Origin of the sequence: Aurantimonas sp. A2-1-M11 (assembly GCF_036549475.1) — a bacterium.
Taxonomy (GTDB): Bacteria; Pseudomonadota; Alphaproteobacteria; order Rhizobiales; family Rhizobiaceae; genus Aurantimonas.
Genome location: NZ_JAZHLI010000007.1, coordinates 1 through 57,671, shown reverse-complemented (window position 1 = coordinate 57,671; position 57,671 = coordinate 1). Strand labels below are relative to the sequence as shown.

The 57,671-nt window shown below is 65.8% G+C and carries 53 protein-coding genes and 1 pseudogene; 41 read left to right on the top strand and 13 right to left on the bottom strand.

Translation table 11 applies throughout. The features are described 5' to 3' along the window. Positions 1–63: 63 nt before the first annotated feature. From VQ042_RS05010 to VQ042_RS04995, 4 genes are all read right to left on the bottom strand, one after another. On the bottom strand, positions 64–522 hold the full coding sequence (locus VQ042_RS05010) for an HPr kinase/phosphorylase (protein ID WP_331816217.1): 459 nt from the start codon (positions 520–522) through the stop codon (positions 64–66). Further along, positions 519–2,351 (bottom strand): sensor histidine kinase, encoded by a 1,833-nt coding sequence (locus VQ042_RS05005; protein ID WP_331816215.1) that lies wholly within the window; start codon positions 2,349–2,351, stop codon positions 519–521. Before VQ042_RS05005 ends, VQ042_RS05010 begins: the two co-directional genes overlap by 4 nt. 19 nt (positions 2,352–2,370) lie before the next feature. After that, a complete protein-coding gene (locus VQ042_RS05000; protein ID WP_331816213.1) occupies positions 2,371–3,072 on the bottom strand; it encodes a response regulator transcription factor in 702 nt (233 codons plus the stop codon). Positions 3,073–3,359: 287 nt separating this feature from the next. After that, positions 3,360–3,839 (bottom strand): pyridoxamine 5'-phosphate oxidase family protein, encoded by a 480-nt coding sequence (locus VQ042_RS04995; protein WP_331816211.1) that lies wholly within the window; start codon positions 3,837–3,839, stop codon positions 3,360–3,362. 367 nt (positions 3,840–4,206) lie between these two features. Between VQ042_RS04995 and VQ042_RS04990 the strand changes: the two genes are divergently transcribed. The 6 genes from VQ042_RS04990 to VQ042_RS04965 all read left to right on the top strand — a co-directional run bounded on the left by VQ042_RS04990 (position 4,207) and on the right by VQ042_RS04965 (position 8,929). Further along, entirely contained in the window at positions 4,207–5,817 is a 1,611-nt protein-coding gene (locus tag VQ042_RS04990) for a phosphoenolpyruvate carboxykinase (protein ID WP_331816337.1), read from the top strand. A 157-nt stretch (positions 5,818–5,974) separates the two neighbouring features. Next, a complete protein-coding gene (arfB, locus tag VQ042_RS04985; RefSeq protein WP_331816209.1) occupies positions 5,975–6,409 on the top strand; it encodes an alternative ribosome rescue aminoacyl-tRNA hydrolase ArfB in 435 nt (144 codons plus the stop codon). Positions 6,410–6,665: 256 nt separating this feature from the next. Then, positions 6,666–7,238, top strand: coding sequence for a fasciclin domain-containing protein (locus VQ042_RS04980; RefSeq protein WP_331816207.1), 573 nt, complete (start codon positions 6,666–6,668; stop codon positions 7,236–7,238). 230 nt (positions 7,239–7,468) lie between these two features. Beyond that, positions 7,469–7,975 carry a peptide-methionine (R)-S-oxide reductase MsrB gene (gene msrB, locus VQ042_RS04975; protein ID WP_331816205.1) on the top strand — a complete coding sequence of 169 codons (507 nt, stop codon included), beginning with the start codon at positions 7,469–7,471 and terminating at the stop codon, positions 7,973–7,975. Positions 7,976–8,201: 226 nt separating this feature from the next. Further along, a complete protein-coding gene (locus VQ042_RS04970) occupies positions 8,202–8,636 on the top strand; it encodes an Hsp20 family protein (protein ID WP_331816203.1) in 435 nt (144 codons plus the stop codon). A 38-nt stretch (positions 8,637–8,674) separates the two neighbouring features. Next, positions 8,675–8,929, top strand: a complete 255-nt coding sequence (locus tag VQ042_RS04965; RefSeq protein ID WP_331816201.1) for a DUF1150 domain-containing protein — start codon at positions 8,675–8,677, stop codon at positions 8,927–8,929. Positions 8,930–9,029: 100 nt separating this feature from the next. Here the strand turns inward: VQ042_RS04965 and ptsN are convergent, their stop codons facing one another. The 6 genes from ptsN to lptC form a co-directional block, all read right to left on the bottom strand. Then, the gene (ptsN, locus tag VQ042_RS04960; protein ID WP_331816199.1) at positions 9,030–9,494 is read right to left on the bottom strand and encodes a PTS IIA-like nitrogen regulatory protein PtsN; all 465 of its coding nucleotides are present in this window, start codon (positions 9,492–9,494) and stop codon (positions 9,030–9,032) included. 59 nt (positions 9,495–9,553) lie between these two features. Then, a complete protein-coding gene (gene hpf / locus VQ042_RS04955; RefSeq protein WP_331816196.1) occupies positions 9,554–10,129 on the bottom strand; it encodes a ribosome hibernation-promoting factor, HPF/YfiA family in 576 nt (191 codons plus the stop codon). A gap of 250 nt (positions 10,130–10,379) precedes the next feature. Then, positions 10,380–11,879, bottom strand: a complete 1,500-nt coding sequence (gene rpoN / locus VQ042_RS04950; protein ID WP_331816194.1) for an RNA polymerase factor sigma-54 — start codon at positions 11,877–11,879, stop codon at positions 10,380–10,382. 279 nt (positions 11,880–12,158) lie between these two features. Next, on the bottom strand, positions 12,159–12,977 hold the full coding sequence (gene lptB, locus VQ042_RS04945; protein WP_331816192.1) for an LPS export ABC transporter ATP-binding protein: 819 nt from the start codon (positions 12,975–12,977) through the stop codon (positions 12,159–12,161). Between the two features lie 35 nt (positions 12,978–13,012). Continuing rightward, positions 13,013–13,624: an LptA/OstA family protein gene (locus tag VQ042_RS04940; RefSeq protein WP_331816190.1), complete on the bottom strand. Its 612-nt coding sequence runs from the start codon at positions 13,622–13,624 to the stop codon at positions 13,013–13,015. A gap of 3 nt (positions 13,625–13,627) precedes the next feature. Beyond that, positions 13,628–14,332 (bottom strand): LPS export ABC transporter periplasmic protein LptC, encoded by a 705-nt coding sequence (gene lptC, locus VQ042_RS04935; RefSeq protein WP_331816188.1) that lies wholly within the window; start codon positions 14,330–14,332, stop codon positions 13,628–13,630. Between the two features lie 304 nt (positions 14,333–14,636). On the opposite strand from lptC, the gene sppA reads away from it, so the two are divergent. The 3 genes from sppA (at position 14,637) to VQ042_RS04920 (ending at position 16,621) form a co-directional block, all read left to right on the top strand. Then, on the top strand, positions 14,637–15,617 hold the full coding sequence (sppA, locus tag VQ042_RS04930; RefSeq protein WP_331816186.1) for a signal peptide peptidase SppA: 981 nt from the start codon (positions 14,637–14,639) through the stop codon (positions 15,615–15,617). A gap of 97 nt (positions 15,618–15,714) precedes the next feature. Next, positions 15,715–15,996 (top strand): integration host factor subunit beta, encoded by a 282-nt coding sequence (locus VQ042_RS04925; protein ID WP_009211062.1) that lies wholly within the window; start codon positions 15,715–15,717, stop codon positions 15,994–15,996. A gap of 250 nt (positions 15,997–16,246) precedes the next feature. Continuing rightward, a complete protein-coding gene (locus tag VQ042_RS04920) occupies positions 16,247–16,621 on the top strand; it encodes a LapA family protein (RefSeq protein ID WP_331816180.1) in 375 nt (124 codons plus the stop codon). 140 nt (positions 16,622–16,761) lie between these two features. Here the strand turns inward: VQ042_RS04920 and VQ042_RS04915 are convergent, their stop codons facing one another. Beyond that, positions 16,762–17,238: a CoxG family protein gene (locus tag VQ042_RS04915; protein ID WP_331816178.1), complete on the bottom strand. Its 477-nt coding sequence runs from the start codon at positions 17,236–17,238 to the stop codon at positions 16,762–16,764. Between the two features lie 178 nt (positions 17,239–17,416). On the opposite strand from VQ042_RS04915, the gene VQ042_RS04910 reads away from it, so the two are divergent. From VQ042_RS04910 to VQ042_RS04890, 5 genes are all read left to right on the top strand, one after another. After that, positions 17,417–18,490, top strand: a complete 1,074-nt coding sequence (locus tag VQ042_RS04910; protein WP_331816175.1) for a class I SAM-dependent methyltransferase — start codon at positions 17,417–17,419, stop codon at positions 18,488–18,490. Further along, positions 18,483–19,361 (top strand): TrmH family RNA methyltransferase, encoded by an 879-nt coding sequence (locus VQ042_RS04905; RefSeq protein WP_331816173.1) that lies wholly within the window; start codon positions 18,483–18,485, stop codon positions 19,359–19,361. The genes VQ042_RS04910 and VQ042_RS04905 overlap by 8 nt, the downstream gene beginning before the upstream one ends. Next, the gene (gene lspA / locus VQ042_RS04900; RefSeq protein ID WP_331816171.1) at positions 19,358–19,864 is read left to right on the top strand and encodes a signal peptidase II; all 507 of its coding nucleotides are present in this window, start codon (positions 19,358–19,360) and stop codon (positions 19,862–19,864) included. The genes VQ042_RS04905 and lspA overlap by 4 nt, the downstream gene beginning before the upstream one ends. 57 nt (positions 19,865–19,921) lie before the next feature. Then, positions 19,922–20,914, top strand: a complete 993-nt coding sequence (gene acuI / locus VQ042_RS04895; protein ID WP_331816169.1) for an acrylyl-CoA reductase (NADPH) — start codon at positions 19,922–19,924, stop codon at positions 20,912–20,914. Between the two features lie 223 nt (positions 20,915–21,137). Further along, positions 21,138–22,064, top strand: a complete 927-nt coding sequence (locus VQ042_RS04890; RefSeq protein ID WP_331816167.1) for a GNAT family N-acetyltransferase — start codon at positions 21,138–21,140, stop codon at positions 22,062–22,064. 59 nt (positions 22,065–22,123) lie between these two features. Here the strand turns inward: VQ042_RS04890 and VQ042_RS04885 are convergent, their stop codons facing one another. Further along, positions 22,124–22,405 carry a hypothetical protein gene (locus VQ042_RS04885; RefSeq protein WP_331816165.1) on the bottom strand — a complete coding sequence of 94 codons (282 nt, stop codon included), beginning with the start codon at positions 22,403–22,405 and terminating at the stop codon, positions 22,124–22,126. A gap of 278 nt (positions 22,406–22,683) precedes the next feature. After that, positions 22,684–24,963 carry an NADP-dependent malic enzyme gene (locus tag VQ042_RS04880; RefSeq protein WP_331816163.1) on the bottom strand — a complete coding sequence of 760 codons (2,280 nt, stop codon included), beginning with the start codon at positions 24,961–24,963 and terminating at the stop codon, positions 22,684–22,686. Between the two features lie 167 nt (positions 24,964–25,130). Here VQ042_RS04880 and mutS point away from each other — a divergent pair, with 167 nt between their 5' ends. From mutS to VQ042_RS04745, 27 genes and pseudogenes are all read left to right on the top strand, one after another. Next, complete coding sequence (gene mutS / locus VQ042_RS04875; protein WP_331816161.1) at positions 25,131–27,830, top strand: DNA mismatch repair protein MutS; 2,700 nt, start codon at positions 25,131–25,133, stop codon at positions 27,828–27,830. Positions 27,831–28,137: 307 nt separating this feature from the next. After that, positions 28,138–28,557, top strand: a complete 420-nt coding sequence (locus VQ042_RS04870; RefSeq protein WP_331816159.1) for a hypothetical protein — start codon at positions 28,138–28,140, stop codon at positions 28,555–28,557. A gap of 281 nt (positions 28,558–28,838) precedes the next feature. Beyond that, positions 28,839–29,135, top strand: coding sequence for a hypothetical protein (locus VQ042_RS04865; RefSeq protein ID WP_331816157.1), 297 nt, complete (start codon positions 28,839–28,841; stop codon positions 29,133–29,135). A 188-nt stretch (positions 29,136–29,323) separates the two neighbouring features. Beyond that, positions 29,324–32,182: a [protein-PII] uridylyltransferase gene (locus tag VQ042_RS04860; protein ID WP_331816155.1), complete on the top strand. Its 2,859-nt coding sequence runs from the start codon at positions 29,324–29,326 to the stop codon at positions 32,180–32,182. Then, positions 32,179–33,804 (top strand): murein biosynthesis integral membrane protein MurJ, encoded by a 1,626-nt coding sequence (gene murJ, locus VQ042_RS04855; RefSeq protein WP_331816154.1) that lies wholly within the window; start codon positions 32,179–32,181, stop codon positions 33,802–33,804. Before VQ042_RS04860 ends, murJ begins: the two co-directional genes overlap by 4 nt. A gap of 100 nt (positions 33,805–33,904) precedes the next feature. Continuing rightward, positions 33,905–34,972, top strand: coding sequence for a tryptophan--tRNA ligase (trpS, locus tag VQ042_RS04850; protein ID WP_331816152.1), 1,068 nt, complete (start codon positions 33,905–33,907; stop codon positions 34,970–34,972). 85 nt (positions 34,973–35,057) lie between these two features. Then, a complete protein-coding gene (locus tag VQ042_RS04845) occupies positions 35,058–35,549 on the top strand; it encodes a universal stress protein (RefSeq protein ID WP_331816150.1) in 492 nt (163 codons plus the stop codon). 138 nt (positions 35,550–35,687) lie between these two features. After that, positions 35,688–36,263, top strand: a complete 576-nt coding sequence (locus VQ042_RS04840; protein WP_331816148.1) for a NifU family protein — start codon at positions 35,688–35,690, stop codon at positions 36,261–36,263. Between the two features lie 30 nt (positions 36,264–36,293). Next, entirely contained in the window at positions 36,294–37,007 is a 714-nt protein-coding gene (gene tsaB / locus VQ042_RS04835; protein ID WP_331816146.1) for a tRNA (adenosine(37)-N6)-threonylcarbamoyltransferase complex dimerization subunit type 1 TsaB, read from the top strand. Continuing rightward, positions 36,982–37,635: a GNAT family N-acetyltransferase gene (locus tag VQ042_RS04830; RefSeq protein WP_331816144.1), complete on the top strand. Its 654-nt coding sequence runs from the start codon at positions 36,982–36,984 to the stop codon at positions 37,633–37,635. The genes tsaB and VQ042_RS04830 overlap by 26 nt, the downstream gene beginning before the upstream one ends. Positions 37,636–37,692: 57 nt before the next feature. Then, on the top strand, positions 37,693–38,565 hold the full coding sequence (locus VQ042_RS04825) for a lysophospholipid acyltransferase family protein (RefSeq protein ID WP_331816142.1): 873 nt from the start codon (positions 37,693–37,695) through the stop codon (positions 38,563–38,565). A gap of 59 nt (positions 38,566–38,624) precedes the next feature. Beyond that, positions 38,625–40,076: a tRNA (N6-isopentenyl adenosine(37)-C2)-methylthiotransferase MiaB gene (gene miaB / locus VQ042_RS04820; protein ID WP_331816140.1), complete on the top strand. Its 1,452-nt coding sequence runs from the start codon at positions 38,625–38,627 to the stop codon at positions 40,074–40,076. A 44-nt stretch (positions 40,077–40,120) separates the two neighbouring features. Beyond that, complete coding sequence (locus tag VQ042_RS04815; RefSeq protein ID WP_331816138.1) at positions 40,121–41,119, top strand: PhoH family protein; 999 nt, start codon at positions 40,121–40,123, stop codon at positions 41,117–41,119. Beyond that, complete coding sequence (gene ybeY, locus VQ042_RS04810) at positions 41,119–41,718, top strand: rRNA maturation RNase YbeY (RefSeq protein WP_331816136.1); 600 nt, start codon at positions 41,119–41,121, stop codon at positions 41,716–41,718. The genes VQ042_RS04815 and ybeY overlap by 1 nt, the downstream gene beginning before the upstream one ends. Beyond that, positions 41,702–42,763 carry a hemolysin family protein gene (locus VQ042_RS04805; protein ID WP_442880033.1) on the top strand — a complete coding sequence of 354 codons (1,062 nt, stop codon included), beginning with the start codon at positions 41,702–41,704 and terminating at the stop codon, positions 42,761–42,763. The genes ybeY and VQ042_RS04805 overlap by 17 nt, the downstream gene beginning before the upstream one ends. Before the next feature lie 143 nt (positions 42,764–42,906). Then, positions 42,907–44,577, top strand: a complete 1,671-nt coding sequence (gene lnt, locus VQ042_RS04800; protein WP_442880035.1) for an apolipoprotein N-acyltransferase — start codon at positions 42,907–42,909, stop codon at positions 44,575–44,577. Positions 44,578–44,725: 148 nt separating this feature from the next. Continuing rightward, on the top strand, positions 44,726–45,160 hold the full coding sequence (locus tag VQ042_RS04795) for a helix-turn-helix domain-containing protein (RefSeq protein WP_331816132.1): 435 nt from the start codon (positions 44,726–44,728) through the stop codon (positions 45,158–45,160). A 169-nt stretch (positions 45,161–45,329) separates the two neighbouring features. Next, entirely contained in the window at positions 45,330–46,586 is a 1,257-nt protein-coding gene (gene metK, locus VQ042_RS04790) for a methionine adenosyltransferase (RefSeq protein WP_331816130.1), read from the top strand. 6 nt (positions 46,587–46,592) lie between these two features. Further along, positions 46,593–47,294, top strand: coding sequence for a tRNA (guanine(46)-N(7))-methyltransferase TrmB (gene trmB, locus VQ042_RS04785; RefSeq protein WP_331816128.1), 702 nt, complete (start codon positions 46,593–46,595; stop codon positions 47,292–47,294). Between the two features lie 232 nt (positions 47,295–47,526). Further along, on the top strand, positions 47,527–48,135 hold the full coding sequence (gene rimP / locus VQ042_RS04780) for a ribosome maturation factor RimP (RefSeq protein WP_331816126.1): 609 nt from the start codon (positions 47,527–47,529) through the stop codon (positions 48,133–48,135). Between the two features lie 178 nt (positions 48,136–48,313). Then, positions 48,314–49,921, top strand: a complete 1,608-nt coding sequence (nusA, locus tag VQ042_RS04775) for a transcription termination factor NusA (protein ID WP_331816124.1) — start codon at positions 48,314–48,316, stop codon at positions 49,919–49,921. A gap of 25 nt (positions 49,922–49,946) precedes the next feature. Then, positions 49,947–50,576 (top strand): annotated as a pseudogene (locus VQ042_RS04770) (RNA-binding protein); the annotation flags it as partial. 129 nt (positions 50,577–50,705) lie between these two features. Next, a complete protein-coding gene (infB, locus tag VQ042_RS04765) occupies positions 50,706–53,789 on the top strand; it encodes a translation initiation factor IF-2 (protein WP_331816122.1) in 3,084 nt (1,027 codons plus the stop codon). A 131-nt stretch (positions 53,790–53,920) separates the two neighbouring features. Continuing rightward, complete coding sequence (gene rbfA, locus VQ042_RS04760; protein WP_331816120.1) at positions 53,921–54,337, top strand: 30S ribosome-binding factor RbfA; 417 nt, start codon at positions 53,921–53,923, stop codon at positions 54,335–54,337. After that, positions 54,337–55,323, top strand: coding sequence for a tRNA pseudouridine(55) synthase TruB (gene truB / locus VQ042_RS04755; RefSeq protein WP_331816118.1), 987 nt, complete (start codon positions 54,337–54,339; stop codon positions 55,321–55,323). The genes rbfA and truB overlap by 1 nt, the downstream gene beginning before the upstream one ends. A 97-nt stretch (positions 55,324–55,420) precedes the next feature. After that, positions 55,421–56,512 (top strand): magnesium/cobalt transporter CorA, encoded by a 1,092-nt coding sequence (gene corA / locus VQ042_RS04750; protein ID WP_331816116.1) that lies wholly within the window; start codon positions 55,421–55,423, stop codon positions 56,510–56,512. Between the two features lie 2 nt (positions 56,513–56,514). Next, a complete protein-coding gene (locus VQ042_RS04745; protein ID WP_331816114.1) occupies positions 56,515–57,450 on the top strand; it encodes an alpha/beta hydrolase in 936 nt (311 codons plus the stop codon). The last annotated feature ends 221 nt before the right edge of the window (positions 57,451–57,671 follow it).

The following is a 57,671-nucleotide window of genomic DNA, read 5'->3' as shown; positions in this document are numbered from 1 at the left end:
CATCCTTCGGTCCCGACGCAAGTTAAATGATGGCCCTGCTCGCAGTTGCGAGCACACCTCTTTTCAGACGTCGTCGGCGAACGGCGACAGCACCACGGACGCGAGGATGTCGGCGCCGAAGGACGCATCGCGCGCCGGCAGGTCGACCTGCCGGATCGGCAGGCCGAGAATCGTCGTCGTCCGCGGTTCCGGCAATCGATCGATGATGGCCGGATCGACCAGGTCGACGACGAGCCCGAGGGCCGCCGATGCCGCGCATGGCTCGCGCAGGATGCCGATTCCGGAGATCTCGATCAGTCCGGCCAGTGTCGCGGGCGCCGACATGTGCAGTGTCGTATCGCCGTCCCGCACGATCAGGATGCGATCGTCGGCCACGAGCACGGCGTCGAGGCCCAGCGCGGCGCAGCGGCGCAGCGTCGACAGTGCCAGGGACGACTTGCCGCTGCGCGCCGGGCCGCGGATCAGGATGCCGAGATCGCCGATCCGGACCGCGCTGCCATGGACATTGGCCGGATCGCTCATTCGGCCGGCAGCGACACGATGAAGCGCGCTCCGGCGACGCCGTTCGGCGCCGTGTCGTCGACGATGTTCTCGGCGCGGATCGTGCCGCCGTGGGCTTCGACGATCTGACGGCTGATCGACAGGCCGAGGCCGGAATTCTGGCCGAAGGCCTCGGCGGACGGACGGTCCGTGTAGAAGCGCTCGAAAATCCGGTCGATGATCTCGGCCTGGATGCCGGGGCCGTTGTCCTCGACCACCACCACCACCACCCGGCTGTTGCGGCGCCGCAGCAGCACGTCGATGCGCCCGTTCTCGTCGGGCACGAAGGAGCGGGCATTCTCGATCAGATTGGTGAAGACCTGGCTCAGCCGCAGATCGTGGCCGGTCACCATATAGCCGTCCTTCGACGAGCCTGGCAGGATCTGCTTCTCGAAGCTGATCGTCACCTGCCTGCCTGCCCTGGACTGGCTGCGGGCGCCGTCCACCACCGCGCGCAGCAGCGCGGCAAGATCGACCCGTGAGGCGATCTGGCGGGCCAGTTCGGCGTCGAGGCGCGAGGCGTCGGAAATGTCGGTGATCAGCCGATCGAGCCGGCGCACATCGTGCTGGATGATCTCGAGCAGCCGCTCGCGCGAGGCGTCGTTGCGGGCCAGCGGCAGGGTTTCGACGGCGCTGCGCAGCGAGGTCAGCGGGTTCTTCAACTCGTGGCTGACGTCGGCTGCGAAGGTTTCGATCGCGTCCATGCGCGCATACAGCGAATTGGTCATGTCGCGCAGGGCCGTGGCCAGATTGCCGACCTCGTCGGCCCGGTCGCCGAAATCGGGGATCGCCGTGCGTTCGTTGACGCCGCGCCGCACCCGGATCGCGGCGGCCGACAGGCGTCGCAGCGGTGTCGCGATGGTCGAGGCAAGCAGGATCGACAGGACGATCGTCACCACTGAGGCGACGGCGAAGGTGCGCACGATCGCCGTCCGCTCGGCCTGGACGATCTTGTCGATGTCGCCGCCTTGGGTGGACAGCATCAGGACGCCCAGGACGGCGCGGAACCGCTGGATCGGCACCGCGACGGAAACGATCAGTTCGCCGCCCTCGGTGGCCCGCACCACGGTGGCGGGGCCGCCGGTCAGGGCGTTCATGACCTCGGGATAGGACGCGCCGGACCCGCCCGGCGTCTCGCGATAGACCGGCAGGTCGCGGCGCTGGAACAGATCCTGGAACCAGTCGGAAGCGGCATCGATGAAGCCGGGCTCCTCGTCCACGGCGACCGGCGGCAGGTCGTAGCGCAGGATCTGCCCGCGCGAATAAAGATGCCGGGAATCGAGAATGAGGTTGGCGTCGCGGTCGTAGAGGCGCGCCCGGGTCCGGGTCGGCGAGATCAGTCGGCGCAGCAGGGGCGCCACGCGCTCCGGATTGATCGGGAAGTCGAGGCTGTCGATGGATTCCGCGCTCGGCGCCAGCGTGTCGCCGGCCTGCAGCTCCAGCAGGCGCTCGGGATCCAGGGTAATCGAGTTCGTCTCCACCGTCGCCGAGGACGCGATGGCACTGGCGATGATCTCGCCCTGGGTGAGCAGGCTCTCCACGCGGGCATCGATCAGCCCGGCACGGAACTGGTTGAGATAGAGGATGCCCGAGACGAGGACGATCAGCGCCACCAGGTTCAGGAAGACGATGCGCCGGGTGAGCGACGAAAAGATCGTGTGGCCCAGAAGCCAGCGCGTGCGGTAGAGGACGCGGCGGATGAACGGCAGCCGGCGCAGCCTTCCGCGCACGAGCGCCTCGCGCCGCCGGTGGTTGCGCCGCTCCGACCCGCCGTCGCCACTGCCCGCTTCTGTTTCGGTGATGGCCGCCATCAGCCTTCCCTGGGTTCGGTCACGCTTCCCGGAAGCGGTAGCCGACCCCGTAGAGGGTCTCGATCATGTCGAAGTCGTCGTCGATCGCCTTGAACTTCTTGCGCAGCCGCTTGATGTGGCTGTCGATGGTGCGATCGTCGACATAGACCTGCTCGTCATAGGCCGCATCCATCAGCGCGTCGCGGCTCTTTACCACGCCCGGACGTTGGGCAAGAGAGTGCAGGATCAGGAACTCTGTCACGGTCAACGTCACCGGATGGCCGGTCCAGGTGCAGGTGTGGCGCTCCTGGTCCATCACCAGCTGACCCCGCTCCAGCGAGGATTCGGGCACCGGACCGCCGGCCTTGGCGGGTTCGCGCGGAGCACCGCGCCGCAGGATCGCCCGCACGCGCTCGACGAGCAGACGCTGCGAGAACGGTTTGCGGATATAGTCGTCGGCGCCCATCTTCAGACCGAACAGCTCGTCGATCTCATCATCCTTGGAGGTGAGGAAGATCACCGGGATGTCGGATTTCTGACGCAGCCGCCGCAGCAGTTCCATGCCGTCCATCCGCGGCATCTTGATGTCGAAGATGGCCAAGTTGGGCGGCCGCGTCTGCAACCCCTCCAGCGCCGAGGCGCCGTCGGTGTAGGTCTCGACCCGGTAGCCCTCATTCTCCAGCGCAATCGACACCGACGCGAGAATGTTCCTGTCGTCGTCGACAAGGGCGATGGTTGGCATTGCGATCTTCTCCAATTTCCGTCCCTGGCCGCGACGATCCTGTCACGGAGGGGCTCGGCCGCGGCCGGCATTGTACCGGGTCGCCGGCCGACAAGGCAGATGTCCCTTCTGCGAAAACTTTCCAATCACGAGCGCCCATCGGCAGCGCCAATCAGCGATAAATGTGGCGGGATTGGAAAATTACAAAGACGTAGCGGAAGATTTCGCCGCGCCGGCGGCTGTCAGAGCCGCGGATTCGCGCGGAAAGCAGGCTTCGCCGCCGTGCGGCGGCGCCTTGCGGCTGCTGCCTACAGATCGACCTTGTGGTGTTCGCCGATCTGCGGACGCTCCTCGCCGCCCACATAGGCCCTGGCAAATTCCCAGGCCTGCGTGACCCGGCTGGCCTTCACGTCCCAGATTTCCGCCGCGTCCGGATCGACGACCAGCACGACCACATCCGGATCGTTCTTGCCTTCCGGCAGCCAGGACTCGGCCGAGGCATCCCAGAGGTCGGCGACGAGCGAGCGGTCGCTCACCACCTGGGCGCGTCCGGACAGCGACATGTACTGGCCATGCTTGGAGAAAGTGCAGATGACATCGTCGTCGAGAGCGATCTCCTCGACCTTGTGGGTCATGCGCTCGGTCAGGAAATAAAGTTTTCTGTCGTCGCCGCGCAGCCGGGGCGCCATCGGCCGGGCGCGCATCCGGCCATTGTCGCGCGTCACCACCATGCAGGTGTCGAAATTGCCGATCGTGTCCCAGAACTTCTCGCTGTCGCTTGTGGTCATGCGTGGCTCTCCTGTGCCGTTCGTGTCGTGGCGCCAGACCATGGCGCTGTCAGGAAGGACAATGCGTGCGACCGCGAAAGGTGCCAGTGCGATTGGCGGGCGCCGCGGCCGAAAGCCGGCGCGAATTGGCCGACGGTCCTGGTGCGAAGAGATGGGCGATGCTGACGAGGGGTGCGCCGTTCTCCCGCCGCGATTTCAATCGATCATATTGGTACGTGACAGTATTTAATCGATTAAGCATCTGTTTCGATTGTCGATTTTCCAGATGCAGGGCTTGCTTGTCGCAAGGCGCTGGGTAGTTACTGGACGGGCGGCAAGATGGTGGGCGCTGAGCCTGCAGACGCGGGCGTTCGGCAAGGAGACGACAGTGGACGAGATCGGCACGAGAAATCCTGACTGCGGAATCGAGACGACCGGCCTCGACGGGCTGTCCTCCGTGCGCTGGAACCTCGGCGAGGCGGAGCTGATCGAGACAGCCATCCGCCGCGGCGAGGGCCGCGTCACCGCCCATGGCGCCTTCGTGGCGACGACCGGCAAGCACACCGGCCGCTCGGCCAAGGACAAGTTCATCGTCCGCGACGAACTGACCGAGCCGGCGGTGTGGTGGGACAATAACGCGGCCATGGCGCCCGAGGCCTTCGAGCGGCTGCGCGAGGACTTCGGAACCGCTTCCGCCGGCCGCGACCTCTTCGTGCAGGATCTGATCGGCGGCGCCGATCCGCAGAACGCCATCCGCGTCCGCGTCGTCACGGAATATGCCTGGCACTCGCTGTTCATCCGCAATCTCTTGATCCGGCCGTCGCGTGAAGCGCTGCAGGATTTCGTCCCCGAAATGACGATCATCGACCTGCCGTCCTTCCGCGCCGATCCCGAGCGCCATGGCTGCCGCACCGAGACCGTGATCGGCGTCGACCTGTCCCGCAAGCTCGTCCTGATCGGGGGAACCTCCTATGCCGGAGAGATGAAGAAGTCGGTCTTTACCGCACTGAACTTCCTCCTTCCCGAAAAGGGCGTGATGCCGATGCATTGCTCGGCCAATGTCGGGCCGGACGGCGACGGCGCCGTGTTCTTCGGCCTGTCGGGCACCGGCAAGACCACGCTGTCGGCCGACCCGCATCGCACGCTGATCGGCGACGACGAGCATGGCTGGGGCGAAGATGGCATCTTCAACTTCGAAGGCGGCTGTTACGCCAAGACCATCCGCCTGTCGGCCGAGGCCGAACCCGAGATCTTCGCCACCACCCGCCGCTTCGGCACGGTGCTGGAGAACGTGGTCCTCGACGAGGATCGTGTCCCCGATTTCGACGATGGATCGCTGACCGAAAACACCCGCGCCGCCTATCCGCTGCATTTCATCCCCAATGCCAGCGAGACCGGCGTGGACGGCCATCCGCGCAACCTCATCATGCTGACCGCCGATGCCTTCGGCGTGCTGCCGCCCATCGCCAGGCTGACGCCGGCCGAAGCCATGTATCATTTCCTGTCGGGCTACACGGCCAAGGTCGCCGGCACGGAAAAGGGCGTCACCGAGCCGGAAGCGACGTTCTCGACCTGCTTCGGCGCGCCCTTCATGCCGCGGCATCCGGCCGAATACGGCAATCTGCTGCGCGATCTCATCGCCCGGCACCACGTCGATTGCTGGCTGGTCAACACGGGCTGGACCGGCGGCGCCTATGGCACCGGCCACCGCATGCCGATCAAGGTCACAAGGGCGCTGCTCTCCGCCGCGCTCGATGGCAGCCTGAAAGACGCCGAGTTCCGGGCCGATCCGAATTTCGGCTTCCAGGTGCCGGTTGCGGTGGACGGCGTCGATCCGACCATCCTCGATCCTCGTGCGACCTGGCCCGACAAGGCCGCCTATGACGCGCAGGCCGCGCGGCTGGTGGCCATGTTCCGGGCCAATTTCGCCAAGTTCGAGGATCACGTCGATGTCGAGGTGATGCAGGCGGCCCCGGCTCAGGCGCTCGCCGCCGAATAACCGGCACGGTGCGGCAGGCCGCGCGGCCTGCACAGTTCCGGACGGCCCCGATCAACCTGCCGGAACACGCAAGCTCGCGGCCACATTGCCGCCCGGCGCCAGCATCGCTATCCATGGCCATCGAGACGCGGCGCCGGCCGCAGACGGGGCAGAAGGCATGGCCAGCGATCACGACCTGACGATCAACGAACGCGTGACGATCCCGGGCGGAGACCTGCAGGAGCAGTTCATCCGTGCCGGCGGTCCGGGCGGGCAGAACGTCAACAAGGTCTCGAGCGCCGTGCAGTTGCGCTTTGCCGCCGCGGCCTGCGAGGCGCTGCATCCCGATGCGTTGCGCCGGCTCCTGCGGCTGGCCGGCCAGCGGGCCACCAAGGATGGCGATATCCTGATCGAGGCCTCCCGCTTCCGCAGCCAGGAGCGCAACCGGGAGGATGCGCGCGACAGGCTGGCGGCCCTCGTCCGCGAGGCCCTGAAGCCGCCGCTGCCGCCCCGCCGCAAGACGCGCCCCACGAAGGGATCGGTCGAGCGCCGCCTGAAGGCCAAGAAGGGGCGCTCCCAGATCAAGAACCTGCGCGGCCGCGTCGAGGACTGAGGGCAATCACGCCCCGCCGCCGGGATGGGCTGAACGTTGGATCCATGCCGCGATGCGTAAAACCACGATGGCCTGCCGCTTAAGCCAATCGGATGCCGCCGCTTCTTGTCTGTCCGTCGGTCAAGTTCGCCTGACGCAGGCGTGATCGTCGGTTTCGAAGCCGGCCCGCATCACCCTTCGTATCTCCCGCATCCTCCTGACCGGGAGGAAACAACGATTTCCACGGAAATCCACGTTTCACTGGGAGACAACCGATATGATCAAGACCCTTATCCGTTCGGCCGCCATCGCTTCGTTCGTTGCCGCCGGCAGCGTCGGCTTCACCTCCGGCAGCTTCGCTCAGGACACGACCATGGTCGGCGGCGCCGAGATGAGCGCCGACAAGACCATCGTCGAGAACGCCTCCGCAGCCTCGAACTTGACGACGCTGGTCGCGGCCGTGCAGGCCGCCGGCCTCGCCGAGACGCTCTCCGGCGAAGGTCCCTTCACCGTCTTCGCGCCGACCAACGAGGCGTTCGAGAAGCTGCCCGAGGGCACCGTCGAGGATCTCCTGAAGCCGGAGAACAAGGAGCAGCTCGCCAAGATCCTGACCTATCACGTCGTCCCGGCCAAGGCGTCGTCGGAAGAGGCGATGAAGATGATCGAGGATGACGGCGGCGAGCACCCGGCCCCGACCGTTGCCGGCGAGAACATCACCCTGTCGATGGACGGCGACAACATCATCGTCACGGATGCCGCGGGCAACAAGGCGACGGTCGTCCAGGCCGACGTCATGCAGTCGAACGGCGTCGTGCATGTCATCGATACGGTCCTGATGCCGTCCATGTAATCGGCGCATGGCGGGGCCGCCATCCTGTGTCCCGGGAGAGGCGGTTCCCGCCAGCCGATGATCCCGCGCCGTCACCGGCGCGGGATCACGCACTTTCTCACTTCTGCGTAACAGGCTGGCACTTGCCGACGAAGCCGATCATATCTGCAGTCGGATATGAAGTTTGAGACTGCCGAGGTGCGCGCAGATCGCGCGGATTGCTCCAACCGGCCCTACGAAGGAGACGTACCATGCGCAGACGAAATTTCCTGGCAGGCACGGCCGCGCTTGCAGTGACTGCGGTAGGCGGCAGCCTGTTCTTCCGCGGCGGCGCCCATGCCAGCGACGAGGCCTTTCCGGTGACCAAGACCGAGGATGAGTGGCGCAAGCTGCTGACGCCCGATCAGTTCGCGGTGTTGCGCGAGGAGGCGACCGAACGGCCCTTCTCCAGCCCGCTGAACGAGAACAAGGCGTCTGGCCTCTACGCCTGCGCCGGTTGCGACACGCCGGCCTATTCGTCCGAGACCAAGTTCGAGTCCGGTACCGGCTGGCCCAGCTTCTGGGCGCCCCTGTCCGATGACGTCATCGGCACGCGCGAGGATTACCGGCTGATCTACACCCGCACCGAGGTCCATTGTGCCACCTGCGGCGGCCATTTTGGTCACATCTTCGACGACGGCCCGAAGCCCACCGGCAAGCGCCATTGCCTGAACGGCGTGGCACTCAACTTCCGTCCGGGTGCAGCCACGGCCTCCTGACCGGCCGGCGGGCGGATGGATGGAACGGCGGTCTGCCTCGGCGGGCCGCCGTTCTTCGTTTGGCAAGGAAGCGGTGCGACGATGGCATTGAAGGATTGCATGGGAAGAGGAACGGCGGACGATTGAAGGAAGCGAGGGTCGTCGCCATATGGGAACCATTGGCCGGGAGCGGTGCCTGTCAGGGCCGCTGCCACCGAAAGTCGCTTTCCGAAGGACTTCACGACCGATGAGCCGCATGACGCCGTTTTCCAGCCCGCTGCTGCTTGGCTTCGACAGCGTCGAAAGGACGCTGGAGAGGATCGCCAAGGGCGGTGACGGTTACCCTCCCTACAACATCGAACGGATCCGTCCCAGGCCCGCCGATGACCAGAGCGAGGATCTCATCCGCATCACCCTGGCGGTGGCGGGGTTCCGGCCCGAGGACCTCGAGGTCACGACGGAAGAGAACCAACTGATGATCCGCGGCCGCCAGAGCGACGATTCGGAGCGCGAATATCTGCATCGCGGCATCGCGGCGCGACAGTTCCAGAAGTGTTTCCTCCTCGCCGACGGCATGCGGATCACCGGGGCGACACTGAAAAACGGCCTTCTGCTCGTGGATCTGGCCAAGCCTGAACCCGAGCGAATCGTCAAGAAGATCAAGATCGCGGTCGCCGACTGACCCGAACTGCCTACGTTTGCCTAGAAAGGAGACGTCCTATGACCCATGAAATCGCGTCGACCATGACCGAAACGGATCTCGCTGCCATCGGCGAGGGGCATCTCGCCTATCTGCGCCGCATGTCCTCCGACGACATGCGCGCGCGCTTCCCGGCGGCGAAGTCGATCCAGCCGGGTCTCAATCTGTGGGCGCTGTTCTCCGCCGACGGCACGCCCCTGGCGGTTTCCGACGACCGCGGCAGCATCCTGGCCAGCGCCGACGAGAACGAGTTGCAGACCGTCAGCACCCACTGACGGCCAGCCGACAATCGGACATGAAAAAGGCGGGACTGCTTGGGCAGGCCCGCCTTTTTACGTTGACCGCACCGGTCGTGACAGCCCCTGATCGGGGTGATCAGGCGGCGTTCTGCGTGGCCGCGGTGGTCATCAGCGAATAGATCGAACCGGCGTCGCGCGAGCCGCGGATATTGGCCACCGTCTCCGGGTTGCGCAGCAGCCGCGCGACCTTCGACAGGGCCTTCAGATGGTCGGCACCCGAACCCTCGGGCGCGAGCAGGAGGAAGACGAGGTCCACCGGCTGGTCGTCCAGGGCATCAAACTCGACGGGGCGGCTGAGGCGCGCGAAGACGCCCACGATCCGGTCGAGCGACGGCAGCTTTCCATGCGGGATCGCGATGCCGTTGCCGACGCCCGTCGAGCCGAGCTTCTCGCGCTGCAGGATCGTCTCGAAGATCTCACGCTCGGTGAGTCCGGTGATCTCCGCAGCCTTTTCGGCCAACTCCTGAAGCACCTGCTTCTTGGAGTTGGCCCGCAAGCCGGGCAGAATCGCCGCCGGTTCGATGAGCGTTTCGAAGTCCATCGCTGCGATGCCTTATCCTGCGGAGCGCGTCAGTGTGAGCCCCAAACCTTGTGTGGCGCTCACGCTCGCTCGGCGTAGGTCGACGGGTCGACCCAGCCGTAATTGCCGTCCGGCCGCCGAAAGACGATGTTCAGATCGCCCGACTTGGCATTGCGGAACACCACCACCGGACCGTCCTGACGATCGAGTTCCATGACAGCACCGGCAACCGAAAGCGTGCCAACCTTCAGCGTGGTCTCGGCGATGATCGCCGGGGAGAAATCCTCGGGAAGCTCTTCGTCCTCTTCCGGGATCGCCGCCATGACCGAATAGGTCATGTCGCGATGCTCGGTCGATGAGGCCTTGTGATCCTTCAGCCGGCGCTTGTAGCGACGCAGCCGCTTCTCGATCCGCTCGGCCGCCTCGGCAAAGCTGACCTCCGGTTCGTGAGCCTGGCCCGCAGCCTGGAACACGACACCGGTATCGAGATGCACGACGCAATCGGTCGAGAAACGGGAGCCGTTCTTCGACACGACGACCGTACCGGAAAAGTTTCCGTCGAAATATTTGTCGACCGCTTCGCCCAGACGATCGCTGATCCGCGTACGGAACGAGTCGCCGATGTCCATGTGCTTACCCGAGATACGAAGACTCATGGCTGGAAGCTCCCTTGCGGTGACAGTTGACCCGGCATCGTGAACCGGTCGACAGGAACGCGCCGGGCCGGAGTTGGATGCCGTCCGATCATCGCAATCGCGGCATGATCGGACATTGCGCCCTCCAGGCTCAAGAAGTGGCGCCTTCTAGGGAGGATCGCCCGGAGTGTCAACGCGGCCGGCCCCGCGTCCGGGAAAGGGGTCCGCAACCCGCCGCGGTCCCAGCGCGGCGTCGGGGCGGAGTCCGCCATCAGGAGGCCAGCCGCCGCGCGTTCATCTCGCGCCGGCGCTGGATTGAGGAGGGAATGCCGAGCGCCTCGCGATATTTCGCCACGGTGCGCCTGGCCAGATCGACTCCTTCCTTCTTCAATATGGCGGCGATGTCGTCGTCAGACATCACCTTGCCCTGGCTTTCCCCATCGATCAGCAGCTTGATCCGGTATTTCACGCTCTCGGCCGAATGGGCATCGCCGCCATTTGCCGAGGCGATCGCCACCGTGAAGAAGAACCGCATTTCAAAGGTCCCGCGGGGCGTTGCGATGAACTTGGTCGCGGTCACCCGGCTGACGGTGGATTCGTGCATGCCGATCGCTTCGGCGACGCACGTCAGCGTCATCGGTTTCAGCCCGCCGATGCCCTTGGTCAGGAAGCCGTCCTGCCGCCGCACGATCTCGCTGGCGACCTTGACGATGGTCTTTGCCCGCTGGTCCAGCGAGCGCACCAGCCAATTTGCCGATTGCTGGCATTCGCCGATGAACACGCGGTCATCGTCGGACAAGCCGCCGCTGCGCACGGTGCGCAGATAGTCATTGTCGACCAGGACGCGGGGCAGGGCCTCGGGATTGAGCTCGACCTGCCAGCCGCCGTCCTGCGCCTCGGTCACGATGACGTCGGGGACGATGGCCTCGAAACCCTCATGATCGAAGGCATGACCGGGCTTGGGGTCGAGTCCCCGGATCTCGGCCAGGATATCCATCAGTCCGGGTTCGTCCTCGCCGGTCAGCCGTCGAAGCGCCGCGAAGTCGCGCCGTGCGAGAAGGTCGAGATTGCCGATCACCGCAGCGATGACGGGGTCGAAGCGGTTGCGGCGGCGAAGCTGGATGGCGAGGCATTCGGCGAGATCGCGGGCGAACAGGCCGGCCGGTGTCGCCTCGCTCTGGATGGTTGCCAGCACCGGCTCGATGTCTTCGACCGTGACGCCCAGATCTGCGGCAAGCTGGTCGCAGGACAGCCGCAGATAGCCGCTTTCGTCGAGATGCTCGACCATGGCCTCTCCGATCTTCCGGGCGGGACCGGCCGACAGCGCATCGCGCACTTCCGACCGGGCGTGGGCGTTGAGCGATGGCTGCCGTTCGGCCAGATCCTCGACGCTGAAATCATGCTCGGAGGCCATGATGCGGCCTTCGCCGCGCCGGCCAATGTCTGCACGCTCGGGCCGGTCGACGGCCTCCTCGCGCCCTGCAAAGCCGCTCTCGAAGGTGGCGCTGTCGTTCTCCGAACCTGTAATCGGCGTCCCGGCAGCCGCCTCGTCATGCGAAGCCATCGGCACGGGCATATCGGCTGGGACCGCCGAATCGCCGGCAGGCTCGGCCGCGCCTGCGGCGAGCAGCGGATTGCGCTCCACCTCTCCGGCGACATAGGCCGCCAGTTCGACATTGCTGTACTGCAGGAGTCGAATGGATTGCAGCAGCTGGGGCGTCATCACCAGCGATTGCGATTGCCGCATCTGCAGTTTGGCGGAAAGAGCCATGGACGCCGAGACACTCCCCCAGGACGGGCCTGCCGACCCGGGACGGGTCTGTTGACGGGAACGGTTATCATTCCGATCAGAACCGCGGGATGCCGCCGTCCTTTCCCGGCCATCAAAGCGGTTTGCCACATTCGTTGTCAATGTGAGTTCGATCGGGGCAAGAGACTGCCGAGGCCGTTCTCGGCGCGCTGCCCTGCGGCTGCGGTGGCGTGGCAGTCGATCCGCGGCCGCAGGGCGCGTGGCCCGCCTTCCGGCTGCGCATGATTTGGGCGACGGTTTCTAGAAGCTGAATTCGTCGCCGAGATAGAATCGCCGCACGTCGGGATTATCGACGATCTCCTGCGGCTTGCCGTGGGTCAGCACCGCGCCGGCATGCATGATGTAGGCGCGGTCGATCAGACCCAGCGTCTCGCGGACATTGTGGTCAGTGACGAGGACGCCGATGCCGCGCTTGGTCAGATGCCGCACCAGTTCCTGAATGTCGGAGACGGCGATCGGATCGACGCCGGCGAAGGGCTCGTCCAGCAGCATGAAGGTCGGCTTGGAAGCGAGGGCACGGGCAATCTCGCAGCGCCGCCGCTCGCCGCCCGACAGCGATGTCGAGGCCTGCTTGCGCAGGTGGTCGATGTGGAATTCGCCGAGCAGCGCCGTCAGCTCTGCCTCGCGCACGTCGCGATCGGGTTCCACGACCTCCAGCACGGCGCGGATGTTGTCCTCCACCGACAGGCCACGGAAGATCGACGCTTCCTGGGGAAGATAGCCGATGCCGAGGCGCGAGCGCCGATACATCGGCACCGCCGTGATGTCGTGGCCGTCGAGCATGATGCGGCCGGCATCGACGGGGACGAGGCCTGTGATCATGTAGAAGCAGGTCGTCTTGCCGGCGCCGTTGGGGCCGAGCAGGCCGACCGCTTCGCCGCGTCGGACCATGAGTCCCACATCGTCGACGACGCGGCGGCCGCGATAGGTCTTGGTCAGGCCGGCAGCCGCCAGCGTTCCTTCCGCCTCGTCCGGCAAGAGACCTTCGCGCCCGTCCAGGCCATCGTGCGGGTCGTACGCCGGCGCGGCGGGCTCCAGGCCCGCTTGCGACGCTGACATCAAGGATTCTGCGGGCTGGCGTTTCAAGGCGCGTCTCAATTCGTCGCCTGGCCGGCGCCCGGCGTCAGCATCAAGCGCACACGACCGCCCGTGTCGACGCCATCGCAAGAACTCTCGAGGCGCGCCAGGCCGGTATCCATCTGTATTGTCAGCCGGCAGCCCTCGGCGACGTTCTGGCCCTGTGTCAGGACGACATTGCCGCGCATCACCACCACTTGGCTGGTCATGTCGAAATCAGCCTGGTCGGCGGTGGCGACCTGATCGGCCGATTTCACGTAGACCTTCTCGCTGGCTTCCAGGCGCTCGATCTGGTTCGAACCGCCCGGCAGGCCGCCGCCCCCGCGGGACGCCTGGCCGTCGGCGCTCTCGTCCTTCTTGTAGGTGACCACGAGCCGACCGGTGCGCAGTTCGGTTTCTCCCTGCTCGACCTGGACATTGCCGGTAAAGGTCGCGATTGCCTGGGCATCATCCACGACCAACTGGTTCGACTCGATCGAGATCGGCTGGTCGCCGTCGACCTGCAGGCCGCCAAAGCTCTGCCCGAGTCCGGGCTCGGTCTGCTGGGCCCCGACAGGCGAGCCTACGGCGAGCCCGGCGAGGAGGGCGGCGCTGGCAATGATGGCGCTGCGGGAGATGAAGCTTCGCATTGGTTACTCGCTGGTTGACGCTTGTTGCAGGGCTTGCGACGGCGGTTCGGGGCGCAGCAGCATCTTGACCCGCCCGCCAAAGGTAATCACTGCGCCGCCGTCCGAAAGATTCAGCGAGCTCGATTCGATCGTCTGGTTCGGTGTCTCGATCCGGACCGGGCCGCGACCCTTCATCTCGCCGCTGGCGATGTCGATGTCCGCGGCGGCCAGGCTGATGGTGATGCCACTGGTCGTATCGACCTGCACGCCACCGTCAAGCTTCAGGGTTTCGGCGGTAGGGTCGTATTTTCCGGCGGCAGCCAAGATATCGGCCGTCGTGTCATCGTCGATCGCGATCTTGGCGGTAATCTTTTCCAGATCGACGCCCCCGCCGCCCAGAGACTGGATCGCCCGCTCGGCGATCAGTTCATAAGGTCGGTTGTTGGAGTCGATACCGGACATGCGCGGGTCTTCCATGACGATGCGGCCGTCCTCGATGGACGTGCCGACAACCGAGAAATCCTCCGGCAGGCTGCGCGCCACCCAGGTCACTGCGATGCCGCCGACGACGATCAGCGCGGCCAGGGCCGGCAACCCTATCTTGAGGATCCGCACCAGCCGCGAGTGGCGTCGCGCGCGAACGAACTCGCGCGACGCGCGCGACGCCGGCTGCAACCGGTCATGTGCCCCGCTGGTCGCGCGCAACTCGGGATGGTTGCTGTCTACCATCGATCTCGTCCTCTGGGTGCCATTGCTCCGTGCCAGACCCTGCGGCACGTGAAAAGCAGCCCCCGCATCCTGCACAGCAATACGGGGTTTTTGCGTTCGACCGGCAGACAGACGTTAACACTACGCGTAAAAAGTGAATTGTTCGTGTGCCTCGGCCAGCATCATATGGGAATGGTTGTCACCGCAATCGATACGCTTTCCGCCAGCAACCGCGTGTTGCGCCGAAAACCGATTCCATATTGCGGGGTGATGCTGTAACCGTCGCGGCGCGGACGACTGCGTGTTCGCATGCACGGAGAGCCCCATGTCCGCGATCGCCGAGGATCTGATCGACCGTCGCCGGCTGCGCCGCAAGCTGAGCTTCTGGCGGGTTGCCGCCATCGTGATCGTCGCCATCGCCATAGCGGTCGGCGCCTATGTCCTGTCGGCAGACCGCGCAGCGACATCCGGCGACCAGATCGCCCGCGTCTCGATCGAGGGCATGATCCTGGAGGACCAGAAGCTGCTGGACCTTCTTGACCGGCTGAAGGACGAGGATGCCGTAAAGGCGGTCGTCCTGCGCATCGACTCACCCGGCGGGACGACCGTGGGCGGCGAGTCCATCTACGAGGCAGTACGCGCCATCGCCGAGGTGAAGCCGGTGGCGGCCGAGATCGGCACCCTGGCGGCATCGGCCGGCTACATGATTGCGTCCGGCGCCGATCACATTGTCGCCCGGCGCACCTCCATTGTCGGTTCGATCGGCGTCATCTTCCAGTATGTCGACGCCTCGGTGTTGCTCGACACCGTCGGCGTCGAGATCAACGCCATCAAGTCCGCGCCGCTCAAGGCCGAGCCGTCGCCCTTCGCACCGGCGCCGGAAGCGGCGAAGGAGATGATCAGCCGTCTGGTCATGGACACCTATGAGTGGTTCGTCGCGCTGGTCGCCGAGCGGCGCGACATGAGCCTGGCCGAAGCCCGGGTCCTGGCCGACGGCTCGATCTTCAGCGGCCAGCAGGGCCTCAAGAACCGGCTGGTGGACGCGCTCGGCGGCGAGAACGAGGTTCGCCGCTGGCTCGAGGAGGATCGCGGGATCGAAGGTGGTATCCGGATCATCGATCGCGAGCCCAAGGATGACGGCTTCGACCTGTCGATCTTCGCCGGCGCCCGCGCCGCATTCTACGACGTTCTGGGTCTCGATCCCCGGTCGGCATCGCTGGCATCGGCCGTCCTTCGCAAGGCCGGTCACCTTGACGGTCTCGTGTCGCTCTGGCAGCCTCTCGATGGTTCATCGCCACTGCGTTAAGTGGTGGAAACAACTGGATTGTCGTGTTCTGCCTTGCCGTTGCGATCGCGGCGAAGCGGTCGCGGCCGTTTCTTCATGGGCTCAGGGGAGCAGTCGCTTGATCAAGTCGGAACTCGTGCAGGCCATCGCCACGCGCAATCCTCATCTCTACCAGCGCGACGTGGAAACGATCGTCAACGCGATCTTCGACGAGATCACCGGGGCGCTCTGCGAATCGAACCGGGTCGAGCTGCGCGGCTTCGGCGCCTTCTCGGTCAAGCACCGTCCGCCCCGCTCGGGCCGTAATCCGCGGACTGGCGAGGCGGTCGCCGTCGAGGAGAAATGGGTGCCTTTCTTCAAGGCCGGCAAGGAACTGCGCGAGCGGCTCAACGCCGACTGACGCAGCGCCGCCACCGAGCTTTCGCGGGGGCGGTGATATGCGAAGGCCGGCCCGATGCGTGCGAGCCGGGGCGTGGACAGCTTGATACTGTGCGTGAGCCCGGCCGCGGACGCGGCGGTGAAATCGCGCCGATGATTGACGCGGCCCCGTCGCGGCCCATCTTCAGGTGCCGGCGTCGGCTCCGGCCGGTCAAAGCGCTGACACGCCGAGGAACCGGCGTATCGAGAAACTAAGTCTGGGGCGAAGTCTGATGATCTCCAAAATCCTGTCCTTCATCATTCTCGTGCCGATCGCGATCGTGCTGATCGTCTTCTGCGTGGCCAATCGTCAGTCGATCCCGGTGTCGCTGGACCCGATCGGGACGTTGCCGCAGCTGGCCTTCTCGGCTCCGCTGTTCATCCTGCTTCTGGGCGCGATGATCCTCGGCGTCGTCCTGGGCGGCATCGGCACCTGGATGACCCAGGCGCATTACCGGCGCAAATCCTGGAAGCGCAAATACGAGGTTGAGCGGCTGCGGCGCGAGGCGAGCGAGAGCGAGGCCAAGCTGCGCCACCTGCAGGAAGAACGGGCGAGGGTGTCCGGTCCGTCCGGATCCACCTCGCTGGTTACCTCCCGCGCTGCCTAAAGGGGCCCTTCCGCTGGCGCAGGCGAAACCGGTCGAATCCGGCGTCGCCATCCTGCGCCGCTGCGGGAATATGTAATCCAGAGCGTCCGTTGTGCATTCGGTCGGGACGTACGGGGCCCTGATGCGCGCCTGACGATCCCTCAGACCGCTTCGGTCTCGCCTTCGGCGTTGCTAGCGCCGCCCGACACCTTCTCCGCGAAACAGTCGAAGAACTGCCCGGCCAGCTTCTTGGCAGTGGAATCGATGAGCCGGCCGCCGAGCTGGGCGATCTTGCCGCCGACCTGCGCCTTCACCTCGTAGGTGAGGATCGTCTCGTCGCCGTCTTCGGCCAGATGCACGTCGGCGCCCCCCTTGGCGAACCCGGCGATGCCGCCCTTGCCCTCGCCGACGATCGAGTAGCTTTGCGGCGGATCGATATTCTCCAGCCGGACCTGGCCTTCGAACTTCGCCTTCACCGGGCCGATCTTGGTGACGACGGTCGCCGCCATCTCGTTCTCTCCGGTCATCTCCAGGCTCTGGCAGCCGGGAATGCAGGCGCGCAGCACGTCGGTGTCGTTCAGCGCCGCCCACACGGCCTCGCGTCGCGCCGGCAGCCGGTATTCGCCCTTGAGATCCATCGACAGTTCCTCCCTGGTTTGCGGGGACGTCCAGATGCGGCCCCGCTTGCATGACGTCGCCCCTAACGACCACGTTTTGCATCGCTTTGCCAAGATGCGGCGGAACCGGTAAGGAGCGCTTCCAACCAAACATTCAGGGAGGCTCGTCTTGGCGCGAGCACGGCGGACGAGCCGCAAGATGGCGGCAAAATCGGGCTCCGCGCAGGTGACGGACACCGGCGCCGGGCGCCAGCGCGTGCGTGCCCCGGCACCGGCCTCGCAGGCGAGTGAGACCAGGGCCGGACGGAGCGACCCGCCTGTGGCTGCGCGGCTCGACCTGCCGGCGCCGACCGGCAAGCGGCCGCCGGAAACCGGTCCACTGATCCTGACCGTCGAGGCCACACCCGACTACGCACTCCTGGATTCAGGCCGCGGCGAGAAGCTTGAGCGCTACGGCCCCCTGGTCGTGCGCCGTCCCGAGAACCAGGCGATCTGGGAGCCGCGCGATCCGGCCCAATGGCAGGACTCCGACGCCGAATTCACCGGCGACACGGACGAGGAAGGCACCGGCCGCTGGCGCTTTCCCAAGGTGCCGCTCGGCGAGACCTGGCCGCTCAGCTATGACGGGCTCTCCTATCAGGGCCGTTTTACCTCGTTCCGCCATGTCGGCGTGTTTCCCGAGCAGGCGGCGCACTGGCGCTTCGCCGAGGAGGCCATCGGCAGGGCGAACCGCGAGCGGCAGACGCCGGTCCGGCTGCTCAACATGTTCGGCTATACCGGCGTCGCCTCGCTGGTGGCGGCGCGGGCCGGGGCAGACGTCACCCATGTCGATGCGTCCAAGAAGGCGATCGGCTGGGCTCGCGAGAACCAGGAAATGGCCGGGCTGAGCGACAGGTCGATCCGCTGGATCTGCGAGGACGCGGTCCGCTATGCCGAGCGCGAGATCAAGCGCGGCAGCCGCTACGATGCGATCCTGCTCGATCCGCCGAAATTCGGCCGCGGTCCCAAGGGAGAGGTCTGGCAGCTGTTCGACGATCTGCCGTATCTCCTGGCGCTGACCCGGGCCCTCCTTTCCGACAGGCCGCTCTTCGTGATCCTCACCGCCTATTCGATCCGTGCCTCCTTCTTCTCCCTGTCGGCGTTGATGGGCGAGACCCTGCGGGGCTTCGGCGGGGAGCTGGCCTCGGGCGAGCTCGTCATCCGCGAGGCCGGCGCCGAGCCGCGGCTTTTGTCGACATCCCTGTTTTCCCGTTGGAGTGCTGCCGATGTCTGACCGATCGCGCCCGCCCGAGACCGAAGACCCCCGCCCGCATTTCGCCCCGACACGGGCGCCAGGCCGGGTCAAGGAGGTGTCCAGCGTCTCCAACCCGATCGTCAAGGACATCCGGGCGCTCGCCCAGAAGCGCCATCGCGACGAGACCGGCCTGTTCCTGGCCGAAGGGCTGAAGCTCGTCGGCGACGCGTTGGACGCCGGCTGGGAAATCCAGACGCTGGTCATCGCGCGGGCAGCGGCCGGGCATGAATTCCTAGAGAAGACCGCCGCGCGCACCGTCTCGCTCGGCGGCGACGTTCTGGAAGCCAATGCCAAGGTGCTGGAGGCGATCACCCGCCGCGACAATCCGCAGAATGCGGTCGGCGTCTTCCGACGCCGCCTGACGCCGCTCGCCAAGCTGGACGTCTCGGGCCGAAACGTCATCTTGGCGCTCGACCGGGTTCGCGATCCCGGCAATCTCGGTACGGTGATGCGGACCGCTGATGCCGCAGGCGCGAAGGGGGTCGTGCTGATCGGCGAGACCGTCGATCCGTTCTCGCTGGAGACCGTGCGCGCGACGATGGGCTCGATCTTCGCCGTACCCTTGGCGAAGGCGAGCGAGGCCGAGTTCCTGGCGTGGCGCAAGGGCTTTTCCGGCCTGGTCGCCGGCACGCACATGGACGGCACCGTCGACTACCGCAAGCCCGAATACGGCGCCCAGCCGACGATCCTCCTGATGGGCAACGAACAGGCCGGCCTCTCGGTCCCGCTCGCCCGGGCCTGCGACGTCCTCGTGCGCATTCCCCAGTCCGGCCAGGCCGACAGCCTCAATCTGGCCGTCGCCACGGGCGTGATGCTGTTCGAGGCGCGTCGGGGAGCCCTTACGCTTTGACCCGCAACCTCGTCCTATTCAACATTCTCGTCGTCGTGCTCGCCGTCGCTGCGGACCAGGCCATCAAGGCGCTGGTCGTTGCCCGCATGGCGCTGGGCGAGGCGATCGAGATCCTGCCGTTCCTGGCGATCTATCACGCCCGCAATGACGGCATCGCCTTCTCGATGTTTTCCGGGGTGGGCGACACGGGGCTCGCTGCCTTGGCCGGCATCGTGCTGGTGGTCGTGCTGATCTTGTGGGTGAAGACCCCGGCTGACCGGCGGCTGACCCATTTCGGCCTGGCGATCATCGTCGGCGGCGCGATCGGCAATCTGATCGACCGCGTTCTGCTCGGCTACGTGATCGACTACATCTATTTCCACACGCCGGTCTGGGCCTTTGCGATCTTCAACCTGGCCGATGCCTGCATCACGGTCGGTGCCATCGTCATCCTCTTCGACGAGTTCATTCTGCAACCCCGGCGCGAGCGTGCCGGCACCCGGTCCGACAGCGCATCCGATTGACTAAAAGGCTGTGTGCCCTCTCTCGGGCAGACGGACGGCACAATGGGGAGGGACACGATGACGGAAACATTCCGGGCAATTTTGGTGTCGCGGGACGAGGCCAAGAATCAGTCCGTCGATGTCGTCGAGATGTCGCCTGACGAACTGATGGACGGTGATGTCGACATCGCCGTCGAGGCGACCACCGTGAACTACAAGGACGGGCTGGCGATCACCGGCCGTGCGCCCGTGGTGCGGCGCTGGCCCATGATCCCCGGCATCGATCTGGCCGGCACGGTGCTGCACTCCACCCACGGCGAGTGGAAGGCGGGCGACAAGGTCGTTCTCAATGGGTGGGGCGTCGGCGAGACCCATTACGGCGCCTTTGCTGGCCGGGCGCGGCTGAACGGCGACTGGCTGGTGCCGCTGCCGAAACGCTTCACGGCACGGGACGCCATGGCGATCGGCACGGCCGGCTACACGGCGATGCTGTCGGTGATGGCCCTGGAGGACGCCGGCATGCGGCCCGAAAGTGGCCCGGTGGTCGTGACCGGTGCCTCGGGCGGTGTCGGCTCCGTGGCCGTGGCTTTGCTGTCGCAGCTTGGCTGGACCGTCATCGCCTCGACCGGCCGTCCCGCCGAGGCCGACTGGTTGCGCGATCTGGGCGCCAGCGAGATCATCGACCGGGCGGAACTGTCGGAAAAGGGCAAGCCCCTCGCCAGGGAACGCTGGGCCGCCGGCGTCGACGCGGTTGGCAGCCACACGCTCGCCAATGTCCTGGCCGCCACAAGCTATGGCGGCGCTGTCGCCTGCTGCGGGTTGGCCCAGGGCATGGATCTACCTGGCTCGGTGGCACCGTTCATCCTGCGCGGAATCTCGCTGCTCGGCGTGGATTCGGTGATGGCGCCGAAGCCGCGGCGGCTGGAGGCATGGCGTCGGCTGTCGCGGGATCTCGATCCGGCCAAGCTCCGATCCATCGCGACCGAGACCGACTTTGATGGTATCGTGGACGCCGCCGAGAAGATCGTCGACGGCGGAATCCGTGGACGTGTCGTCGTGGGCATGAGTTGATTGGGGGCCGGGGCGTCACCAGTTTGATTCGATCGTCGAAGGCTCTGCCGGCCGTGAGCCGGCGGCGCGGGAAGCCGGGCGCACGGGGATTGCGCGGACGTCGAGACGGGACGACCGTCGGGCCCCACGGCAAGGCGGATGCGGAGCGGTTTCGGGCGGCAGTCATCAAACGGTCGCCGAAGCTTTGTACCGCCTCGGCAGCATGGATCGATGGAGTGTGGCGATGACCTTGGACGGGACCCGACATGTATCTACTGCCGGCCAGCGGCCGGCATCATTCGATTTCGGCAATGTCGTGCTGCGCTTCGTGCCGGCCAAGATGCGCCGCGTCCCGCGCCGTTTCGATCCTGCGACCCCGGTCCTCGGCCGGATCGGCGAACTGGAGGTGCGGCTCGCCCGCACGTCTGCCGAAGTGAAGGCGGCCCAGCAGCTGCGCTATCACGTCTTCTACGAGGAGATGAGCGCCCAGCCCTCGAAGTTCCAGAAGATGACGCGGCGCGACCGTGACGTGTTCGACCGCTATTGCGACCATCTCCTGGTGGTCGACCATGCGCGCGGCGGCTCGTCGACGGACCGGATCGTCGGCACCTACCGGCTGATGCGACCGGAGATGGCGGCGCTCGCCGGCGGCTTCTACACCGCGCAGGAATTCGACATCGCGCCGATGCTCGCCCGTCACCCCGGCAAGCGCTTTCTCGAACTCGGCCGCTCCTGCGTCCTTAAGGACTATCGCGGCAAGCGCACGGTCGAACTTCTGTGGCAGGGGATCTGGAGCTATGTCCTGGCCAACGACGTGGACGTCCTGTTCGGATGCGCCTCGCTAGCCGGCACGAATACGCAGGCCTTGGCGCTACCTCTGGCCTTCCTGAAACAGAACGCGCCGGCTCCGGCCGAATGGGCCGTGCGTGCCCATGCGCATCGCGTGACCGCCATCCCGGATCTCGGCGAGATCATCGACATGCGGTCGGCGCTGGCGCAGATGCCGCCGCTGCTGAAGGGCTATCTGCGGCTCGGCGGCTATATCGGGGAAGGGGCGGTGGTCGATCACCAGTTCGGCACGACCGACGTTCTGGTGGTGCTGCCGCGTGATCGGATCAATCCGCGCTATATCGGCCATTACGGCGCCGATGCCGGCCGTTTCGCGGCCTGAGCATCACCTGAAGCCCAGCCCGCCCGTATTGCGGCAGCGGCGACGGGTGCGCAGCACCGCTACCCGCCGATGCGCACGATACTGCGGGTCTTCAGGTCCACGATCACCGGCTGGCCGGCCCAGTAGAAATAGGCAAAGCTGGTATTGCCATTGGCCTGCTGCAGATTGACGCTCGCCGGGACCGAGTCCCCGAGCGCCGGCGCCCGCTGCATCTGCGCATTGTCCGAAGGGTGGGACAAGGCATACTGCAGGACGTTGACCTTCTCGTCATTGCCCTGCGCCACGGCTGCCAGTGTCATCGCTAGAACGGCAGCGACAGCGATCTTCACGATGTTCAGCATGGCTCGACTTCCTCAGGCGATAGCCTGTCGACGTTTGGGGTCGCGGCAAACTGTGTTCTCAGGGGAAAGGCCGGGCCGCAACATTTCCGGTCTTTCCCATCCGCCGACGGCGACATTCGGCCCCGTGATCCGCCGGCAGAATGTCGCCCTAGCATGCCTGCGATGAACGCAGGCTGACAATCCTCAGATGGCGTAAACCGGCCGGCAGGACAACGCCCTCGCCGGTGAACGCAGCGGTGCCGGCGGGTGGACCGGTTCCGCCAGCTCATAGTCCCGCTTCAGCCGATCGCGTCATAGGCTGCGATGGCCGCCATGTTGACGATGTCGGAATCGCGGGCACCCAGCGATACGATCTGCACCGGCCGCTCCAGACCGACCAACAGCGGTCCGATCACCTTGGAGCCGCCGAGTTCCTGGAGCATCTTCGTGGCGATCGACGCCGAATGGAAGGCCGGCATCACCAGGACGTTGGCAGGGCCGGAGAGCCGGCAGAACGGGTATTGCTCCATAAGTTCGGCATTGAGCGCCACGTCGGCATTCATTTCGCCGTCATACTCGAAATCGACGTTCCGGGTGTCAAGGATGCGGACCGCATCCTGCACCTTCTGGGCCCGGTCTCCCGGCGGATTGCCGAAGGTCGAATAGGCCAGCATCGCCACCCTGGGCTCGTAGCCCATCTTGCGGGCCATGGCGGCCGCCTCCACCGCGATGTCGGCGAGTTCCTCGGCATTCGGCATGTCGTGCACCGCCGTGTCGGCGACCAGTACCGTTCGGCCGCGGCACAGGGCGATCGAGACGCCGATCATGCAGTGGCCCGGCGCCACGTCGAGGACGCGCGTCACGTCGGCAAGCACCGTCTGGTAGTTGCGCGTCACGCCCGACACCATGGCGTCCGCGTCGCCGGTGGCGACCATGGCGCTGGCGAAATGGTTGCGGTCGTTGCGCATCATCCGCACGCAGTCGCGATGCAGATAGCCTTTGCGCTGCAGTCGGCTGTAGAGGAGGTCGGTATAGGCCTCCACACGGTTGGACAGCCGCGCATTGATGATCTCCAGCCCCGGCCGTTCCAGATCGATGCCGGCCTCGCGGGCGGTCTCGCGCATCTCGGCCTCGCGGCCGAGCAGGATGGCAGTGCCCAGATTCTGGTTCACATAGGCGAGCGCGGCACGCATCACCTGTGGCTCCTCGCCTTCGGCGAAGACGACGCGCTTCGGGTCGCGGCGCACGCCGTCATAGATGCGCTGCAGGGTGGACACGATCGGGTCGCGGCGCGAGCGCAGTTCCTTGTCGTAGGCCTCGAAATCCTCGATCGCGCGGCGGGCGACGCCGGTCGCCATGGCGGCCCGGGCGACGGCCTGCGGGATTGCCGAGATCAGGCGCGGATCGAATGGCACCGGGATGATGTAGCGCGGCCCGAATTGCGGCCGCTGGCCGCGATAGGCGGCGACCACGTCGTCCGGCACGTCCTCGCGGGCGAGCGCCGCCAGCGCCTCGGCAGCAGCGACCTTCATTTCCTCGTTGATCGTCGTCGCGCGCACGTCCAGCGCGCCGCGGAAGATGTAGGGAAATCCGAGAACGTTGTTGACCTGGTTGGGATAGTCCGAGCGTCCGGTCGCCATGATCGCGTCGGAGCGGATCTCCGCGACCTCCTCCGGCGTGATCTCCGGATCCGGATTGGCCATGGCGAAGATCACCGGGTTCGGGGCCATCGAGGCGATCATCGCCGGGGTCAGCGCGCCCTTGGCCGACAGGCCGAAGACCACGTCGGCGCCGTCCATTGCCTCGGCGAGAGTGCGATGGTCGGTCTCCACCGCATGGGCAGACTTCCACTGGTTCATGCCGCTCTCGCGGCCGCGGTAGATCACGCCCTTGGTATCGCAGACGACGATGTTGCGGGCGGCAAAGCCCATCCCCTTCAGCAGATCGACGCAGGCGATCGCCGCCGAGCCGGCGCCGTTGACCACCAGGCGTGTTGAGGTCAGGTCGCGGCCGGTCAGGTGCAGCGCGTTGATCAGGCCGGCGGCGGCGATGATCGCGGTGCCGTGCTGGTCGTCATGGAACACCGGAATGTCCATGACCTCGCGCAGCCGCTCCTCGATCACGAAACAGTCAGGCGCCCGGATGTCTTCCAGATTGATGCCGCCGAAGGAGGGTCCCAGCAGCCGCACGCAATTGATGAACTCCTCGACATTCTCGGTATCCACCTCGAGATCGATCGAGTCGACGTCGGCGAAGCGCTTGAACAGCACCGCCTTGCCTTCCATCACCGGCTTGGAGGCCAGCGCGCCGAGATTGCCGAGCCCCAGGATCGCCGTGCCGTTGGAGATGACCGCGACCATGTTGCCGCGCGCCGTATAGTCGAAGGCCGATTCCGGGTTCTCGGCGATCCGGCGGACCGGGACCGCGACGCCGGGCGAATAGGCCAGCGACAGGTCGCGCTGGGTCGCCATCGGCTTGGTCGGATTGATTTCCAGCTTGCCCGGACGCCCCATCGAGTGGAAGTCCAGGGCTTCCTCGTCGGTCACGGACGGCGGCCTCTGGCCCGGTGTCACTGCCATGCTGGTTCCCCTCCCCTTGGGATTGTCGGTGTTTCCTCTTCCATCGCGATACCCGCAAAGCTATGCCAAGGGAAGCTTTGCGGAAGCTCGGGGAATCGTGCCCCGGCCATCGCGACAGACCCGCGAAACCGACCGGACCACAAGGACGCAAGAGAACGATCGCAGCGATGACAGCGCAAACGGACGCCGCGCAAACGCCGCCTCCGACGCCCATGATGGCGCAGTACATCGAGATCAAGTCGGCCAATCCCGACTGCCTCCTGTTCTACCGGATGGGCGATTTCTACGAGCTGTTTTTCGACGACGCGGTGGAGGCCTCCCGTGCCCTCGGGATCACCCTGACCAAGCGCGGCAAGCATCTGGGCGACGACATTCCGATGGCGGGCGTGCCGGTGGTCTCGGCCGACGACTATCTCCACAAGCTGATCGCGCTCGGCCACCGTGTCGCCGTCTGCGAACAGGTGGAGGACCCGGCCGAGGCGCGCAAGCGCGGCGCCAAGTCGGTGGTGCGGCGCGACGTCGTGCGGCTGGTCACGCCCGGCACGATCACCGAGGAGACCCTCCTCGAGCCCGGCCGGCCCAACTACCTGATGGCGCTCGCACGGCTCGGCGGCAGCGGCGCCAACGCCACCTTCGCGCTCGCCTGGACGGATCTGTCGACCGGCAGCTTTCGCCTCGCCGAGACCGACCTGACCCGGCTGGCAACCGACATCGCCGCCATCGAGCCGAGCGAACTGGTCGTCGCCGATCCTGTATTCCACGACGAGGCGCTGCAGCCACTGCTTCGCCGCTACGGCCGCACGGCCCGGCCCGAACCCCAGGCCCTGTTCGACGGCGCGACCGCCGAGGAGCGCCTGTGCCGGTTCTTCGGCGTGGCGACGCTGGAAGGGTTCGGCGGGTTCTCGCGCGTGGAGCTTGCCGCCGGGGCGGCGCTCACCGCCTATCTCGGCAAGACCCAGCTCGCGGCGCGGCCCGCCTTGCAGCGGCCCGAACGTGTCGCAGCCGGCTCGCTGATGCAGATCGATCCGGCGACGCGCGCCTCGCTGGAACTTTCCCGCACCATTTCCGGCAAGCGCCAGGGCAGTCTTCTCGCCACCATCGACCGGACAGTTACGGGCGCCGGCGGCAGGCTCCTGGCGGTGCGGCTGGCCGGGCCGCTGACCGATCCGGCGGCGATCCGCGAGCGTCAGGCCGCGCTCGGCCATTTCATCGCAGACATGCCCGCCCGCCAGCGCCTGCGCGCCGCACTTGCCGGGCTGCCTGACACCGAGCGCGCGTTGTCGCGGCTGTCCCTCGGCCGTGGCGGCCCGCGCGATCTTGCTGCCATTCGTGACGGGCTGCAGGCGGGCCTCGCGCTCGCCGAGAGCCTCGCCGGTGACCTTCCGGACGAACTGGCCCGCGCTGTCGCTGCGCTCTCGGCCCTGCCGCGCCACTGCCTCGAGCCGCTGGCCGCCACGCTTGCCGACGACATGCCGCTGCAGAAGCGCGATGGCGGCTTCGTCCGCGAAGGCGCGATCGGCGAACTCGACGAGGCGCGGGCAATGCGCGAGAACTCCCGCCGGGTGATCGCCGAGTTGCAGGGCCGCTACGCCGCCGAGACCGGGGTCCGCAATCTCCGGATCAAGCACAACAACGTGCTCGGCTATTTCGTCGAGGTTGGGGAGGGGCAGGCCAAAGCCCTGACGGAAGGCGAGGCCGGCGTCCGTTTCATCCATCGCCAGACCATGGCCTCGGCCATGCGCTTCACCACCACGGAACTGTCCGAACTGGAAAGCCGGATTGCCGGCGCGGCCTCCGAGGCGCTGCGCATCGAACTGGCCGCATTCGACCGCCTTGTCGAGACTGTCGTCGACAGCGCCGAAGCCATCCAGCGCGGCGCCGAGGCGCTGGCGGTCCTGGACGTCTCCGCCGCTCTGGCCGAACTCGCCGTGGCCGAGGACTGGACCGCGCCTCTCGTCGACGACAGTCTGGCCTTCGCGGTGGAGTGCGGTCGCCATCCGGTGGTCGAGGCGGCACTGAAGGCGGGCAGCGGCGGGCCGTTCGTGGCCAATGACTGCGATCTGTCGCCGCCGGACGGTGCCGAGGCCGGGGGGATCTGGCTGCTGACCGGCCCGAACATGGGCGGCAAGTCGACCTTCCTGCGCCAGAACGCCCTTGTCGCGGTCCTCGCTCAGATCGGATCCTACGTTCCGGCGACCCGCGCCCATATCGGCATTGTCGATCGGCTGTTCAGCCGGGTGGGGGCGTCCGACGACCTTGCCGAGGGACGCTCGACCTTCATGGTGGAGATGGTCGAGACCGCCGCGATCCTCAACCAGTCCGGCGAGCGGGCGCTTGTCATCCTCGACGAGATCGGCCGCGGGACGGCGACCTATGACGGGCTGTCCATCGCCTTTGCCGCGGTCGAGCACCTGCACGAGGTCAATCGCTGCCGGTCGCTCTTCGCGACCCATTTCCACGAGATGACGGCACTGGCGGCCCGGCTCGGCCGGATGAAGAACGCCACCATGCGCGTGAAGGAGTGGGAAGGGGAGGTAATCTTCCTGCACGAGGTCAAGCCGGGCGTCGCCGATCGATCCTACGGCATCCAGGTGGCCAAGCTCGCCGGGTTGCCGGCGCAGGCGGTGGAACGCGCTCGCCAGGTGCTGATCCAGCTCGAAAGGGGCGAGCAGGGCGAAAGGCGCAGTGCCCTCGTCGACGACCTGCCGCTCTTTTCGGCGGTTTCGCGCAGGAGCGAGGCTCCAGAGCGGCCGGCCGACACCGTTCTTCGCGATGCGCTCGGCAATCTCGACCCGGACAGCCTGTCGCCGCGCGAGGCGCTGGAGGAGTTGTATCGGCTGAAGGGTCTTGCGACGGCCGGGAACTGAACCCAGCCGTCGCATGGTGGCAGTTTGCCGCAACGACGACGCCTTCGCGCAGCGGTCGGGCCGACGTGGTCCGGTGTTTGCGACCGACTGAAGCCGACGCGATGCATATTATGCAGGGGCCTGGGCTTATGCGGACCGACCTGCTCCATGACATTTAGATCTCATTCTCGTGATGCCTTCTTGAAGGGAACAGTCAATTTCGGTGGAACCAAGGGGGCAGGGGTGCCGTTGTTTGCCCGATCGTGAATTTACCGGCGCGATTGTCGGGATGTTCACAACAATATACTCATAAGAAAGGTATTTCCTTATGAAGACGACCGCTATTTTTACCGCCGCCCTGCTTGGTACCTCGGTGTTCAGCTTCGGCGCTCTGGCCCAGTCCTCGACGCCGGGCGTTCCCGGTTCGGAGACCGTGATCGAGCAGAACAACGCTGCCGAGCGTGACGATGTCGCCGAAGGCAACGGCGTGACCGGCGTTGCTCCGGAAGTCAACGAGGACCAGGCGACCATCGTCCCGGGCAGCGAGTCGCAGACCGATACGGCCGAAGCGCAGGAGCGTGACGATGTCGCCGAGGACAACGGCATGACGACGTCGTCGACGACACCCGAGGGCTCGGACGATGTTCTGGTCCCGGGTTCGGGTGCAACCTTCACGCCGGGTGAGGCGCCGACTACGCAGCAGGGTAAAGCTCTGCAGGACGGCTCCTCCACCGAAGCCACGCAGTAAGACTGCATTCGTCCGCCCCAGCGCGGACGGTATGAACAAAGGGTCGTCCCGCAAGGGGCGGCCCTTTTTTCATTTGAGCTTATATAACTCTCGACTGTTCAGCATTTGCTTCAAATCACAGGTTCCATTGCGATGGGGGTGATTGTCACCCCCAGACCGTTCACAACCAGGCGCCTTCACGCAGAATACAATGATTAAATCAATATAAATCGGCATCACGGGGTGCAAAAATTATCCCGGTGCCGCAGAGAATTGTAATAAAAGCATAGAACGGTAATACAATGAAGAATGTCATCGCCATTTCCGCAACAATCGTCGGTCATTCTCTGGTCGCGCCGGCTGCTGCACAGTCGATCGTCCCGGGTTCGGATTATTACGACACGCGCAACGAGGAAATGCAGCGGCAGGTAACCGCCGCCGGCGGCGCTCTCCCCTCCTCGGGTCAGACTGACGATCGCGCCTATGGCTATGCCCAGGGCGAGACCGCCACCACCGGTGCAGAACCTGCACCCGTCCCGGGCAGTGACTTCTATCGCACCGAGGCGAACGAGGCAGAGCGCGACGCTGTCCGCCGCTGAAGACTTTCGCAAGTCGCGAGGCTCATGGCCTCCAAATCAGGGTCGTCTTTCGGGGCGGCCCTTTTTCATGTCTGCCGTCATTAATCGTCAGCCCAACAATCTGACATGGCACGGGCCTTTCTCGCTTCATGCGAGGGAATGCGATATAGCCTGCCGCCAAACGCGAATTCGATCGATCAGGACTGCCGATGACGATGCTGGAGGCCGCCGCCGCTTTGTCGAGCCCCGCTGCCCCGTCCGAAGAAGAAAGCCTTGTCGGTATCCTCGACGTCGACGGTCTGCGCAGCAATCTGGCCGCCATCGCCGAGAAGGACAGCGCAGGCGGGGCATCGAATGCGGCCCGGACCGAGGTCCTGGCGCTGGTCCGGGAGGTGATCCGCAATGGCCGCGCGACCATCGAGGAACTGCTTTTCGAGGATGGCAGCGGCAGCCGCTGCGCCCGCCGTCTCGCCAGACTGCAAGACGCAGTGATCCACGGGATTCATGATTACGCGCTGCGCTTTGTCTTCAATGCTTCCAATCTGTCGGCCGGCGAGCGGATGGCCATCCTGGCCGTTGGCGGCTATGGCCGCGGCACGCTGGCGCCGGGCTCCGACATCGATCTTCTCTTCCTCCTGCCCTACAAGCAGTCGGCGCTCGGTGAGCAGGTGGTGGAGTATCTCCTGTATCTTCTGTGGGACATGGGCTTCAAGGTGGGCCATGCCTCCCGTACCGTCGATGAATGCATCAAGCTCTCGCGCGCTGACTTCACTATCCGCACCGCCATTCTCGAACGATGGCTGATTGCAGGTGACGTGGAACTGTTCGCCGAACTCGACAGGCGATTCGACGCGGAAATTGTCGCGGGGACCAGCGAGGCCTTCATCGCCGCCAAGCTGGAGGAGCGCGCTGCTCGCCACGCCAAGACCGGCAACACGCGCTACCTGGTCGAGCCCAACATCAAGGAGGGCAAGGGCGGGCTGCGCGACCTCAACACGCTGTTCTGGATCGCCAAGTACCATTACCGCGTGACCACCACCGAAGCGCTGGTGGAGGCCGGAGTCTTCTCCAGGCGCGAGGCCAGGCTGTTTGCCAAGGCCGAGGACTTTCTCTGGGCGGTGCGCTGCCACATGCACTTCGCCACCGGCAAGGCCGAGGAACGCCTGTCCTTCGACCTGCAGCCGGAGATCGCCAAGCGGCTCGGCTACAATGCCCATCCGGGGTTGAAGGACGTCGAGCGCTTCATGAAGCACTACTTCCTGATCGCCAAGGATGTCGGCGATCTGACCCGCATCTTCTGCGCGGCCCTGGAGGAGCAGCACGCCAAGGATGCCCCGGGCATCCGCGGCTTCGTGCGCACCCTGCGCGGCCGCGCCAAGAAGATCCCCGGTACGCTCGATTTCCATATCGACAACAATCGCATCAATGTCAGCCGGCCCTCGGTCTTCCGCGACGATGCGGTCAATCTGATCCGCGTCTTCCGCCTCGCGGCGCTGCACGATCTGGAATATCACCCCGATGCCCTGAAGCTGATCCGCCGCTCCCTGCGGCTCGTTGACGCCGGACTGCGGGACAATCCAGAGGCCAACAGCCTCTTCATCGACGTCCTCACCGATCGCAAGGATCCCGAACTGCATCTGCGGCGGATGAACGAGGCAGGCGTTCTCGGCCGCTTCATCCCCGATTTCGGCCGCATCGTCGCGATGATGCAGTTCAACATGTATCACCACTACACGGTTGACGAGCATCTCCTGCGCTCGATCGCCACCCTGTCGCGGATCGAGCATGGCGATCTGGTCGAGGAGGTGCCCCTGTCGAGCGGCTTCATGCCGTTGCAGAGGGACCGCGTGCCGCTCTACGTGGCGCTGCTGCTGCACGACATCGCCAAGGGGCGCCCCGTCGACCATTCCGTCGCGGGCGCCGAGATCGCGCGCGAACTCTGTCCGCGCTTCGGCCTCGATGAGCGCGAGACCGAACTGGTCGCCTGGCTGGTCGAGGATCATCTGGTGATGTCGATGACGGCGCAGCAGCGCGACCTCAACGACCGCAAGACCATTCTCGACTTCGCCGAACGCGTGCGCACCCTCGACCGGCTGAAACTGCTGACCATCCTGACGGTCTGCGACATCCGGGCGGTGGGGCCTGGGGTATGGAATGGCTGGAAGGGGCAGCTTCTGCGCACCCTCTACATGGAAACCGAACCGGCCCTGACCGGCGGCTTTACCCAGACCTCGCGCAGCCAGCGCATCGGTCTGGCGCGCGAGCGGCTTGCCGAACGGCTCTCCGCCTGGCCGGAAACCGAACGCGCCGCCTATCTCGACCTGCACTATCCGAACTATTTCCTTACCGCGCCGCTGGACGATCAGCTGCGCCATGCGGAATTCGTCCGCGAGTCGCGCGACGCAGGTGCCCTGGCCACCCGGACCCGGACCGACCGGTTCCGTGAGGTGACGGAAATCATGGTCCTGGCGCCTGATCATCCACGGCTCCTGTCCCTGATCGCCGGCGCTTGCGCCGGCACAGGTGCCAACATCGCCGACGCGCAGATCTTCACCATGTCGGATGGCCGGGCGCTGGACGTGATGCTGCTCAACCGCGAATTCGAATCCGACGACGACGAGATTCGCCGCGCCGAGCGGATCTGCGCGAATATCGCCAAGCTGCTGCAGGGACGCGAGATGCCGGCCAGTCTCCTGGCCAATCGTCGGCCGCCTCGCGGCACCGCCCTCTTTGCCATCAAGCCGCGTATCAGCGTCGACAACACCCTGTCGAACCAACTCACCGTCATCGAGGTCGAGGGGCTGGACCGGCCGGGCCTCCTGTCGGACGTGACCGGGGCGATCTCCGACCTCAATCTCGACATCCGCTCGGCCCACATCTCGACCTATGGCGAGAAGGTCGTCGACGTATTTTACGTCACGGACCTGATCGGGACCAAGATCACCAGCGAGACCCGCATCGAGCGGATCGAGGCGCGTCTGAAGCGGGTGTTCGACAGCCCGGAAGGCGAGATGTCATCGCCAGTCGTGATGTCATCGCCCCATGCATTCGGCATTCCCCATCGATGAGCCTTCTCTCGAAGTTCGCCACAGTCGGCGGGGCGACGCTGGTCTCCCGCATCTTCGGCTTCGGTCGCGAAATGATGATGGCATCGGCTCTCGGCGTCGGGCCGGTGGCCGATGCGTTCAACCTGGCGTTCCGCTTTCCCAACCTGTTCCGCCGGCTATTCGCGGAGGGGGCGTTCAACGCGGCCTTCATACCGCTCTTCTCGCGCTCGCTGGAAGAGGAGGGCGAGGAGGGGGCGCGACGCTTTGCCACCGAGATCTTCTCCACGCTTTTCACCGCGCTGGTAGCGCTGACGGTGCTGGCGCTCATCTTCATGCCGGTCCTCGTCAAGACGATCATAGCGCCGGGCCTTGCCGTCTGCGTCGACGATCCCTCTGCCGGCGGCGACGTCATCTCCTGCGCGGCGCGCTACGACATCACCGTCACCTTCTCGCGCATCATGTTCCCGTATCTCGCCTGCATGTCGCTGATGGCGATGGTGTGCGGTATCCTCAATGCCTTCCGGCGCTTCTTCGTGGCCGCCGCCGCCCCGACGCTGCTCAACTTCGTGCTGATCGGTGTCCTGTCCTGGTGTCTCTGGGCCGATGTCGACAAGCCAACGATTGGCTTCCTGATGAGCTGGGGCGTCACGGTGGCGGGGCTGGCGCAACTCGCGCTGGTCGTCGTCGCCATGCGCATGGCCGGCTTCGGCATCGCGCTCAAGCGGCCACGCTGGACCAAGGGCCTGAAGCGACTCCTCGTGCTCGCCGGCCCCGCGGCGCTGATCGGCGGCATCACCCAGATCAACCTTTTTATCGGTCAAGCGATCGCGTCCTTCAAGCCGGGGGCTGTGTCGATCCTGCAATATGCCGACCGGCCCTATCAGCTCCCGCTCGGCATGGTCGGTGTCGCAATCGGCGTCGTGCTCCTGCCGGAGCTCGCGCGCGCCCTGAAGGCCGGCCATCTGCGCGAGGCCCAGCACACCCAGAATCGCAGCCTGGAATTCGCGCTGTTCCTGACGCTGCCCGCGGCGGTCGCCCTGTTCATCATTCCCGAGCCGATCATCCGGGTAATCTACGAGCGCGGTGCCTTCGATCCCTCGGTCACGCCCGCCGTCGCCGCTGTGCTGGGCCTCTACGCGCTTGGCCTGCCGGCCTTCGTGATGATCAAGGTCTTCTCTCCCGGCTATTTTGCCCGCGAGGACACCAAGACGCCGATGAAGGCGACGCTGGCTTCGGCTGGTGCGAACATCGTCCTGTCACTGGTGCTGTTCTGGTGGATCGCCGAACAGGGCATCGCACTGGCCACCACGCTCGCCGGCTGGCTGAACGCCGGCCTCCTGTTCGCCGGCCTCTACCGCAAGGGACTCTGGCAGGTCGATCGCGAGCTGTTGAAGCGCACCGCATTGGTGATCCTGTGCTCGCTTTTGATGGGCGGCGTCCTGATCGTCGAGATGATCGAGTTCGACAATTGGCTGCAGCCGTCCAGTCCGCTGACGACGCAGATCCTGGCGATCGGGGTGCTCGTCGCCTCGGCCATGGCGGTCTATTTCGCCCTGGCGCTGGCCACCGGTGCGGCCGACCGCCGGCTGTTCGTCGCCGTCCTCCGGCGCAAGCGGCCCCCGCCGCCACCCTCAGCACCGTGAGCCGACACGATCGGATCGCCGGCGCTTGATCGCGCCGATGCCCTCGGCCATAACGCGCGGCAATTCCCGCCAGCGCTGCCAAATTCCGGAGCCGCCGACCATGAGCGACATCACCCCCCGCGTCTTTTCCGGCGTGCAGCCCACCGGCAACCTGCACCTGGGCAATTATCTCGGCGCGATCCGCAAGTTCGTCGCCCTGCAGGAGAGCCACGACTGCATCTATTGCGTCGTCGACCTGCACTCGATCACCGCCCAACTCGTCCATGACGACCTGCGCGGCCAGACCCGGTCGATCACCGCTGCGTTCCTAGCCGCCGGGATCGACCCGCAGCAGCACATCGTCTTCAACCAGAGCCGGGTCTCCGGCCATGCCGAGCTCGCCTGGGTGTTCAACTGTGTCGCCCGCATCGGCTGGATGAACCGCATGACCCAGTTCAAGGAGAAGGCCGGCAAGGACCGCGAGAACGCTTCGCTGGGTCTGCTCGCCTATCCAAGCCTGATGGCCGCCGACATCCTGCTCTATCGCGCCACCCACGTGCCTGTCGGTGATGACCAGAAGCAGCATCTGGAACTGACCCGTGACATTGCCGCCAAGTTCAACAACGACTTTTCCGACAAGATTGCCGCTGCCGGCCTCGGCGTACCGATGCAGGTGGACGACGAGCGGGTCGATGGCTATTTCCCGATCACCGAGCCTCTGATCGAGGGGCCTGCGACGCGAGTGATGAGCCTGAAGGACGGTTCCAAAAAGATGTCGAAATCCGATCCGTCGGACCTTTCGCGCATCAACCTGACGGACGACGCCGACGCGATCTCACGCAAGATCCGCAAGGCGCGGACCGATCCCGACGCGTTGCCGTCCGAGCTCGACGGGCTGACGGGCCGGCCGGAGGCCGACAACCTGGTCGGCATCTACGCCGCCCTCGCGGAGCGGTCCAAGGCAGAGATTCTTGCCGAATTCGGCGGCCGGCAATTCTCCGAGTTCAAGCCGGCCATGGCCGAACTGGCAGTGGAGAAGCTCGCCCCGGTCAGCGCCGAGATGCGCCGGCTTCTGGCCGAGCCCGACCATATCGACGCTGTCCTCAGAGATGGCGGCGAGCGCGCCGGTGCCATCGCCGAGGCGACGATCAACGATGTGAAGGACATTATCGGCCTGCTGCGGGACTAGATAATTCAGTCGTTTGGGATGTGCGCGACGTGACAGTGCGTTCCCTCGTCTTGTCGCGGGCCACCCACGCTGCCATCTTGCCTCCATGGTATCGAAACGCATCGGTCGGGACGCCGGCGGCAAACGCAAGTTCCTCGCCATTATCGACGACACGCCCGAATGCATGCGGGCCGCGGCCTACGCGGCGCAGCGTGCCAAGGCGAGCGGCGGCGGAGCCGTGCTCCTCTATGTCATCGAGCCGGGCGATTTCCAGCACTGGCTCGGCGTCGAGAAGATCATGCGGGCGGAAGCCAACCAGGAAGCCGGTGCCCGGCTGGGCAAGGTCGCCGACGAGCTCCGCGAGGCGGTCGGCATCGAGTCCGAGGCGGTGGTGCGCGAAGGCACGGTGATCGAGCAGATCCATGCCCTGATCGAGGCGGACCGCGAGATCGCCATTCTGGTGCTGGCCGCGGGTGAGGCCAACGAAGGCCCGGGACCCCTGGTGTCGGCCGTCGCCGGCAAGGGCGCGGCCTTTCCGATCCCCGTGACGATCGTGCCGGCGACCCTCACCGACGAGGATATCCAGAGCCTCTGCTGATCGCCGGGACGCAGTTCACTTGCGTGCCTCTGTCGCCAAGGCTGTGGACCCCTTATGTTGCCCTCAACGTCGTTCTGCAGTAAGTTTAGAACGATTCCAGATTATGAGCGACCCGAAGGTCGCAAGAGAGGATGCGAGATGTTCATCCAGACCGAAGTCACGCCGAACCCGGCGACGCTGAAGTTCCTTCCCGGACGCGTCGTGCTGGAAAGCGGCACCGAGGAATTCCTGTCGAAGGAAGACGCTGCCAACCGATCGCCGCTGGCGGCGCGTCTGATGGACGTGCCAGGCGTGAGCGGCGTGTTCTTCGGCTATGATTTCGTCACCGTCAGCAAGGACGGCCCGGACTGGCAGCACCTCAAGCCGGCGATCCTGGCCGGCCTGATGGAGCATTTCATGGGCAACGAGCCGGTCATGACGGTGCAGGGCTCCTCGGCGGCCATGCCCGACGGCGAGGAATTCTTCGAGGCCGGCGACGAAGGGACCGTGGCCACCATCAAGGAACTTCTCGAGACCCGCGTACGTCCGGCCGTCGCCCAGGACGGCGGCGACATCACCTTCCGCGGCTATCGCGATGGCACCGTCTATCTGAACATGCGCGGCGCCTGTGCCGGCTGCCCTTCGTCTACGGCGACCCTCAAGCACGGCATTCAGAACCTGCTGCGGCATTTCGTGCCAGAGGTCGAGGCGGTGGAAGCGGTCGAGGCTGCCTGATGCCACAGGACGTGGGGCGCGTCTGATCCGATGGCCGCACTGCTTCTGGGCATCGACACGGCTTTCGGGCGGTGTTCGGCGGGACTGTACGACATGGACGCGGGCAGGATGCTGGCGCGGGCCGAGCCGGAGACCGGCAAGGGCCATGCCGAACAGCTGTTCGGCATCATCGACGCGGTTCTGGCCGAGGCAGGCGCTTCCTATGGATCGCTCGGCCGGCTCGCCGTCACGGTTGGGCCGGGGTCCTTTACCGGATTGCGGGTCGGGGTCTCGGCCGCGCGTGGTCTGGCTCTGACGCTGGGCATTCCGGCAATCGGCGTCACAACACTGGAGACGCTGGCCGCGGCTTATGCCGCAAGCCATGACGCTGTCCTGAGCATTCTCGATGCCAAGCGCGGTGAGGTCTATGCTGCACTCTATGGCCGCGACGCCATGTTGCTGAACGGTCCGGCGGCGCTCGCGCCGAAGGAACTGTCCGAATTCATCGTGCCGGCGGCACGTGCCCGCTCGCTGGCACTCGTCGGCACGGGCGGGGCCATCGCCGGGTCCGCTTTGCCGGATCGCGATGTCGTCCTCCTGTCGGAAACGGCAGCGGTCGATATCGCGGTGCTGTGTCGCCTGGCCGCCGGGCGCGACGCCGTGGAGGCTCCGCGCCCGCTCTATCTGCGGGGGGCTGACGCCAAGCCCGCGGCGGCAGCCGGCCTGTTTGCCATGACCGGTGAAAGCGCTCCTCAATCGCCTTGAATTCGGGTTAGGATCGACACGGATTGCCGATACAAGTGTTCGCAGGCAATTCGGTCAGTTGCGTGATGACCGATCGTCAGCGCGCTGGAACGAGCGAGGGCTCATGTACTGGTATCTGCCCTGGGTCTGGACCGCCTCCTTTCTGGAAGGTCTCTTCGGTGGCCAGGAAGTTGTCGCCGCGCCGCTGACCGACGAGGACATCGACGCTGCGGCCGATCTCCACAGCCAGGCTTTCGCCCAGGCCTGGACCGGTGAGGAACTGGCGGCGATCCTGGCGCAGGACGGGACATTTGGCGTCGTCGCACGCCGGGTGGGGCTGCCCGACGAGCCGCCGCTCGGTTTTGTGCTCGCCCGCAACACGGATGGCGAGGCTGAAATCCTCACGATTGCCGTGGCCAAACACGCGCGGGGCGCCGGGGTGGGGCGACTGTTGATGGACGAGGTCCTGCAACTCCTCCATGCGGCGCGCGCCGGATCGCTTTTCCTCGAAGTGGACGAGGAGAACACGGCCGCGCGAAAGCTCTACGATCGGCTGCGTTTCGAGGAGGTGGGGCGACGACCGGCCTATTACCGTCATCCCGAGGGCCATCGTACAAGCGCGTTGACGCTGAAGCGGTTGCTCCGCTAGGCGCATGACGATGCAGGAAGAGACGAAGCAATCGCGCGTGACGCGCGCCGGATGCCCATGATCGGCGACCTGCGCATTGCGGCGGTCACCGTCATCCTCGTTGTCGTCACCGTATGTCTTTGGCCGGTCCAGGCTGTGGCAATCGCCCGCGGCTGGAAGCTGGCGCGCCGCTTGCCGGTGCTGTGGCATCGCATCGCCTGCCGGGTGGTCGGCCTGCGCGTGCATATCGTCGGTCACCCGTGCCCGGATCATCCGCTGCTGATCGCCGCCAATCATCAATCCTGGTCCGACATACTGGTGCTCGGCCGGATCATGCCGCTGTCCTTCATCGCCAAGTCGGAAGTGGAGGGCTGGCCCGCCTTTGGCCTGCTGGCCAAACTCCAGCGTACCGTCTTCGTCGAGCGCGGCGCGCGCCACCGCACTGGCCATCAGGCAGGCGCCATCGCGCGTCGGCTCACCGAAGGCGACGTCATGGTGCTGTTTGCCGAGGGCACGACCTCGGACGGCAACGAAGTGCTGCCGTTCAAGACGGCGTTGTTCGGTGCGGCCCAGGCGGCACTGGTGTCGTCCCACACGGCGCAGGTCCGGGTGCAGCCGGTGGCAATCGCCTATACCCACGCGAGCGGCGTGCCGCTCGGACGCCGCTTCCGCTCCTTCGTCGCCTGGCCGGGCGACGTGGCACTCGGCCCGCATCTTCTCGGCATCCTTCGGGAAGGCGCGATCGATGTCGAGGTCTCCTTCGGGGAGCCGATCGTCTTCACCGCCGCGTCCGACCGCAAGCGCGTGGCGCGAGTGGCGCATGAGAGTGTCAGGCAAATGCTGGCGGCGAGCCTTCGCGGCCACAATCTCGGCAGAATGCGCGGTTCCGTCGGCCTGCAAGACAATGCGGCGCTTGCACCACGTCACGATGCTGTCGATATAGGAGGGTAAGTCCCTCGTTTCCGGCGGCGCGCGCCGACAGTCATACGAGGGGCCGATCAGAAGGGCGCATGACCGACACGACCGCAGCAACATTTCCGGCCAGAACCGGCGTCAATTCCCGCAAGGTCTTCATCAAGACCTATGGCTGCCAGATGAACGTCTATGATTCGCAGCGCATGGGCGACGCCCTGGCGCGGGACGGATACGAGCCGACCGAAGTGATCGAGGATGCCGATCTCGTTCTTCTCAATACCTGCCATATTCGCGAACGGGCCGCCGAGAAGATCTATTCCGAACTGGGGCGCATCCGTCTTCTGAAGGCTGAAAAGGCCGAGCAGGGGATCCAGATGCGGGTCGCCGTCGCCGGTTGCGTGGCCCAGGCCGAGGGCCGGGAGATCATCGACCGGGCACCCGTGGTGGATCTCGTCATCGGGCCCCAGACCTATCACCGTCTGCCCGAGGCGCTCGCACGAGTGGACCGCGGCGACAAGGTGGTGGAGACCGACTACGCCGTCGAGGACAAGTTCCGGCACCTGCCCAAAGTGACCGCTGGGCAGATCCGTTCGCGCGGCGTCACGGCCTTTCTCACCGTCCAGGAAGGCTGCGACAAGTTCTGCACCTTCTGTGTCGTGCCCTATACGCGGGGGTCCGAGGTTTCGCGCCCCCTCTCCCAAATCATGAGCGAGGCACGCGCACTTGCGGCGGCCGGCGTGCGCGAGGTCACGCTTCTCGGCCAGAACGTCAACGCCTGGTCCGGGCAGGATGAGGCCGGTCGGGACATCGGCCTCGGCGGGTTGCTGAGGGCTCTCGCCGTGATCCCCGGCTTCGCGCGTCTGCGTTACACGACGTCCCATCCCCGCGACATGGCCGACGACCTGATCGCCGCCCATCGCGATCTGCCGGCGGTGATGCCCTATCTTCACCTTCCAGTGCAGTCGGGATCCGACCGCATCCTGAAGGCGATGAACCGTCGGCACACGGCCGCCGACTATCTCACGCTCCTCGATCGCATTCGTGCAGCCCGCCCCGACATTGCGCTGTCCGGCGATTTCATCGTCGGTTTTCCGGGGGAAACCGATAAGGATTTCGAGGCCACGATGAGCCTGGTCTCAAACGTACGCTACGCCTCGGCCTTTACCTTCAAATATTCCCCGCGACCCGGCACACCCGGCGCGACGATGGACGGGCATGTCGACGAGGCGGTCAAGTCGGAGCGGCTGCAACGGTTGCAGGCGCTGCTGCGCCAGCATCAGGTCGATTTTGCCGAGAGACTCGTCGGTCGCGACCTCGATGTCCTGGTCGAAAAGCCCGGGCGCTATGCCCACCAGCGGGTCGGGCGCTCGCCCTTCCTGCAGCCGGTGGTGATGGATGCAACTGCCGGCGAGATCGGCGACATCGTCACCGTGCGGATCGAATCGACCCTGCCGAACTCGCTGCTGGCGACCGGCGGCGCCGTTCCTGTCGAAAGCAGGTCATCAGGGGGCGCCGTGAGCGCCGAGCCGATAAGGAAGATCGCTTGAGGACGGAGCGCAGTACCGCAGCCCCCGTGTCGGGCGCATCCGACATGGCCCATATCGTTTTGACCTACGAAGACAATCGCCTCGCCGGCTCGCTCTTCGGCCAGTTCGACGAGCATCTCGCGCTTCTCGAGCAGAAACTGAAGGTCGACGCACGGGCCCGTGGCAACAAGGTCGAGATCCGCGGCGATTCGACGAGTTGCGAACAGGCGCGGCGGGCGCTCGACTATCTCTACGAGCGGCTACAGGCGGGCACCGAGATCGGCATCAAGGATGTCGAGGGGGCTATCCGCATGGCAATCGCGGCGGACGATCAGCTCTATCTGCCGACGCTGGAGAAGAAGGGCCGAATGTCGCTGGCACAGATCTCCACGCGGCGGCGGACGATCCATGCGCGTACACCGACGCAGGACGCCTACATGCGGGCGCTGGAGCGTGCCGAACTCGTCTTCGGTGTCGGTCCGGCCGGCACCGGCAAGACCTATCTGGCCGTCGCCCATGCTGCCATGCTTCTCGAGCGCGGACAGGTCGAACGCATCATCCTGTCGCGCCCGGCGGTCGAGGCCGGAGAGCGGCTGGGCTTCCTGCCCGGCGACATGAAGGAGAAGGTCGATCCGTATCTGCGACCCCTCTACGACGCCCTCTACGACATGATTCCAGCCGAGAAGGTGGAACGGGCGCTGGCTGCCGGCGCGATCGAGATCGCGCCCCTGGCCTTCATGCGCGGCCGGACCCTGGCGAATGCGGCCGTGATCCTCGACGAGGCGCAGAACACCACCACCATGCAGATGAAGATGTTCCTCACCCGCCTGGGAGAGAACGCTCGGATGGTGGTGACCGGCGATCCCTCCCAGGTCGATTTGCCTCCCGGACAGAAATCCGGTCTCGCAGAGGCACTGCGCGTTCTGGAAAAGGTGCCGCAGGCGGTGACGGTTCGCTTCGATGCCAAGGATGTTGTCCGGCATCCGCTCGTCCAGGCGATCGTCGAGGCCTATGAGGAAGATGCAACGCGCGCGCGGGCGCCGGGCATCCCGGCAACCCGATAATGCCCCGACCGCACTCTGGTCTCGCCTACGATATGCCAACCTATGACGGACTGACCGTCGCCCTTGCCGTAAAGGATCCGCGCTGGGACGAGGCGGGGCTTGGCGACATCGCTGTCATGGCGACGCAGACCTTTGCGGTCGCGGCAGCGCGACTGAGTCTTCCCGGCGACCTTGTCAGCGAGATCTCATTGACGCTGGCCGACGACGAGACTGTGCGCGCCGTCAATGCCGAATGGCGCGGGAAGGACAAGCCGACCAATATCCTGTCCTTCCCGCTGGCCGACCTCGAGCCCGGTGAACGTCCCGGCCCGCTTCTGGGCGATCTTCTGGTGGCCTTCGAGACGGTTCGCCGGGAATCCGCCGACGAGGGTAAGGCCATGGCGGACCATTTCCGCCATCTTCTGGTCCACGGCTTTCTGCATCTTATGGGCCTCGACCACATTATCGACTCCGAGGCCAGCGACATGGAGGCGGCGGAGATCGCCATCCTTGCCGAGTTCGAAATCGCCGATCCCTATAGCGACGAACCCGGTCCCTTGAACGAAGCCGAACAGGACGTTCCGGCGAACCAAGAGCGAGACGATGACCTTCGACACTGACGCTGCGGCTGACGGCAACCGAGGATCCGCCGGAGCCGAGAACGGCGACGACCACGCTGGCGAAGACCGAAGTCGGCGCGGCGCAAACCGCGGTGAGGGCTTCTTCGGCGGCCTGATCCACCGGGTGCGTCCGCGCATGCCCCGTCTGATGCGCGAGGACCTGACCCAGGCCCTGCTGCATCACGATCCCGGCGAGGGGGCCTTCTCGCCTGAGGAACGGGCGATGCTCAACAACATCCTGCGGCTGCGCGAGTTGCGCGTCGAGGACGTCATGGTGCCACGCGCCGACATCCAGGCGGTGGACATCACCACCACCCTCGGTGAACTGATGAAGCAGTTCGAATCGAGCGGCCACTCGCGCATGCCGGTTTATGGCGAAAGCCTCGACGATCCGCGCGGCATGATCCACATCCGCGACGTCGTGGGCCACATCACCCGTGTTGCTCGTCCCGCCAATGGCCAGGCTGCGAAGGAGCCGGCCGCCAAGGCCAGGGCCGGCCTTGATCTGCGCCAGATCAACCTCGCCCGCAAGGTTTCCGACCTTGGCATTATCCGCAAGGTGCTGTTCGTGCCGCCTTCCATGCTGGCGACCGATCTGATGGCCCGCATGCAGGCCACCCGGACGCAGATGGCGCTGGTCATCGACGAATATGGCGGTACCGATGGCCTTGTCTCGCTGGAGGACATCATTGAGATGGTCGTCGGCAATATCGAAGACGAGCATGACGACGACGCGCCGATGATCACCGAGAGTGGCGATGGCATCTATTACGCTGACGCCCGCGCAGATCTCGACGAGGTTCGCAAGCTGGTCGGCGAGGATTTCGACATCAGCGAGTATGAAGACGAGGCCGACACCATTGGCGGCCTCTTGTTTTCCGAGCTCGGTCGAGTGCCGGCCCGTGGTGAGGTGGTGCAGGCCGTGCCTGGCTTCGAATTTCAGGTGCTCGACGCCGATCCGCGTCGGGTTCGCCGCGTGAGGATCGTGCGTTTCCGGCAGGGTGAGAAGCGACGCCGCTTTGTGGAGGGGCTGGCCGACGCCTGATCCGGCGCCGGCATAACCCGGCTGTCTCAGCGGGAGTGCCGGCAGCCGAATGTTCTGCCTATCGTCGGCACGGGCGTGATATGTCGGCCTGACCATATTCTGCAGGGGGCCCTGTGAGCGTTATCTCACGCCGCGACGAGCGCATTCGCGACAACAATTTTCTGGACCGGCTCGCCGGGTGGGTGTCGCTCGTAGAGGGCTGGCGTCGTGTGCTCCTGACCCTGGCGGCGGGCGCGGTGTGCACGCTTGCGTTGCCGCCGTACAATTTTCCGGCCGTGGGTTTCATCGGCTTTCCGCTCTTCGTCTGGCTTCTCGATGGAGCCGCCCAGGACCCGGGCCGATCGCTGCTGGGTCGCATGGCACCGGCCTTTGCGACCGGCTGGCTGTTCGGCTTCGGCTATTTTGTTGCCGGCCTTTGGTGGCTTGGGGCGGCGATGATGGTCGACGCCGCGAGCTTTGCGATTTTCATCCCGCTTGCAGTGCTTGGCCTGCCGGCAATCCTCGCGGTCTACTTCGGTCTGGCCGCTGCGCTTGCCCGTTTCGTCTGGACCGACAGCGCCTATCGTATCTTCGCTCTCGCTGGCTCCCTGGCGCTGTTCGAATATCTGCGCGAGATCCTGTTCACCGGTTTTCCCTGGAACGAGATCGGTGTCATGGCCGCGCCGCTGCCTGTGTTGATGCAGACAACGTCGTTGATCGGCATCCATGGGCTGACACTCTTCGCCGTCATCGTCTTCGCAAGTCCCGCCGTGCTCGCCGACAGGTGCGGTCGCGGGACGGTCCTGGTGACCGCGGCGGCGCTCCTTGTCCTACACGTGGGATACGGGGTCTGGAGGCTCGAAACGCATCCGACCGAACTGGTCGAGAATGTCCGCGTGCGAGTTGTCCAGCCGAACATCCTGCAGTCGTTGAAATGGGATGGGCGGGAGGCCGAACGGATCTTCGACCGCCATCTGTCCCTGACCCGGAGCGACGCAGTCGCGGCCTCCACGGGCGATGCCTCCGCAGCGGCCTCCGAACCAGCGACGGCGGCCGGACCGGTTGATGGAGAAATCCGAACGCTGATCGTCTGGCCAGAATCCGCTTTCCCCTTCCTCCTGACGGAACGGCCGGACGCGATTGCGCGAATCGCCGAAGTGCTTCAGCCGGGCGAGACGCTGATCGCAGGCGCCGCGCGTCTGGAGGGCACGGACATAACGACTTCGCGTGTGTATAACTCGGTCTACGTCATCGATGATGCGGGCCAGATCGTCGATGCCCGGGACAAGACCCACCTTGTGCCCTTCGGGGAGTATCTGCCGTTCCAGGATCTGCTCGAAGGCTTCGGCCTGTCCCAACTGGCAGAAATGCCCGGGGGGTTCTCTGCTGGCACAAACCGCAGTCCGGTTCCCCTCCAGGATGCACCGTCCTTCCTGCCGCTAATCTGCTACGAGATCATCTTCCCCTCGGAGATATCCGCAGGAGCGCCGGACACGCGGCCAGGCTTTTTCGTCAATGATACCAATGACGCATGGTACGGTGATACGCCTGGGCCCTATCAGCATCTCCGGCTGGCCGAACTCACTTCGGTAGCATTCGGTCTGCCATTGGTGCGCAGCGCCAACACCGGAATTTCGGTTGTGACAGATGCCTATGGCCGGCAGCTCGACGGTCTTGCGCTCGGCGCCACGGGAACCATTGAGACCGCTTTGCCGAGGGCGAGCAACGCCACGATTTACGCTCGATGGGGCAATACACCATTCTGGATCGCATTCTTGGCAATATGGATGGTTCCGATAGTAGCCCGATTAAGGATGCGCGCTCTGATTGATTGACATGCGCGACGCAGGCTGACTAACCCGGAGATCGAAATTGATTGCGACAATTTCTTGCGGTCCGGGGCGAGGTGCAGCCGGGTATATCGGCAGTTCGGATCGTAGGAATGCGCGATAGTCGATGATGCTGAGAACAGAAGGTCCTGCCATGGTCGACAATAAAAAGAAGCCCAATCCGGTCGACATCCATGTCGGGTCTCGTGTGCGCCTTCGCAGGACCATGCTCGGCATGAGCCAAGAAAAGCTGGGCGAGAGCCTTGGCATAACATTTCAGCAAATCCAAAAGTACGAGAAGGGTACCAACCGCATCGGCGCTAGCCGGCTGCAGCGGATTTCAGAGGTCATGACGGTCCCGGTGTCTTTCTTTTTTGAAGAAGCCCCTACCGGTTCCTCCGGCGGAAATGGATTGCAGGAAACATCGGGCTCCGATTACGTCGTTGACTTCCTCTCCTCTTCGGAAGGGCTCCAGTTGAACCGGGCCTTCGTCCGTATTGCTGATCCAAAAGTGCGCCGTCGCGTGATCGATCTGGTCCGCACGCTGGCCGATGCGGGCGAACCTGACGGCCACGTTGCGAGCGAGTAGTGCCGGTCTTCGAAATCCAGTGCACTTGACGCCGCGCCGCCATTGCCTCAAACCGCACTCCGCAAGATCAAGCCGGGCGTAAGTTACAATTGCCATGCCCTGAGTATGGCGAGCTCTCGCGTCTGACTGACCCCAAGAGGGGATTCTCCAGAAACGGAAAGAGGGATCGATGGCGCGTCCTGACTATGTCTTCACCAGCGAAAGCGTGTCGGAGGGGCATCCCGACAAGGTCTGCGACAGGATTTCGGACGAGATTGTTGACCTAATCTATCGCGAGGCAAAGAAGACTGGCGTTGACCCTTGGTCGGTACGCATCGCCTGCGAAACCCTAGCAACCACCAATCGCGTCGTCATTGCCGGTGAAGTCCGCCTGCCGCCCAGCCTCATGAAGACCGACAAGAATGGCAACGAGGTCATTAACGCCGGCCGCTTCCGGTCCGCCGCCCGTCGCGCCATCCGCGATATCGGTTACGAGCAGGACGGATTCCACTGGAAGACTGCCAAGATCGAAATCCTGCTGCATTCGCAGTCGGCAGACATCGCTCAGGGCGTCGATAAGGCATCTGATGCAGAGGACGGCAGCAACCAGGCCGAGGGCGCCGGCGACCAGGGCATCATGTTCGGGTATGCCTGTCGAGAGACCCCTGATCTGATGCCGGCCCCAATTTTCTACTCGCACAAGATCCTTGAAATCCTAGCGGCGGCCCGCAAGAAGGGCGAGGGCGACGCGGCCCATCTCGGCCCCGACGCCAAAAGCCAGGTGACGGTGCGTTACAAGGACGGCGTGCCGTCCGAGGTCATCTCGATCGTCCTGTCGACCCAGCATACCGACGACACGTGGGATTCGGCCAAGGTGCGCCAGGTGGTCGAGCCCTATATCAGAGAGGCTCTCGGCGATATTGCGATCGCCGACGACTGCGCGTGGTATATCAACCCGACTGGCAAGTTCGTCATCGGAGGCCCGGACGGCGATGCGGGCCTGACCGGCCGCAAGATCATCGTCGATACCTACGGCGGCGCCGCGCCGCACGGCGGCGGAGCGTTTTCAGGCAAGGACACGACCAAGGTCGACCGTTCAGCAGCCTATGCGGCTCGCTATCTCGCCAAGAATGTCGTGGCGGCCAAGCTTGCGGACCGCTGCACGATCCAACTCGCCTATGCGATCGGCATCGCCCAGCCTCTGGCGGTCTATGTCGACCTTCACGAAACCGGCAAGAACGTCGATGAAGTGGCGATCGAGAAGGCGCTCCGCGCAGTGATGGACCTGTCCCCAACCGGCATCCGGCGGCACCTTGATCTCAACAAGCCGATCTACGCCAAGACCGCCGCCTACGGCCATTTCGGCCGCAAGCCGGGCCGTGACGGTTCCTTCTCTTGGGAGAAGACCGATCTTGCGCCGAAGCTGAAGGCCGCTCTGGCCAGCTGAACTGATATGGCGGCCGAAGGACAACCCGAGCGCTCGCGAGAGGCGTTCTTCGGCCGCCTGAAGGGGCCAAGGCTTCGGCCCGGTCAGGCTGCATTGATCGAAGAGGTCCTGCCGAGATTGCGGCTGGATATCACGGAGCCGGCGCCGCGGTCCCTGACCGAATTGTTCGAGATTGCCGTCGACTCGGTGCGCCTCGAAATCGGGTTTGGGGGCGGTGAGCATCTTCTGCATGAGAGCGGACGCTATCCCGGCACCGGCTTCATCGGGGTCGAACCCTTCGTCAACGGCATGGCGAAATTCCTCAGCGCCATCCAGGATGCACCGCGGCCCAATGTCAGTCTCTATGACGACGATGCCACGCGACTGCTCGACTGGTTGCCCCATGGCAGCCTGTCGGGCGTCGACCTGTTTTATCCCGACCCCTGGCCCAAGCGCCGCCATTTCAAGCGCCGCTTCGTCAACGAGCGCAATCTCGACCGGATTGCCCGTGTCCTGAAGCCGGGTGCACTCTTCCGATTCGCCTCGGATATCGACACCTACGTCGACTGGACCTTGGGTCATTGCCGCGATCATGCCGGATTCGAGTGGACGGCGTGCCGTGCGGCCGACTGGCACCGACCCTATGAAGCCTGGCCCGGCACCCGGTACGAGGCAAAGGCGATCCGCGAGGGTCGACCACCCGCCTATCTGACCTTCCGCCGCAACTGACCCGCCCCATAGGCTGGTCTGGCTCGAACATGCTTGATGCACCGGGCAAAACGGCGTATACCCCTCCCAAATTCTCTGCGATGTGGTCGAGAGAGTGGGTCCTGCCGGTCCCGCTCTTTTTTGTTACCGGGGGTCCGGTTCTTCGTCGATTACGCGTCCGACGACGCCAATCCACATCGCGGATCGATCAATTGGGCCGGCGCCGGGCCCGCAACCGTTCTCTCGGAGCAACGTGACGACCGAAACTGACCGCATCGTGAAGGAACAGGGACTGGAGGGCCGCATCGCCGAGATCGTCGAGCCGGCGATCGAGCAGATTGGCTATCGGCTGGTGCGCGTGCGCACCTCTGGTCTGAACGGCATGACTGTCCAGATCATGGCGGAGCGCCCGGACGGCACGATGACCGTCGAGGACTGCGAAGCGGTCTCTCGCGCGATCTCTCCGGTGCTCGATGTCGACGATCCGATCGACAAGGCGTATCATCTGGAGGTGTCCTCGCCGGGCATCGACCGGCCGCTCGTGCGCAAGGGCGACTTCGAGACCTGGGCCGGCTTCCTGATGAAGCTCGAGACCAGCCGTCTGGTTAACGACCGCAAGCGTTACCGCGGCAAGATCGTAGCCGTTGGCGACGAGGCGATTACCGTCGAGCGGGACCAGCCGGCCGAGGGCGAGCCGGGCGCGGTGGAGATTCCCTTCGACGCCATCGGCGAGGCCCGGTTGATCCTGACCGACGATTTGATCGCGGCAGCGCTGAAGTCTGACAAGGCTGCCCGTAAGGCGCGGGGCGATGTTGATCCGGACGTGGGCGACGGCGATGGGGCGGGAGCCTCGGAACACTAGAATGCTGCGGCAGGCCTTTGCGCCTGCTGTGAAAACTGAAGGTAAGCCGAGTGCTGCGGCGCGAGCCGGTCGCGAGGTCGACCGGACGCCATAAGCCGCCAATCTGGTCGGCCGGAAGCGATGATGGGACTGGCTGCGGCTCACGGCGGTGGACGGTTCGAAGTCAGGAGAGAAGACAATGGCAGTCAGTGCGAACCGGCTGGAGCTTCTGCAGATTGCGGACGCTGTCGCGCGGGAGAAGTCGATCGATCGGGATATAGTCATCGGGGCCATGGCCGACGCCATCCAGAAGGCGGCGCGTTCACGCTACGGCCAGGAAACCAACATCCGCGTCGACATCAATCAGAAGACCGGTGAGATGAAGCTGCAGCGGCTGCTCGAGGTCGTTGAAGAGGTCGAGGACCCCAACACCCAGATCTATCTCGACCTCGCCCGGGACAAGAATCCCGACGCCGAGCCGGGTGACTTCATTGCCGAGCAGCTGCCGCCGATGGATTTTGGCCGCATCGCCGCTCAGTCCGCCAAGCAGGTCATCGTCCAGAAGGTTCGCGATGCCGAGCGTGACCGCCAGTACGACGAGTACAAGGACCGTGTCGGCGAGATCGTCAACGGCACCGTCAAGCGCGTCGAATACGGCAACGTCATCGTTGATCTCGGCCGCGGCGAGGGCATCATCCGCCGCGACGAGCAGATCCCGCGGGAGCTTTTCCGATATGGCGATCGCGTTCGCGCCTTCGTCTACGACGTGCGCCGCGAGCAGCGGGGCCCGCAGATCTTCCTGTCGCGCACCCATCCGCAGTTCATGGCGAAGCTCTTCACCATGGAAGTGCCCGAGATCTACGACGGTATCATCACCATCAAGGCCGTTGCCCGCGACCCGGGCTCGCGCGCTAAGATCGCTGTCACGTCGAGTGACTCATCGGTCGATCCGGTCGGTGCCTGTGTCGGCATGCGCGGCTCGCGTGTGCAGGCGGTTGTCGGCGAACTCCAGGGCGAGAAGATCGACATCATTCCCTGGTCGCCCGATGCTGCATCCTTCCTCGTCAACGCCCTGCAGCCCGCCGAAGTCGCCAAGGTCGTGCTCGACGAGGACGCCGAGCGTATTGAAGTCGTGGTCCCCGATGACCAATTGTCGTTGGCGATCGGTCGTCGCGGACAGAACGTGCGGCTCGCCTCGCAGCTGACAGGCTGGGACATCGACATCCTGACCGAACAGGAAGAATCCGAGCGCCGCCAGAAGGAATTCGCCGAGCGGTCGGAAACCTTCATGAATGCCCTGAACGTCGACGAGATGGTGGGGCAGGTTCTTGCCTCGGAAGGCTTCGCGACCGTCGAGGAAATCGCCTATGTCGACCAGGACGAGGTCGCTGCGATCGAGGGTTTCGATGACGAGACGGCCTCTGAGATCCAGGAGCGCGCCCGCGAGTTTCTCGATCGGCGCGAGGCAGATTTTGACGCCAAGCGCGTCGAGTTGGGCGTCAGCGACGATCTTCGGCAGATTAGCGGTCTGACGACGCCGATGCTGGTCGCGCTGGGCGAGGACGGCGTCAAGACGATGGAAGACTTCGCCGGCTGTGCGGCCGATGATCTGATCGGCTGGACCGAGCGTAAGAACGGTGAGACGACGCGCTTCCCTGGGGCATTGTCTGCCTTCGAGGTGTCGCGCGCCGATGCCGACCAGATGGTGCTGCAGGCGCGTTTGATCGCTGGCTGGATCACCGAAGCGGATCTGGCCGGGCCGGAAGAAGAAGAGCCAGAGGCGGTCGAAGAAGATCAGGCGGTCTGAGGCGGGCGGCACGCCGGGAAGCGGCATGACGGAGGACACAGGCGAGGCGGAGGTGGAATTGAACGATCGTACGTGCATCGTTTCACGTCGGACGTGCGATCCTGCCGATCTCATCCGCTTCGTGCGTGGTCCCGATGGGGCCGTCGTGCCGGACTTGCGCCGTCGACTTCCCGGTCGAGGAGCACATGTCTCTCTGGACCGAAACCTGGTGGACGAGGCAGTCCGTCGCAAGCTGTTCGCCCGGGCGTTCCGGGCACAGGTTGCCGGGCCACCCGATCTCGGCGACCAGGTGGACGGGTTGCTGGCTAGGGCCGCCTTGGGCGCCCTCGGTCTGGCTCGCAAGGCCGGTCAGCTCGTGACCGGTGCGACCAAAGTGGATACGGCCATCCGGTCGGGACGCGCGCTCATGGTGATCCATGCAAGCGATGCAGCACCGGACGGAATACGCAAGCTGGATGCGGCGCGGCGCGCCGTTCTGCGGACCGGTGGAGCGGAGATTTCATCCCTGCGTCTGCTCGGAGCGGACGAATTGGGTTTGGCCTTTGGCCAAGGGAATGTGATACATGCAGCGATCCTTGCCGGTGGCGCGGGCTCGGCTGCTGTGACGTGCCTTCGAGCACTCGCGACGTATCGGGGCGAAAGCTCCGGATCGGTTTCAGGCGCGGCCCCAGGGTCCGCCGGGGTCGTGACTGATACTGGGAACGACATGGGAGCGCCTTTACAGCGACGCTCCGGGCAAGATGAAGGGCGCGGGCTCGATCCCGCGCAGGAAGCGGAAGCGTAGATGAGCGATACCAAGTCCGGCGACGACAAGACGCTGAGCGTTAGCACGAAGAAGACCCTGACCTTGAAGCGCAGCGGCGTCGAGCAGTCGACGGTGCGGCAGAATTTCTCGCATGGGCGAACCAACAACGTCGTCGTCGAGACCAAGAAGCGGCGGGTCGCCAAGCCGGAGGAGCGCGAGGCATCGCCCGCGATCGCCGCTGGGTTGAAGCCGCGTGCACCGCAGCCGGCCGCGCCGACAGAGACACCGGCGGCCGCCACGTCGCCTCGCGTCTCGCCGACGAGCACACCGCCGACGCCGCCGCAGGCGGGCGGACGCCCGCCCCAGATCCAGCTTGGTCCCAAGCCCGGCGAGGAGCTCGCTGCCAAGGCGCCGGTCGCCAGCGAGCCGGAACCGACGGTCGAGGCGAAGTCCGAGCCTGTTCCCGAGGCGAAGGCGACTCCCGAAGTCGACGCTCCTGCGGAGATCCCTGTACCGGCTGCGCCAGCCGCCGAACCGGAAGCGCCCGCCGCCGAGGCCGCAAAGCCTGCCGCACCGAAACAGGCTGCACCCGCGGAAACGCGTCCGACGCCTGCGGCACCGACCCCGACGGCCCGTCCGGCAGATGGCCGCACGGGTGCCGCACCCCAGGGTCGCGGTGGCCAGACAGCCGCTGGCGCGCGTCCGACGCAGGGCGGTGGTCGCCCGGCCGGCCGCGACGAGCGTCGTCCTGCCGCGCCGGCCGGTGGCCGTCAGCCGCGGGGCGCCGTGCTCAGCGATCTGTCATCGCGCGAGATGGATGCCCGTCGCCGTGCGCTCGAACTTGCCAAGCAGCGGGAAGCCGAGGATCGCCGTCTGTTCCAGGAACAGGAAGCCAAGCGCGTTGCCGATGACGAACGCCGCCAGCGCGAGCGCGAGGAATCCGAGCGCCGCCAGGCCGAAGAGAACGCACGGCTCGAGGCCGAGGCAGAGGCGCGCCGCAAGGCAGAAGCCGATGCCGAACGCCGCGCACCGCAAGCCAAGACCGACGCCAATGCCCCGGCACCATCCCCGGCCGACGCCGAGGCCGCCGAGGCTGCCGCCGCACGCACTCGCGGCGATGGCCGTCGCCGGCCCGGCGAGGACGACGATGCGCGCGCTCGTCCGGGCGTTCGTCGGCCGGTCAAGGGCGCCGAGGCACCCAAGCCGGTCCGCCCGGATCGCGATGCGGGCCGCCGTCGCGGCAAGCTGACACTCGACAAGGCGCTGACCGCCGAAGACGGTGCCCGGGGACGGTCACTTTCGTCGATCCGGCGCCGCCAGGAGAAGTTCAAACGCTCGCAGCAGAATACGCCGCGAGAGAAGATTGCCCGCGAAGTGATTATTCCAGAGACGATCAGCATCCAGGAACTCGCCAACCGCATGTCGGAGCGTTCCGTCGACGTCATCAAGTTCCTCATGCAGCAGGGACAGATGATGAAGCCGGGCGACATCATCGAAGCGGATCTGGCGGAGCTCATAGCGTCGGAGTTCGGACACACGGTTCGCCGCGTGGCGGAGTCCGATGTCGAGGAAGGCATTTTCGACGTTCAGGACAATGTCGACAAGCTGCAGACGCGGCCGCCTGTCGTGACCATCATGGGCCATGTCGACCACGGCAAAACGTCGCTGCTGGACGCGATCCGCAAGACTTCAGTGGTATCCGGCGAGTCCGGCGGCATCACCCAGCATATCGGCGCCTACCAGGTCGAGCAGGACGGTCAGAAGATCACCTTCATCGACACGCCGGGCCACGCCGCCTTTACGGCGATGCGAGCCCGTGGTGCCCAGGCGACCGACATCGCGGTGCTCGTGGTGGCAGCTGACGACAGCGTCATGCCGCAGACGATCGAGTCCATCAATCACGCCAAGTCGGCGGGTGTCCCGATCATCGTGGCTATCAACAAGATCGACAAGCCGGGCGCCGACGCATCGAAGGTTCGCACCGGCCTCCTGCAGCATGAAGTGTTCGTGGAATCCATGGGCGGCGAGGTCCTCGACGTCGAGGTCTCCGCTACCAAGGGACTTAACCTCGACAAGCTGCTCGAGGCAATCCTGCTCCAGTCCGAACTGCTGGATCTGAAGGCCGATCCGGAGCGAACCGCCGAAGGCACGGTCATCGAGGCGCAGCTCGACAAGGGCCGCGGTCCGGTCGCGACCGTACTCGTCCAGACCGGCACGCTCAGGATCGGCGACATTGTTGTGGCTGGCGACGAATGGGGCCGTGTGCGCGCCCTGATCAACGACAAGGGCGAGCAGATCAAGGAAGCGACACCGTCGACGCCCGTCGAGGTGCTGGGCATGCAGGGCACCCCGCTCGCCGGCGATCGCATTGCCGTGGTCGAGAACGAGGGCAAGGCCCGCGAGATTGCCGATTATCGCCAGCGGCTCGCCCGCGAGAAGCAGGTCGCCAAGAATGCCGGCCAGCGCGGTTCGCTCGAGCAGATGATGTCTCAGCTGCAGGATACGGGGCTCAAGGAATTCCCGCTGCTGATCAAGGGCGACGTGCAGGGCTCGATCGAAGCCATTGTCGGCGCGCTCGACAGCCTGGGCACCGACGAGGTGCGCGCGCGGATCGTCCATTCGGGCGCCGGTGCGATCACCGAGTCGGACGTTGCCCTGGCCGCTGCCTCCAGCGCGGCAATCATTGGCTTCAATGTGCGTGCCAACAAGCAGGCCCGCGACGCTTCGGCCCGCGAGGGCATCGAGATCCGCTACTACAACATCATCTACGACCTGGTGGATGACGTGAAGGACGCGATGTCGGGCCTCCTGTCGCCGGAGCGGCGCGAGACCTTCATCGGCAATGCCGAAATCCGGGAGGTGTTCAACATCACCAAGATCGGCAAGGTCGCAGGTTGTCTCGTCACCGAGGGCGAGGTCGAGCGCGGCGCGGGCGTCCGCCTCATCCGCGACAACGTCGTCATCCACGAGGGCACGCTCAAGACGCTCAAGCGCTTCAAGGACGAAGTGCCCAAGGTCCAGAGCGGCCAGGAATGTGGCATGGCCTTCGAGCGCTACGAAGACATTCGCCAGGGCGACGTCATCGAGTGCTTCCGCGTCGAGCACGTGGCCCGCACGCTGTAGAGCGACGCGGACTCGACTGGTTTGGCCGGCGGGCGGGGAGCGATCCCCGCCCGCCGTGCCTTATGCATCATGCTGGCCGGGAACGGCGAGCATCCTTTGCCCACTCATCGAAATGACGGGACGATTCGGATATGGCCCGAACTTCACCCTCCGGACCCTCGCAGCGCCAGTTGAGCGTCGGCGAGAAGGTCAGGCACGCCTTGACCGAAGTGATGCAGCGCGGCGAGATCAACGATCCGCTGCTGGAGAAGGCGCTCGTGTCGGTCACCGAAGTGCGCATGTCGCCGGATCTGAAGCTGGCGACAGCCTATGTGACGATCCTCGGCCAGACCGAGACCAAGCCCTTCGTCGACGCGCTCAACCGCAACGCCCGCTTCATCCGTGGTCGGCTGACCCCGGCGCTCAAACAGATGAAATACATGCCGGAGGTGCGGTTTCGCACCGATACCTCCTTCGACAATTTCGCGCGGATCGACGCGCTCCTCAAGTCGCCGGAGGTCGCTCGCGATCTTGATGACGAGGATGACGACAACAAGGAAAACGGCTGATGGCACGCCGCGGCAAGAAGCCGAAGGGCCGGCCTATCAATGGCTGGATCATCTTCGACAAGCCCAGGGGCATGGGCTCGACAGAGGCCGTGGCGAAGATGAAGTGGATGTTCTTCGCCCAGAAGGCCGGCCATGCCGGCACACTGGATCCTCTCGCATCCGGCATGCTGCCGATCGCGCTGGGTGATGCGACGAAGACGGTGCCCTTCGTCATGGACGGAAGGAAGGTCTATCGCTTCGCCGTGCGCTGGGGCGCCGAGACCACCACCGACGACACGGAGGGCCCGGCGGTCAACTCGTCCGAGGCGCGGCCGTCGCGGGCCGAGATCGAGGAGCTGCTGGCCGATTATACCGGGGAGATCACCCAGGTGCCGCCGAACTTCTCGGCCATCAAGATCGCCGGGGAGCGGGCCTATGACCTGGCGCGGGAGGGAGAGATCGTGGAGATCGCGCCGCGCACCGTCGTCGTCCACCGGCTGGAGATCGTCGACATGCCCGATGCGGACACGACGATCTTCGAGGCCGAATGCGGCAAGGGCACCTATGTGCGCGCCATCGCCCGCGACCTCGGCCGCGACCTGGGCTGCTACGGCCATGTGGTGGAGCTGCGGCGGGTGTCGGTCGGGGCGTTCGGGGAGGGAGACCTGGTGCCGCTGGCGGAGCTGGAGGCGGCGGCCGAGGAGGGCATGGAGGTGCTCGACGCCGAGGCGATCGAATCCGGTGCGCGGCCGCGGGTGGTCGATTTCCAGCCGCTGGACGAATATCTGGTCAGCCCGGAATCGGCCCTGTCGGACCTCTACGAGGTGATGCTGAGCGACGAGCAGGCCAGCCGCGTCCTGTCCGGCAACCCGGTGCTGCTGCGCGGGCGCGACGCGCCGGCCTTCTGCGACGAGGCCTATGCCACCGGCCATGGCCGGCTGATCGCCTTGGGCTCGGTCGAGGAAGGCTCGTTCCGGCCCAAGCGGGTGTTCGGCGGCAAGGGCTGAGCCGGCCCGCCACGACGGCGCGCCTGTCGATCCGGCAGCCGCGCGTTATCTCGCTGCGTTGACGCCCTGACGGGCCGGAACGACAGCAGAGAGACCCATGAAGCTGACCAAGATTGCCGGCGGCAGGCGCCGGCGCAAGGACAAGGCCCGGCGGTCCGCCGTCGGGGCACCGCCCGGAACGCTGGAAGCCGATCCGCAGGCCGAAGCCTCGGTGATCAGCGTCGTGGCGCTGGGCGGCGGCGAGAGCCTGTACCGCCGGGACGTCACGGTGGATGCGGCGCTGGCGCTGCGGGGCGAATGGCCGCTCGTCTGGATCGACTGTTCGGGCCTCGCCGACATCGCCGCGATCCGCGCCATCGGCGACGCCTACGGCCTGCATCCCTTGTCCCTCGAAGATGTGGTCGACACCGAGCAGCGGCCGAAATGCGAGGTCCAGTCGGACCACGCCTTCGTGGTCATGCGCATGCTGGACCGCGAGGGCAGCAGCGAGCAGCTGTCGCTGTTCTTCGGCGAAGGGTTCGTCCTGACCTTCCAGGAACGCGCCGGCGACAGCTTCGAGCCGGTGCGCCAGCGCATCGCCAAGGGGGCGCCGCGGCTCCTGGCCGGCCATGCCGACTACCTGGCCTATGCCCTGATCGACGCGGTGATCGACGCGTATTTCCCGGTGGTGGACGGGCAGATCGGCCGGGTCGAGCGGCTCGAGGACGACATCCTCGCGGGCGTCGTCGGCGACCAGGTGCGGGAACTGCACGGCCTGCGCCGCGAACTCTTGGGCCTGAAAAGCTGGCTGCGGCCGACCCGGGACGCGCTGGGCGTCATCCTGCGGCTCGACCGGCCCTGGCTGCGGCCCGAGACGCGGGTCTATTTCGCCGACGTGCAGGACCATGCCGACCAGCTGATCGACACCAACGAGACCTATCGGGACACGGCCTCGGGGCTGATCGACCTGCACATGACCCTGTCGGCGGCCAAGACCAACGAGGTGATCAACCTCCTGACCATCATCTCGACGATCTTCATTCCGCTGAGCTTCTTCGCCGGGCTGTGGGGCATGAACTTCAATCCCGAGATCTCCGACTGGAACATGCCGCTGACCCAGCATCCCTATGGCTATCCGATCGCGATCAGCTTCATGGCGACGCTGGCCCTGGGGCTGCTGGCCTATTTCCGCAAGCGGCGGTGGCTCTGACCATGCTCGACCCCCAGGCCAAGGCCGTGCTCGACGATCTGGCGCGCAAGGCGGGCGTGCAGGTGGCGCCTGAAAGCGCCGCCCGGAAACTGGCGAAGGCCCGCGCCATGACCGGGGCCATGGCCGATTATTCGGGCGCACCCCCCGAAGGCGTGTCGGCGCAGGACCTGACCGTGCCGGGGCCGGGCGGCGCCATCGGCGTGCGGCTCTATCGCCCGCAGGGCGTCGCCGTGCCGACGCTCCTGGTCTGGTACCATGGCGGCGGGGCCATGGCGGGCTCGCTGGACGGCCACGACGTGCCGCTGCGCCAGCTGGCGGCGGCGACCGGCCGGGCGATCGCCTCGGTCGACTACCGGCTGGCGCCCGAGCATCCCCATCCCGCCCCCCAGGACGATTGCCTGGCCGCCACGCGGGCGCTGCTGGCACGGGCGGCCGACCTCGGCTGCGATCCGGCGCGCGTGGCGATCGGCGGCGATTCCATCGGCGGGCTGCTGGCTGCCGTCGTCGCGCTGGCGCTGCGCGACGCGGGCGATGCGGGCGGCGCGCCCGAGGCGATGGTGCTGCTCTATCCCAACACCGATCTGCGGCCGGACCGCCGCTGGCCGTCGCTGGCCGGCGAGAGCGGCCATGTGATGACGCGAAGATCGCTCGCCTACGAGAACGACCTGTTCGTGCCCGCCATCGCGGACCGCCACACTCCGTCCGCCTCGCCGCTCCTGGCGCCGGATGTGTCGCGCCTGCCGCGTGCGCTGGTCGTCACCTGCGAGCACGACCCGCTGCGCGACGAGGGCGAGGCGTTCGCCGCCCGGCTGGTCGTGGCCGGCGGGCGGGTGACCCAGCGGCGCGAGGCGGGGATGATCCATGGGCTCCTGCAGATGGATGGCTGGATCGACCGGGCCGCCGACCTGCGCCGCACCGTGGCGGATTTCCTGGCATAGGCCCGGCAGCGCCCAGGCGCCCCGGGCTGCACAGGCGCCGAGGCTGCACGGGCGCCCGAACTGCACCGGCGCAAGGACGCGCCCGGCGGCGCGCGGCGCCCCGGTTGTTAGGGTGCCCGGCCGAAAGCGGCGGGGCGGCTCGTCGGCTGCCCGGGCGGGCAGCGGAGCGCCGGAGGCGGACCCTCCGATATGTGTGCGAACGGCTCGCCTCCGGCGCTCCG

Coding starts and splice junctions, on each gene's coding strand:
- VQ042_RS05010 (WP_331816217.1), bottom strand. CDS start 522: ATGAGCGATCCGGCCAATGTCCATGGCAGCGCGGTCCGGATCGGCGAT.
- VQ042_RS05005 (WP_331816215.1), bottom strand. CDS start 2,351: ATGGCGGCCATCACCGAAACAGAAGCGGGCAGTGGCGACGGCGGGTCG.
- VQ042_RS05000 (WP_331816213.1), bottom strand. CDS start 3,072: ATGCCAACCATCGCCCTTGTCGACGACGACAGGAACATTCTCGCGTCG.
- VQ042_RS04995 (WP_331816211.1), bottom strand. CDS start 3,839: ATGACCACAAGCGACAGCGAGAAGTTCTGGGACACGATCGGCAATTTC.
- arfB (WP_331816209.1), top strand. CDS start 5,975: ATGGCCAGCGATCACGACCTGACGATCAACGAACGCGTGACGATCCCG.
- VQ042_RS04980 (WP_331816207.1), top strand. CDS start 6,666: ATGATCAAGACCCTTATCCGTTCGGCCGCCATCGCTTCGTTCGTTGCC.
- msrB (WP_331816205.1), top strand. CDS start 7,469: ATGCGCAGACGAAATTTCCTGGCAGGCACGGCCGCGCTTGCAGTGACT.
- VQ042_RS04970 (WP_331816203.1), top strand. CDS start 8,202: ATGAGCCGCATGACGCCGTTTTCCAGCCCGCTGCTGCTTGGCTTCGAC.
- VQ042_RS04965 (WP_331816201.1), top strand. CDS start 8,675: ATGACCCATGAAATCGCGTCGACCATGACCGAAACGGATCTCGCTGCC.
- ptsN (WP_331816199.1), bottom strand. CDS start 9,494: ATGGACTTCGAAACGCTCATCGAACCGGCGGCGATTCTGCCCGGCTTG.
- hpf (WP_331816196.1), bottom strand. CDS start 10,129: ATGAGTCTTCGTATCTCGGGTAAGCACATGGACATCGGCGACTCGTTC.
- rpoN (WP_331816194.1), bottom strand. CDS start 11,879: ATGGCTCTTTCCGCCAAACTGCAGATGCGGCAATCGCAATCGCTGGTG.
- lptB (WP_331816192.1), bottom strand. CDS start 12,977: ATGTCAGCGTCGCAAGCGGGCCTGGAGCCCGCCGCGCCGGCGTACGAC.
- VQ042_RS04940 (WP_331816190.1), bottom strand. CDS start 13,624: ATGCGAAGCTTCATCTCCCGCAGCGCCATCATTGCCAGCGCCGCCCTC.
- lptC (WP_331816188.1), bottom strand. CDS start 14,332: ATGGTAGACAGCAACCATCCCGAGTTGCGCGCGACCAGCGGGGCACAT.
- sppA (WP_331816186.1), top strand. CDS start 14,637: ATGTCCGCGATCGCCGAGGATCTGATCGACCGTCGCCGGCTGCGCCGC.
- VQ042_RS04920 (WP_331816180.1), top strand. CDS start 16,247: ATGATCTCCAAAATCCTGTCCTTCATCATTCTCGTGCCGATCGCGATC.
- VQ042_RS04915 (WP_331816178.1), bottom strand. CDS start 17,238: ATGGATCTCAAGGGCGAATACCGGCTGCCGGCGCGACGCGAGGCCGTG.
- VQ042_RS04910 (WP_331816175.1), top strand. CDS start 17,417: ATGGCGGCAAAATCGGGCTCCGCGCAGGTGACGGACACCGGCGCCGGG.
- VQ042_RS04905 (WP_331816173.1), top strand. CDS start 18,483: ATGTCTGACCGATCGCGCCCGCCCGAGACCGAAGACCCCCGCCCGCAT.
- acuI (WP_331816169.1), top strand. CDS start 19,922: ATGACGGAAACATTCCGGGCAATTTTGGTGTCGCGGGACGAGGCCAAG.
- VQ042_RS04890 (WP_331816167.1), top strand. CDS start 21,138: ATGACCTTGGACGGGACCCGACATGTATCTACTGCCGGCCAGCGGCCG.
- VQ042_RS04885 (WP_331816165.1), bottom strand. CDS start 22,405: ATGCTGAACATCGTGAAGATCGCTGTCGCTGCCGTTCTAGCGATGACA.
- VQ042_RS04880 (WP_331816163.1), bottom strand. CDS start 24,963: ATGGCAGTGACACCGGGCCAGAGGCCGCCGTCCGTGACCGACGAGGAA.
- mutS (WP_331816161.1), top strand. CDS start 25,131: ATGACAGCGCAAACGGACGCCGCGCAAACGCCGCCTCCGACGCCCATG.
- VQ042_RS04870 (WP_331816159.1), top strand. CDS start 28,138: ATGAAGACGACCGCTATTTTTACCGCCGCCCTGCTTGGTACCTCGGTG.
- VQ042_RS04865 (WP_331816157.1), top strand. CDS start 28,839: ATGAAGAATGTCATCGCCATTTCCGCAACAATCGTCGGTCATTCTCTG.
- VQ042_RS04860 (WP_331816155.1), top strand. CDS start 29,324: ATGACGATGCTGGAGGCCGCCGCCGCTTTGTCGAGCCCCGCTGCCCCG.
- murJ (WP_331816154.1), top strand. CDS start 32,179: ATGAGCCTTCTCTCGAAGTTCGCCACAGTCGGCGGGGCGACGCTGGTC.
- trpS (WP_331816152.1), top strand. CDS start 33,905: ATGAGCGACATCACCCCCCGCGTCTTTTCCGGCGTGCAGCCCACCGGC.
- VQ042_RS04845 (WP_331816150.1), top strand. CDS start 35,058: ATGGTATCGAAACGCATCGGTCGGGACGCCGGCGGCAAACGCAAGTTC.
- VQ042_RS04840 (WP_331816148.1), top strand. CDS start 35,688: ATGTTCATCCAGACCGAAGTCACGCCGAACCCGGCGACGCTGAAGTTC.
- tsaB (WP_331816146.1), top strand. CDS start 36,294: ATGGCCGCACTGCTTCTGGGCATCGACACGGCTTTCGGGCGGTGTTCG.
- VQ042_RS04825 (WP_331816142.1), top strand. CDS start 37,693: ATGATCGGCGACCTGCGCATTGCGGCGGTCACCGTCATCCTCGTTGTC.
- miaB (WP_331816140.1), top strand. CDS start 38,625: ATGACCGACACGACCGCAGCAACATTTCCGGCCAGAACCGGCGTCAAT.
- VQ042_RS04815 (WP_331816138.1), top strand. CDS start 40,121: ATGGCCCATATCGTTTTGACCTACGAAGACAATCGCCTCGCCGGCTCG.
- ybeY (WP_331816136.1), top strand. CDS start 41,119: ATGCCCCGACCGCACTCTGGTCTCGCCTACGATATGCCAACCTATGAC.
- VQ042_RS04805 (WP_442880033.1), top strand. CDS start 41,702: ATGACCTTCGACACTGACGCTGCGGCTGACGGCAACCGAGGATCCGCC.
- VQ042_RS04795 (WP_331816132.1), top strand. CDS start 44,726: ATGGTCGACAATAAAAAGAAGCCCAATCCGGTCGACATCCATGTCGGG.
- metK (WP_331816130.1), top strand. CDS start 45,330: ATGGCGCGTCCTGACTATGTCTTCACCAGCGAAAGCGTGTCGGAGGGG.
- trmB (WP_331816128.1), top strand. CDS start 46,593: ATGGCGGCCGAAGGACAACCCGAGCGCTCGCGAGAGGCGTTCTTCGGC.
- nusA (WP_331816124.1), top strand. CDS start 48,314: ATGGCAGTCAGTGCGAACCGGCTGGAGCTTCTGCAGATTGCGGACGCT.
- infB (WP_331816122.1), top strand. CDS start 50,706: ATGAGCGATACCAAGTCCGGCGACGACAAGACGCTGAGCGTTAGCACG.
- rbfA (WP_331816120.1), top strand. CDS start 53,921: ATGGCCCGAACTTCACCCTCCGGACCCTCGCAGCGCCAGTTGAGCGTC.
- truB (WP_331816118.1), top strand. CDS start 54,337: ATGGCACGCCGCGGCAAGAAGCCGAAGGGCCGGCCTATCAATGGCTGG.
- corA (WP_331816116.1), top strand. CDS start 55,421: ATGAAGCTGACCAAGATTGCCGGCGGCAGGCGCCGGCGCAAGGACAAG.
- VQ042_RS04745 (WP_331816114.1), top strand. CDS start 56,515: ATGCTCGACCCCCAGGCCAAGGCCGTGCTCGACGATCTGGCGCGCAAG.